The organism is Mesorhizobium sp. ES1-6 (assembly GCF_020164775.1).
Classification (GTDB): Bacteria; Pseudomonadota; Alphaproteobacteria; order Rhizobiales; family Rhizobiaceae; genus Mesorhizobium.
Genome location: NZ_JAIUGU010000019.1, coordinates 1 through 57,671 on the forward strand (window position 1 = coordinate 1; position 57,671 = coordinate 57,671).

Genomic DNA, 57,671 nt, shown 5'->3' on the forward strand with positions numbered 1-57,671 from the left:
GAAAACAACCGTCTCACGGGGCATGCGCATGCGGCATTTCGATTCACCAGATACTTTCCCCGGACAGCCCTGCCGTTTACGGGGAGAGATGTCCGGCAGGACAGTGAGGGGCGGCGCCAACGCCGGAGATTGCTGGCTTCGGGCGTGGAGCAGGGATAGTCGAGCCGACCCTAAACCCCGTCACCGTCGACAAACGCCAACACGACCACACGCGGGGCGACGCAGTAGATGAGGCTGACTTCGCGGCCCGTGCTCGTCGTCGCGCGGCCGGTCTCGAGGTTCACCGCGATGTCTTCATAGCCCAGCACCTGGCGGTCCAGCGGATAGGCGGCCTTGTAGACCGCTTCCTTGGCGGCGAAGAGGATGCGGCCGGCAAGCTGCCGGTCGGCGGTACCCGTCCGGTCGGCGGGCATGGCAACAAGGGCGGAAATCTCGTCGGGCAGGGGCAGCGCCGGCTCGACATCGATGCCGAGGGAGACGATCTGGCCGACAGGCGCGACCGCCGCCACGGCCATGTCGTCGTCATGCGCGAGCGAGCCGGTCATCCCGTCCGGCCAGGCAGGTGCGCCAGAGGCCGTGCGCAGCAGGGCGAAACCGTCGAAGCCGGCATCCGCCAGCAGCCGGTGCGCGAGCAATCGCGCCGCGCCGCTGGCCCGCCGCATGGCCGGCTGGCGGGCGGGGATGGAGCCCGCCTCCGCCGGCAACAGATAGGCCTCGTCGCCTTCGCGGATGAGCCGGCATCCCGTGCGCACTCCGGCTGGAGCCATGGCAGCGATGGCGCGCGCCAAGGCGATTTCCTCCGGCAAATCCGGGAAAGACGGACCGGCTGATGGCGTCATCGAGCGGCGGCCGCAAGGATGAGATCGGCGATCATTTCGCCGTCCTCGTCGAGCCCTTCCTCGACGAAACCGGCGCCGCGATAGAGCTGCCGTGCGGCCTCGTTCCGCGGTTCGTAGCAGATCGACACGTGCCTGACGTGGCCGAGCCCGCGGATTTCCCCCAGCACCGCCCGCAACGCGGCCTTGCCATAGCCCCGGCCTTGCCAGGCGCGGTCGATCATGAAGCGGTAGATGCGCGCCTCGTCATCGTCCTTCGGCGCGTCGTACATGAGGAACCCGACGATCTGGTCCCCGGCCATCACGGCGCGGGGCCGCGCGTCCCGGTCGGATCTGGCTTCGCGCAGCGAGTCCGCATTGCCGGCGACGAAATCCACCTGCTCCGGAGCCAGTCGCAGGGCGGTGACCAAAGCGCGATTGGCCTTGGTCACGGGGACGATACGGATGTCCACGCTGCCGGGCGCGCGGTCCGTCAAGACGCCGTTGCCCCGGCGGCCTCGCTGACCGGCTCGACGAAACGATGCAGCTTGGCCGGGTTGCCGCGCCAGATGGAGTTGGGCTCCAGCTCCTCGCCCTTCATCACGAAGGAATCGGCATCGACCATCGATCCGTTGCCCATCACGACGCCGTAGTGGACGAAGGCTGAAGGCCCGAGCGTGCAGCCATCGCCGATGCGGATGAAGTCGGACTTGAACGCGCCTTCCTCCAGCGAATGGGCCTGGATCACCGATCCCTCGTTGAGCGTGACGTCGTCGCCGATCTCGACCAGCGAACGCTCGGTCAAATTGGCGCCGCCGTCATAGACCCTGCTGCCCACCTTGACGCCCAGCATGCGCAGGATCATCGGCCGGAACGGCGTGCCGGCGAACAGGCGCACGATGGGCGAATCCGCGAGCTTCCAGTGGCGTTCGTGGCGCCAGAAGGTGACGTCGTAGATTGTCGTCATCCGCGGCTTCAGCTTGCGAAAGCCAAGGCTTGCCCGCTCGACGAAGATGTAGAACGGAATGGTGATCGCCGACGTCAAAAGCACCGCCACGAAGAGCGCGATCTCGGCCCATTCGGTGTAGTAGTTCAGCGCCCGGTCCCAGATCGCCAGCGTGGCGAACAGCATGACCCATTGCGTCGCCACGAACAACAGGATCGTCACCAGATTGTGCAGGTTCTTGGCCGGGATGCGCTTTTGCCGGTCGTCCTCGTTGATGCCGGCGATGAGTTCCTTGTCGCGGGCCACCATGCGCGGGATCTCGAAGGACGGCGAGCCGAGAAGGCCGACATTCTCGCGCAAAGGCCCGTCGATCGGGACCATCACCTTGGTGCCGAGCAGGACGTTGTCGCCCGTGCGCCCATCCGGCGGATAGTAGATGTTGTTGCCGAGATAGTTGCGCTCGCCGATCCGGGTCGGCTCGAGCCGGAACGCGGAAGCGGATTTGTGCATGTTGATCATGAACAGCCCGTCCGACACCATGGTCTCGGTGCCGATTTCGCACAGAAGCGGGTTTTCGTGCTGCTGGTTGGAGCCGAAATTGGAGCCGGTCTGCACCACCTTGTTCAGGTTCCAGCCGATGGCCCTGATATAATGGACGATGGCCGAGCTGTCGCCGAACAGCAGCCCCAGCACGCGCGAATTGCTCGAGAACTCGGCAACCGTCTGCAGCCAGTAGCGGAAGCCGTAAAGCGTGTAGGTGCGGCCGGGCTTCAGGATCAGGCTGAACAGGCGCGGCACCACCGTGGCGGCGAGGAAGGCCAGGGCGATATAGCCAAAAAGCGTGACCGTCGTGCCGATCGCCACAATGCCGATCGTCTCCTGATAGTCGTCGCCGACATTCTCCCAATAGCTGTGGAACAGAAGTGGCAGCGGGGTGACGATGGCAAACAGCCCGATCAACTGCACGGCCTCGTAGAGGAAGCGCCTGATACGGGGAGGGTTGACATTGCGCACCTTGCAATAGTCCGCCGTGGTCGGCACCGCCGGCGATCCATGCCAGTGTTCGCCGTCCGGGATGCTTTGTCCGCGCTGCAGCGAGGAGGAATGGCCGAGCTGGCCGCCATCGCCGATCGCGGTGTCGATGTCGAGCGTAGAGCCGACGCCGACGAAGGCATCGCTGCCGATGGTCAACGGCCCGGTGTGGATATAGCCGGCCTGGGCGCGATAGCCGAGGATCAGCGATTCCTTGCGCAGGATGGTTCGGTCGCCGATCGAAATCAGGTCCGTGCACACGGGCACGGCGCGGGATTCGATGACCACGTTCTTGCCGATCCTGGTGCCGAGCAGCTGCAGGTACAGGCTGTAGAGCGGGCTGCCCCGGAACAGGACGACCGGCGCGGAGCGGATCAAGGTCTTGACGACCCAGAAGCGATAGTAGCGCAGGCCCCAGATCGGGAACGCTTCCGCCTTCCAGCGGCCGACAAGCACCCATTTGGCGACGACGGCAAAGCCCGACATGCCGAAGAACACGCCGCCCGAGAGTACCACGCACCTGATGTAGAGCTGCAGCGGCTCGTCGAGCGCGTCATAGACCCAGTTGAGGCCGCCATTGATCGCCCACAGCGCCACATAACTGTAGAGCGCGTAGAACAAGAGCTGTGCCGCGCCGCAGGTCCAGTAGACGAGGTTGGAGGCCCGGCGGGTGAGAACGGGCTCATTGATCGCCGTCGTCATCTCTTCCGATACGCTGAGGTGCTTGGCCAGGCGCGCCACGGTGGGATAGAGATAGATGTCGCGCATGGACGTCGTCGCCCATTCCTTGCGGGTGCGCACGCGGGCGCAGAAATGCGCCATCAGCAGCGAGTTGGCGCCGAGATCGTCGAAGAAATTGTCCTCGACCGACACGTCGTCGAACTTCAGCACGGCGCATAGTGCCTCGGCCAGGAAACGCTCGTCGTCATTGGCGGGCGCAACCATGGCGCGGTCGGCCGAGAGCCGGACGCTGGTCGGCTTGGGCAGCTGGCGAAGGTCGACCTTGTTGGAGACCGTCATCGGGATGACAGGCAGTTCCTCCAGATAGGAGGGCACCATGTAGTCCGGCAGCCGCCGCTTCATCGTCTGGGCAAGGTCGGCGCGCGAGAGCGCCGGTTGGCCGGCCTTGGGCGCGTAATAGGCAACGAGCTCGACGCGGCCGGGCTCGATCTCCCAGGTGGTGACGGCGGCCTGCGCGATCTCGGGCTGGTCGAGCAGCACGGCCTCGATCTCGCCCAGTTCAATGCGATAGCCGCGGATCTTCACCTGTGTGTCGATGCGCCCGGCATATTCGATCTCGCCGGCATCGTTGATCCGGCCAAGGTCGCCGGTGCGATAGATGCGCTTCGACGGGTTGTTCGGCAGGCCGAGGAAATCGGCGATGAATTTCTGTTCGGTGAGGTCCGGCCGGTTGAGATAGCCGACGGCGAGGCCGATGCCGGCGATGCCGATCTCGCCCAGTTCACCGGGGTCGGCCAGTTGTGGCAACACGGGATCGAGAATGGCGATCGAATAGGTGGGCAGCGGCGCGCCGATCGTCACCGGCCGGTCGGGCGTCAGCGCACCCATGGTTGCCGTGACGGTCGCCTCGGTCGGGCCATAGGTGTTGAGGATCTGCCGGCCGGGCTTCGACCAGCGTACCACCAGATTGTGCGGACAGGCTTCGCCGCCGACCAGCAGCGTGCGCAGGCTGGGCACATCTGAAGTGATGGACGACAGAAGCGTCGGGCTGCAGGCCATGCAGGTGATGTCGTGATGGCGCAGGAAATCGGCGAGTTCCTCGCCGACCAGCGGCATCTGGCCGGGTGCCGGCACGACGGTCGCGCCGGCGACGAAGGGCACCCAGATCTCCTCGGAGGAAAAGTCGAAGGCGATGGTCATGCCCTGGTAGACGCGGTCGCCCGGCTTGTAGCCGTAGGACGCGGCGGCGACGCGAATGAAGTTGACGAAGCTCTGGTGGCGGATAGCCACGCCCTTGGGCCTGCCTGTCGTGCCCGATGTATAGAGGATGTAGCAGATGTCGTCGCTTGCGGCCGGCGCCTTGTGCGGCTTCAGCGGCGCGCCGGACTGGGTCGATATTTCGCCCGCCGCGCTGTCGATCAGCAGATGCGGAACCGGCAGCTCGCCGGCCCGCGATGCATAGGTGGCGATGGTGACGACCAGACTGACGCTTGCGTCCTCGATGATGAGCGCCATGCGCTCCTGCGGGAAGGCGGTGGCCAGCGGCACGAAGGCGGCGCCCGCCTTCGTCACGGCGAGCAGGGCGACATAGGTTTCCGCCGAGCGGTCGAGAATGAGCCCGACGCGGTCGCCCGGCCGCACGCCGCGCTTGACCAGCAGGCGGGCGAACTGGTTGGCGCGGCTGTCCAGCTCCCGATAGGTCCAGACGCGGCCCTCGGAGATCACCGCCGGCAAGGTGGCGAATGTTTCGGCGAGCTGCTCGAACACCTTGTCGAGCCGCTCGTCCGGCTGGCCCGCCCGCGCGAAGTCCGCGCCGGTCAGGACCTGGCCGCGCGCCGTCGTCGTGGAGGCAATTCTTGCAAGCGAACCGACGATGTCGGCGCGCGCCTCGGGCTCGCCGCCCGATCGTGCCGTTTCCCTGTCCAGTTCGGCAATATCGATACCGTGATCCATTTTCAAAACTTTCTCGTCCTAATGAAATCGCCGATCATGCCGCCGCCGGCAGGCATCGTCGGCTGTGGCGCCGCTGCAATTTGATCCGTGTTGATGGAGGTGGAATGACCGAAGCTTCCAAAACGGAAGCTTCCGCGATCCGGACCGGCGATAACCGACGGCTCTTTGGCCGCGCGGTTATCAGGGAACAGGCCGCTCCGTCTTCACATGTTCGGGAGCATGGCGCGGGGCGGGCGCATCGCCTCGGCACGACCGGCGGCGAGCGCCGTGCCGGGCACCCATCCATCTGTTCGAACCTCGTTGCATTGCCCATACCCGTGCGCCTGTGCGACGGCCGATTCCCGGCCGTTGAGGGAGGGTTATGCCATCCGATCTTTTCAGCAGTTTTTCCGAACTGTTGAATTATGTTTCTGGATTGTGTCTGAGCGGGCTTCCGCATGGCCGCTGGCGGCCGGTTTTGTGGCCTTCTTAAAAAATCTCACGCCCCTCGGGAATAAAGCACGCCCCTGCCGGGTCTTGTCATCAGCGGGGCCAATCCGGCCCGCGACGCGAAGAAACAAAACAAGGATTTACTGAAATGACCAAGCTCGCTCTCAGCGTGGCCGCGATGGTGCTTGCCTCGAGTTCCGCCTTTGCCGGTAGCGACCATTTTGGCGACCGCACCGTCAACCCGGCGGCCGCCCCCATCGACAACACCCATACCGCCTCGACTGCCAAGCCGGACAAGGTCCGGCACGGTGTGCGGGCAACGACGAAATCCGATGCGGATGAACCCGGCCAGGGCATCTGGGGCCGCTGAGTTCAGGGTCCGGACCACCCTCGAGATCTGGACCCCACCCGCAATCAGGACGGGGAGCCATGTGGCGTGGCTCTCCGTCACCTCTCCGCCACGCAACCTCACAGGGAGAATACCCATGTTCAGCATGACACGCCGCACACTGCTTGGATCAGCCGCTGCTGCTGCCGCTTTCGGCCTTGCCGGCAAGCTCGAATTCACCCGGCCAGCCTTCGCGCAGACGCCGGTGGAGCCGGCCGTCGGCTTCTACAGGTATACGGTCGGCGATATCGAGGTGACCGCCATCTATGACGGCATCTGGAAGAAGCCGCACGACCCGGCCTTCATCAAGGACGTTTCCATCGACGACACCAAGGCCGCGCTCGCCAAGGCGGGCCTGGCCACCGACTTCATGCCCATTCCGCTCACCGTCGTGGTGCTGAAGATGGGCGGCAGGCTGATCATGATGGATGCGGGCTCGGGCGTCGGCCAGTGGCAGGCCAACGCCACGCATCTGCCGGCCAACATGGCCGCCGCCGGCATCGACTACAAGGCGATCGACACCATCCTGATCTCGCATTTCCACCCCGACCATGTCTGGGGCCTGATGGAAAAGGGCACCAACACGCCGGTGTTCCCCAATGCCGAGCTGATCGTCAACGCCACGGAATACAATTGGTGGACCGATCCGAGCCGGCTGGCGAAGCTGCCCGAAGGCCGCAAGCCGGCGGGCAAGCGCATCGCCGAGAATTTTCCGAAATGGAAGAACTGGAAGCTGGTCGAGGACGGCGCCGAGGTCGCGCCCGGCATCCAGATCATCGCCGCACCCGGCCACACGCCGGGCCATTCGGTGTATCTCGCCAACTCCGGCAAGGAGCAGCTGATGATCTCGGCCGACACCATGTATGTGCCGGCTTTGCTGGCGCCGCATCCGGAATGGCAGGGCAGCTACGACCAGGATGGGCCGACGGCCATCGCCACGCGCCACAGGATCATCGACCGGGTGATCGCCGACAACATCCGCATTTCCGGTTCGCACTTCCCGTTCCCGGGCACTGGCGTCTTCGTCAAGGACGGCAATGCCTATGGCTTCACCCCAGTCGAAATCTGAGCGTCGGCTCCCAATCGAGACAAGCGAGACAGACAATGAAACAATTTTTCTTGGGCAGAAATGCCCTGTTCGGCCTGCTCGGCGCCGTCGCCGTGCTGACCGTGGTTCCCGTCGTGTCAATCATGCCGGCCTACGCGGTCGATGACATCGAGGGCGCGGACGCGCCCGACCTCACCGCCGTCAAGGCCAAGATCGACGCCAAGGATTATAAGGGCGCGCTGGCGGATTTGCGTGATCTCGCGCAGGACAACCAGCAGGCCGATGTCTACAATCTGCTCGGCTTCACGCTGCGCAAGACCGGCGATTTCGCCACCGCGCTGACCTACTACAACAAGGCGCTGGAGCTGAAACCCGACCACAAGGCCGCCCGCGAATATCTGGGCGAGCTCTATGTCGAGACCGGCGACATGGCCAAGGCGCGGGAGCAACTGGCATCGCTGCAAAAACTGTGCCCCGCCGGCTGCGACGAGCTTGCCGATTTGCAGAAGGCCATCGACACCAAGGTGACGAAGTAGGGCGGGGCGCAAGTTCCCCCTCACCCGGATTGCCAAGGCCGAATTGCAAAGAGCAATTCGGGGCAATCCGACCTCTCCCCGAGGGGAGAGGAGGGCACCGAGTCTGCCTCTGCCTCTTCTCCCCGGCGGGGAGAAGGTGGCCGCGAAGCGGTCGGATGAGGGGGCCTTGGCGCCAACCTCAACCCCGTCACCCAAAGTTCGGGCGCTCGTGGCTGGCGCCCATTGCCGGAGCCGGCGCTCTCCCTCGAGCCGGCTCCGGCCTTTTCAGACATCACAACCGGCAAGCGCCGCGCGTCCCACGGTGAGTGCGGCTTGATTGCGAACAAAATTGGAGCCTGACCATGATACCGACCGAAATCATCGAGAAGCTGCACGCCCTCGCCACCAAGCCCTATGTCAGGGACGCGGCCCTGCTCGTCGGCCGCCTGCTGCTTGCCCTCATCTTCCTGCATGAAGGCGTCACACTCGCCGCTCATTTCGACGCCGCGGCCAAGGCGATGGCGGCTCTTGGCGTCGGCCTGCCGCTGGTCATCGCCACCGTGGCGCTGCAATTGGGGGCGGGGCTTTCCATCGCGACAGGCCTGCTGACGCGGCTCGGCGCCGTCGGGCTCGGCCTTTTCTGCCTGGCGACGGCCATGCTGTTTCACACCAACTTCGCCAGCCAGAACGAATTGCTGCATTTCGAAAAGGATTTCGCCATTGCCGGCGGCATGTTCGTGCTGGCTGCCGCGGGTGCGGGCAGGTTCTCGCTGGACCGGCTGTTGGCCGGCTATTTGCTGCAGCGCCGGCGCGACAAGGAGATGGTGGCGGCGCTGCTGGCGGTGGAGAACCAGTTTGCCGTGAGGCTGCCGGTTTGAAGCGGCCGCGACCTTGCCTCCGGTTACTGCTCGCTTGCCTGGAACCAGCCTTGATGCTCCGCATTCTATTAGTGGGGGCTCAAGGAGCGTGACATGAAAGCGGTATTGGGACTGGTCGGCGGCTTCGTGCTGACCCTTGCGGTCTTCGCCAGCGGGCTGGTCTTCGCGGCCTGGCTGATTGCCGCCAAGCCCGCGCATGAAATCAGGCCCGCGGCCAGCGTCGCGGAGTTGTGGACCAGGAGCGCCCGGCCGGTGGACAAGGCGGCGCAGACGCTGGAACGCATACCGGCCGTGGCAGCGCCCGAGGCCGCCGCCAGGGCGCAGGGAACCCCGGACCCGACCGTGACCGGCGCGGTGCCGCCCTCGGCGGACGACGAGCAGGCCGGGCTGCCGTCTGCCGAATTGCCGGCTTCCCACGTCAAATGGTGCGCGAACCGCTACCGCTCCTACAATCCGAACGACAACAGCTACATGTCCTATAGCGGCCAGCAGCGCCCATGCGTCTCGCCCTATCTCGACGCCGGTGCCGCCGACCAGGCCGCGCCGGCGTCGACCGAGGTCAGCTATGTCCAAGGCGGCGATGCGCCGCTGGTCGCCGCGACGGGGCTCTCCGCCGATCATGTCGAGTCCTGCTTCAGCCGCTATCGCTCCTACCGGCCTGAAGACAACAGCTACCAGCCCTATTCCGGCGGACCCAGGCGCCAGTGCGAGTAGCGCCTGTGGGCGCGTCTGAGGGCGCATCTCGTGCTCCCGACAATCACGCAGATTTTTTGGATCGTTCGCACCGGCGCGGCGTTCCTCCCTCACAAAAGGGAGAACCGACATGAACGACGACCGCGATGACAAGATCCGCGACCGCGCCTACGAGATCTGGCAGCGCGAAGGCGGTGGCCATGGCGACCATGACCGGCACTGGCACCAGGCTGAGATGGAGATCGACCGGGAGGCCGCCCTGCCGCTGACGGCGGACGACGCGCTGCCGCAAACAAGGCTCTCCCCGACAGGCGAGATCGCCAGCACCGACGTGCTGACGGCCGAGGATATTGCCATGCGCACCGGCATATCGGGCGACGAGGCGCAGCAGTTGATCGACCGCCTGGGCACCGACCGGGCCGCGATCGAGGACGCCGCGCGCGGGCTCAAGGCGAAGCGCGGGCGCTGATCGCGCAAGCCTTTCGAAACAACGCGTTGGCGCGGCTCGATGATTCATCGAGCCGGCCAGCCCGGACGTATGCCTGCCGCCGTAGAGCTCTATCCCTGGTCATCTGCCCCGTCGTCCCAGACAATGTCGGAACCCTTGTCCCGCTCGCAGGTTCCTCCTGTCCCAACCACAGGAGATGCGAAACCATGGACCACAGCAATCACGTCAGGCTGACCGACGCCGAACTGACCCAGGACGAGCTCGAAGGCGCCACCATCTACGGCCCCGATGACGAGAAGATCGGCTCGGTCGACCATGTGCACGGCAGCCAGGTCGTCATCGATGTCGGCGGCTTCCTCGGCATCGGCGCCAAGCCGGTGGCCGTGCTGGCCAGCGAACTCGATTTCATGCGCGACGAGGACGGCGACATCCACGCCGTGACCAGCTGGACCAAGGACCAGCTGAAACAAATGCCCGAGCATCAGGACTGAAAGCGAGAAGGGCCCGACCGGGCCCTTCGTCCTTTCCAGGGGAGCGAAAAATGATCAGGAAATTGAAGGACGGAAAATACCGGCTTTATTCGCGCAAGAAGGACGAGAAGACGGGCAAGCGCCGGAATTTGGGCACGTTCGATAACCGCGAGGCCGCGGAGAAGCATGAACGGGAGGTGCAGTATTTCAAGCGGCATTGAGGGGCCGCTGTTGCATAGCGGTAGACAGAGCCGGAACCGCCATGGGCCAACCGGCCTCCTTCGTGCTCTTAGGGATGGCAGCAAAGCGCGTCGTCATCTTCAGCGCTCGCAAGCTATATGGAACAAAATAAATGGCCACGCGTTAGGGGCTTCGGCTTGATCTGGGCTTGGGGTTCGCGTGGAGGGGTTTTTGGCCGTATCTCGGTTACCAAAGGAACAACTGGACTCTCGGCAAATCCTCAACGCTCTCAAAGCCTTTCGAAACGGCGATTTCTCCGTTCGCATCGAAAACGTCTATGATGGGTTGAGTGGCGAGATCGCGGACACGTTCAATCAAATTGTCGAACTCAATGACCAGGTGACGCGCGAGTTCGCGCGGCTGAGCCGGGTGGTTGGCAAAGATGGGCGCATCAGCGAGCGCGGCCATGTCAGGAACGCCAAAGGCAGCTGGGAATCCAGTGTCCGTTCGGTCAACGACCTGATCGAGGACATGGTGCAGCCGACCGCCGAGGTCGCCAGGGTCATCGGCGCCGTCGCCAAGGGGGATCTGTCCCAGACCATGATGGTGGAGATCGACGGCAGGCCGCTGCGTGGCGAATTCCTGCGGATCGGCAAGATCGTCAACACAATGGTCGAGCAGCTCGCCTCGTTCACCTCGGAAGTGACTCGCGTGGCGCGCGAGGTCGGCACCGAGGGCAAGCTTGGCGGCCAGGCGCGGGTCAAGGGTGTGGCGGGCACCTGGAAGGACCTGACCGACAATGTGAACGCGATGGCGACCAACCTGACGAGCCAGGTGCGCAACATCGCGGAGGTGACCACGGCCGTCGCTTCGGGAGACTTGTCAAAGAAGATCACCGTCGACGTCAAGGGCGAGATCCTGGAGCTGAAATCGACCATCAACACCATGGTCGACCAGCTCAATTCCTTTGCCGGCGAGGTGACGCGCGTCGCGCGCGAAGTCGGGACCGAGGGGAAGCTCGGCGGCCAAGCCCGCGTCGAGGGCGTCGGTGGCACCTGGAAGGATTTGACGGACAGCGTGAACCTGATGGCCGCCAATTTGACCGGCCAGGTCCGCAATATCGCCGATGTGACCACCGCCGTGGCGCTCGGCGACCTGTCGAAGAAGATCACCGTCGACGTGAAGGGGGAGATTCTGGAGCTGAAATCGACCATCAACACGATGGTCGACCAGCTCAACTCCTTTGCCGGCGAGGTGACGCGCGTGGCGCGCGAGGTCGGCACGGAGGGAAAGCTCGGTGGCCAGGCGCAGGTGCGGGGTGTCGCCGGAACCTGGAAGGATCTGACCGACAACGTCAATTCAATGGCGGCCAACCTGACCGGCCAGGTGCGCAACATCGCCGAAGTCACCACCGCGGTGGCTCTGGGCGATCTGTCCAAGAAGATCACGGTCGACGTGAAAGGCGAGATTCTGGAGCTCAAGAACACCATCAACACGATGGTGGATCAGCTGAATTCCTTCGCCTCGGAGGTGACGCGCGTCGCGCGCGAAGTCGGCACCGAGGGCAAGCTCGGCGGCCAGGCAGAAGTCCGTGGCGTTGGCGGCACCTGGAAGGACCTGACGGACAACGTCAATCTGATGGCGGCCAATCTCACCGGCCAGGTGCGCAACATTGCAGATGTGACGACGGCCGTTGCGCGCGGTGATCTCTCCAAGAAGATCACGGTCGACGTCAAGGGCGAAATCCTGGAGCTCAAGAACACCGTCAACACGATGGTGGACCAGCTCAACTCCTTCGCCTCCGAGGTCACGCGCGTCGCCCGCGAAGTGGGTTCCGAGGGAAAACTCGGCGGCCAGGCCCATGTCGAGGGGGTCGGCGGCACCTGGAAGGACCTGACCGACAACGTCAATGCCATGGCCGGCAACCTGACCGTGCAGCTGCGCGACGTCTCCAAGGTCGCGACCGCGATCGCGACCGGCGATCTGACGCAGAAAATCACCGTCGATGCGCTGGGAGAGATTCTGCAGATCAAGGACGTCATCAACACGATGGTGGACCAACTGAACTCCTTCGCCTCCGAGGTGACGCGCGTCGCCCGCGAAGTGGGGTCGGACGGCAAGCTTGGCGGCCAGGCACAGGTCCGCGGTGTCGCGGGCACCTGGAAGGACCTGACGGACAACGTCAACGCCATGGCCGCCAATTTGACGGGCCAGGTCCGCAACATCGCCGAAGTGACGACCGCCGTTGCGCTGGGCGACCTGTCGAAAAAGATCACCGTCGACGTTCGCGGCGAAATCCTCGAACTCAAGGACACCATCAACACGATGGTGGACCAGCTCAACTCCTTCGCCTCGGAAGTGACGCGTGTGGCGCGCGAAGTCGGGACCGAGGGGAAGCTTGGCGGCCAGGCACAGGTGCGCGGTGTCGCCGGCACCTGGAAGGACTTGACCGACAACGTCAACTCGATGGCCGAGAATCTTACCGGCCAGGTCCGCAACATCGCCGATGTGACGACGGCGGTGGCGCGAGGCGATCTGTCGAAAAAGATCACCGTCGACGTCAAGGGCGAGATCCTTGAGTTGAAGTCCACCATCAACACCATGGTCGACCAGCTCAACTCCTTTGCCGGCGAGGTGACGCGTGTGGCGCGCGAGGTCGGCACCGAGGGCAAGCTCGGCGGCCAGGCACAGGTCGAGGGCGTGGCCGGCACCTGGAAGGACCTGACCGACAACGTCAACCTCATGGCGACCAACCTGACCAACCAGGTGCGTGGCATCGCCGATGTCGTCACCGCCGTGGCACAGGGAAATCTCAAGCGCAAACTCGCCGTGGATGCCAAGGGCGAGATCGCGTCCCTGGCGGACACCATCAACGGCATGATCGAGACGCTGGCGACCTTCGCCGATCAGGTGACCAACGTCGCACGCGAGGTCGGTATCGAAGGCAAGCTCGGCGGCCAGGCCAGGGTGCCGGGCGCAGCCGGTCTTTGGCGCGACCTGACCGACAACGTCAATCAGCTGGCGGCGAACCTGACCACCCAGGTGCGGGCCATCGCCGAGGTGTCGACCGCGGTCACCAAGGGCGATCTTACCCGTTCCATCAGCGTCCAGGCTTCCGGGGAGGTCGCGGCGCTCAAGGACAACATCAACGAAATGATCCGCAACCTGAAGGATCAGACGCTCAAGAATGCGGAGCAGGATTGGCTGAAAACCAACCTCGCGCGGTTCTCGCGCATGCTGCAAGGCGAGCGCGATCTGGCCACGGTGTCGCGCATGATCATCTCGGAGCTCGCGCCGCTGGTGAACGCGCAGTATGGCGTTTTCTACGTGACCAATCGCGACGAGGAAGAATCCTATCTGGAACTGGCCGCGTCCTACGCCGCCGAGGGCAAAGCCAAGATCCGCCAACGTGTGGACTTCCGCGAAGGCCTGATCGGTCAAAGCGCGGCCGACAAACGGGCGATCATGCTCGACGAGGTTCCTTCGAGCTTCCTGCGCATCACCTCGGGCCTTGGCGAAGCGCCGCCGGCCAGCGCCATCGTTCTGCCGGCATTGTTCGAGGAAGAGGTCAAGGCGGTCATCGAACTCGCTTCGTTCAGCCGCTTCAGCGACACGCATCGCCTGTTCCTCGAGCAACTGATGGAGTCGGTCGGCATCGTGCTCAACACGATCGCCGCGACCATGCGCACCGAAGGGCTTCTCAAGCAGTCACAGCTTCTGACGTCCGAACTGCAGTCGCGCCAGACCGAGCTCACCAAGAAACAGGAAGAGCTTCACGCCACCAACGAGGAATTGCAGGAGAAGGCGCAGCTCCTCGAGAACGAGAAAAAACAGGTCGAGAACAAGAATCTCGAGATCGAAATGGCCAGACGGGCCCTCGAGGAGAAGGCGGAACAGCTGGCGCTGACCTCCAAGTACAAATCCGAATTCCTGGCGAATATGAGCCACGAGCTGAGGACGCCGCTGAACTCGCTGCTGATCCTGTCCAATTTGCTCGCCACCAACCAGCAGGGCAATTTGAACGACAAGCAGATCGAGTTCGCTCGCACGATCAACTCGGCGGGCACGGATCTGCTCAGCCTCATCAATGACATACTGGATCTTTCGAAAATCGAATCCGGCACGGTTTCGATCGAGCTCAACGACATGCCGCTTGCGCATCTGCGCCAGCATATGGAGCGAACCTTCCGGCAGCTCGCGGCCGACAAGGGCCTTGGGTTTACGATCAAGATCGATCAGATCCTGCCCGAGACGATCCGTACGGACGAAAAACGGCTGCAGCAGATCGTCCTCAATCTTTTGTCCAACGCTTTCAAGTTCACCTCCCAAGGCGACGTGACGCTCAGCATCCATGCAGAGCGGACCGGCCGCGCAAACGGCGCGGCGGCACCGCCGCAGGCGCTGGCAATCGCTGTCACCGACACGGGCATCGGCATTCCGGAAGACAAGCAAAAGCTGATCTTCGAGGCGTTTCAACAGGCCGACGGCACGACCAGCCGCAAATATGGCGGCACCGGGCTCGGCCTCTCGATCAGCCGGGAGATCGCCCGCCTGCTCGGCGGCGAGTTGCGCGTCGAAAGCCAGCCTGGGACGGGATCGACCTTCACGCTTGTCATTCCCTTCGACGGTCCGCGCAGCAGCAGTCTTGCACCGCAAATCGAGCATTCGCCGGCCGCCGGGTCCGTTACGGCCGCTGCCACGACAGGAACGCCGGAACTCGCCGACGATCGTGACGCGATCGATCCGTCGGACAGGGTGGTGCTGATCGTGGAGGACGACCCGACTTTTGGCGGGCTGCTGCTTGGTCTTGCGCGATCGGCCGGTTTGAAAGGCGTGCTTTCCACTGCGGGCTCGGGAACGCTTGCGCTTACACGCAAGCTCATGCCCGATGCGATCACGCTGGATCTCGGCCTCTCGGACATTGATGGCTGGGTTCTTTTCGACCTTTTACGTCACGATGCGAAGACCAGGAATATACCCATCCACGTTATCTCCGGCGCCGAAGACATCGAGCTTCTGATGCGCCGAGGCGCCGCAAGCGTTTCCAGCAAGCCGGTGTCCGCCGGCGAACTTTCGCGTGTCTTCGACGACATTCAGTCAAGGACGCTCAGGACACAACGCAATGTCCTGGTCGCCGATCCGGATCCCGAGCGTCGCCTGGCGCTGGTCGAAGCCATTCGCGACGGCGTCACGTCGGTCACCGCCATCGGCCGCGTCGCGGCCAATGCGGACGGGGGTGGTATCGCCGGTTATGACGCCGTCGTGTTCGGATTCGGCCGTTCGGCCAAGGACAACTCCCAGATGCTCGACGAGATCATGTCCCAGTTCGGCGATTTCGTCCCGCGCCTGCTCTTCTTCACGCCCCATCCGGACGCCTTTCAACAGCAGGTCGCCTTGCATCCGCCGCTCAGCGATGTTCCGCGCGCCGACAACTTTGCCCAGCTTGGGTTGTTGATGTCCGCGGCCCTTCCAGGCGACAGGCCCGACAAGGGCCCCCTTGCTTCCGAGCAACTCGACAACGCCGATCTGGCCGGGGCCAAGGTTCTGATCGTCGACGATGACATTCGCAACATCTATTCGCTGACCAGCGTTCTGGAGACCTACGGCATAGAGGTGCGGCATGCCGAGCGGGGGCGGGACGGCATAGCCATGCTTGAAGAGGCGCCGGATGTCGATGTCGCCCTGATCGATATCATGATGCCCGAGATGGACGGGTACGAAACAATGCGCCGGATCCGCTCGCAGCCGGAGATCGCGCACATTCCGCTGATTTCCGTCACGGCCAAAGCGATGAAAGGAGATCGCCAGAAATGCCTGGACGCCGGCGCGTCCGACTACATCGCCAAGCCCGTCGACCTCGACCTGCTCCTCGCCCTGCTGCGGGTATGGGTCGGCCGCTCGCGCTCGCGCTCGGGAACATCGCGGGCAGACGGCGACGACCGCAATCTGATCGCGCCTCGGCGGATTTAGTCTATGGCCGCGATGGAAGCAGAAAGCAGCGAACCGTTCGAAAACCTTGGGCCGGTTCGCGTTCTGGCCGTCGACGACGACGCGCGAAATCTCCTTGCCATAGAGGAGGCGCTTGACGGAGTGGGGCAGGTGATTTGCGCCCAGTCGGGCGACGAGGCGCTGCGTTTTCTGCTCAAGGACGACTTCGCCGTCATTCTGCTGGATGTGCTGATGCCTGGTCTCGACGGTTACGAAACAGCCTCGCTGATCCGGAGGCGCGAACGCTCGAACGCCACACCGATCATCTTCCTGACCGCCATCAACAAGGAAGAGGCGCATATGTTGCGCGGCTATGACGCCGGCGCGGTGGATTATCTGTTCAAGCCATTCGACCCGGCGATGCTGCGGTCCAAGGTCATGGTCTTCGTCGATCTCTATGAAAAGACGAGGGAAATCGAACGGAATGCGGCCAGGGAGCAACTGCTGCTCGAGCGGGCGCTGAAGGCGACCTCCGACAAACTCGATGCCGAGCGGGCGCTGCGGCATTCCGAGGCCCGGCAGGAGACGATCCTCGCCTCGCTGCCGATTTGTTTTCACGCCCGAGCGGCCGAGGCGCCATTCGCCGCAAGCTACGTTTCCAAAGGGGTCGACCGGCTAACGGGATTTTCTCCGGACCGGTTTATGGCTGATCCCGATTTCGGCATCAGCCGGGTCCATCCCGCCGATCGCGACGCGGTGACAAGATCGCTTTCGGCCGCCCACGACACCGGCTCTTATGCGTGCGAGTTCCGCTGGCGATGCGCCAATGAGGAATACCGGATATTCCTCGACCAGGGTGTGGTCGCCAGGGATGGCGCCGGGCTCGAACTGCTGGGCACCATGCAGGACATCACCGAGCAGCGCCATCTGGAAAGCCAATTGCTGCAATCGCAGCGGCTCGATGCAATCGGCAAGCTGACCGGCGGACTTGCTCACGATTTCAACAATCTGCTTGCGGCGATCCTGTCCGGGCTGAGCCTGCTCGAAAGGCAAGTGGCCCTCGACGCCAAGGCGGCCCAGGTTCTCGAGATGACGCGCCGCTCCGCTTCGCAGGGCAAGGATCTCATCCAGCGCATGCTTGCCTTTTCAAGGCGCCAGGAACTGAAACCGGTTGCCGTGCGGATGTCGAGCCTGGGAGACACGATGACCGGCCTGGTGGCGCCGATTCTGGGCGGCTTGGTGCGCTTCGACTGGCATATCGGTGAGGATATATGGCCGGTTCATGCGGACCCGGCGCAGCTCGAGCTTGCCTTGATGAACCTAGTCTTCAATGCCCGCGACGCGATGCCTTCGGGCGGGACAATCTGCGTCAGGGCTCACAATCGCAGCATCGGCCACACCGGGCAGGGGCTGGCCGCGGGCGACTATGTCAGGCTTGCGGTCGAGGACACCGGGACAGGTATCGCCGCGGATGTCATCAGCAAGGTGATCGAACCGTTCTTCACGACAAAGCCGATCGGGAAGGGCACGGGCCTTGGCCTCAGCACTGTCTATGGTTTCGCCAAGCAGTCCGGTGGCACGCTCAGGATAGACAGCGAGCTTGGCCACGGCACCACCATGGAGCTTTGGCTGCCCCGCTCACGCGAGATGCAGGACGTCGCTGCCAGGGATGAACCCGTTTTCGAAGTCAGCGCCGCCAAAAATGCCGGCACGGATCTCCCGGCTACGGCCGAGGAACAGTTGCCGACCGTTCTGCTCGTCGACGACAGTCAGTCGCTGCGGGAGTTGACGGCGATGTCGCTGCGGCAATCGGGTTTCGACGTGACGGCGTTTTCCGGCGGCGCCCAGGCCCTGGCCGCCATCGAAAAGGAACCGGAGCGCTTCGATGTCATCGTGACAGACTTTGCCATGCCGCTCATTTCGGGCATCGACGTCATCCGCTTCGCCCGAAGCCTGCGCGCGGACTGGCCGGCGCTCATCGTCACGGGCTACGCCGATGCCGAGAAGATCTCGGATCGCCCTCACGACGTGGCATTGATAAGCAAACCTTTCGAAGATGCCCATTTGGTCGCAGCCATTCGATCAGCTTCGCGTCGCCGCTGAAGGCCGCGGTTGGGGGAACCGCTTGTTCGTCGATCTTTGGAGGGCGCTTAGCCGACCTCCCAATTTCTCGCGCCAGCGTCGCGCCCCCGTTAACCATTCGTTAACCATTAACCCCCTAGCGTTTACCTCTCAGTAAGGATTCGCCAGCCGTGACCTTTGCCGCCCCCCTGGAGACCAAATCCATTCGTTTTCGCGCCCGCTCCTTCGTCGCCTTCACGCTGGCGCCGGAGGCGCCGATTTCGGCTTGGCTGGAGGGACTGGATCATTGGATCGGCAATTCGCCGGGCTATTTTGCCGGGCGGCCGGTGGTTCTCGATTTGAACGTGCTGAAGCCCGATGTCGCCGACATCGGGCTGCTAGTCGCTTCGCTCGGCGCGCGCGGCATCCGGGTCTATGCGATCGAGCTCGAAGGCGCTTCGCTCGGGCTCGACCTGCCGCCGCTTCTGACCGGCGCCAAGGAGGCGACGTCGGACGGGCTGCTTTCGGGCCGCAAGGGCAAGGCGGAGGCGGCTGACGAGACCGGCAAACTGGAGACGGTGTTTTCCGAACCCGGCAAGGATACCGGCAAGTCCGACGAGGGCAAGACCGCCGAAATCAAAATCGAGGCGGGCAAGGGCAGGGCGGCCAAGGCTGGTCAGGACACCGGCGCGGCTGAGGCCGTGCAGGCCGGCACGCTGATGGTCAAGTCGCCGATCCGCTCGGGCCAGTCGATCTTCCATCCGCATGGCGATGTCATCGTGCTGGGCTCGGTGGCGTCCGGCTCCGAGATCATCGCGGCGGGCTCGATCCATGTCTATGGCACGCTGCGCGGCCGCGCCATCGCCGGTTCGCAAGGCAACAGGTCGGCGCGCATCTTCTGCCGCCGCAACGAGGCGGAGCTGATTTCGGTCGATGGCTGGTACACGACGGCCGAGGAGATGGAAGGCGTCTCGCGCGGCAAGGCGGTGCAGGCCTTCCTCGAAGGCGACATGCTCGCCGTCGTGCCGCTGAACTAGGGGCGGCCCGATGGTGGCGACCGGCTTCATGGTTCCGGCCCTGACAGGCGCGGGGGACCGCGCGCAAGCCTCGGACCGGTTTGGGATGGCATGATGGCAGGCTCTGACAAAAGCCGCGCGGCGCGCGGCACAACAAACGAAAACAGGCAACGGAGGCTTTTTCCATGGGCAAGGTAGTGGTCGTCACATCGGGCAAGGGGGGCGTCGGCAAGACCACCTCGACGGCCGCACTTGGGGCCGCTGTCGCCAAGACCGGCAAGAAGGTGGCGCTGGTCGATTTCGACGTCGGCCTCAGGAATCTCGACCTGATCATGGGCGCCGAGCGGCGCGTCGTGTTCGATCTCGTCAACGTCATCCAGGGCACGGCCAAGCTGTCGCAGGCGCTGATCCGCGACAAGCGCGTCGACACGCTGTTCCTGCTGCCGGCCTCGCAGACGCGTGACAAGGACGCGCTGACCGAGGACGGCGTCGGCGAGGTGATCGACAAGCTGCGCTCCGTGTTCGACTATGTCTTCTGCGACAGCCCGGCCGGCATCGAGCGCGGCGCGCAGCTCGCCATGCGCTTTGCCGATGAGGCGGTCATCGTCACCAATCCGGAAGTGTCGTCGGTACGCGATTCCGACCGTATCATCGGCCTGCTCGACGCCCGCACCATGCGCGCCGAACAGGGCGAGCAGATCGCTAAGCACGTGCTCGTCACCCGCTACGACGCGGCGCGGGCCGCGCGCGGCGAAATGCTGTCGATCGACGACGTGCTGGAAATCCTGTCGGTGCCGCTGCTCGGCATCATCCCGGAAAGCCAGGATGTGCTGCGCGCCTCCAACCTCGGCTCGCCGGTGACCCTGACGGATCCGCTCAACAGCGCCGCCAAGGCCTATCTCGAAGCGGCACGGCGGCTGGAAGGCGAGGACCTGCCGGTGGTGGTTCCCTTCGAACGCAAGGGTTTCCTCGACCGTCTGCTCGGAAGGAGGGCGGCATGAACGTTTTCGACCTCTTCAGGCGGCGCTCCAGCGCCCCGGTGGCGCGCGAGCGGCTGCAGGTGCTGCTCGCCTATGAGCGCGCCAGCCGCGGCCAGCCCGACCTCGTCTCCATCCTGCGCGAGGAAATCATGGCCGTCATCGCCAAGCACGTGCAGATCGACCAGGACTATCTCCAGGTCTCGATGGACCGCGGCGAGACCATGTCGACCTTGGAAATCGACATCCAGATCCCCAACAAGAGCGCGGTTCCGCTGGCGATAGCGGGGTAAAAGGGACGGTCGCGAAGCTTTCCCAGCCAGCCCGTTCCTCTCCCCCGATCGACGGGAGAGAGGAAGGGCGCGAATCTATCGCGGCCAACGCTCTTCGAGCCAGCTTTCGTCTTCCGCCTGAGTACATTCGTGGGCGAGGATCAGGTTCTGCCAGGCTGGCGCCAGGCGCCCCCCTCTGTCCTGCCGGACATCTCCCCCTCAAGGGGGGAGATCGGCGGCGCGCCTTGCCCATTCCTGCAACGTTGGTGGTTGGCGAAAGCCGAGATGACAGCCAATCTCCCCCCAAGAGGGGGAGATGGCCGGCAGGCCAGAGGGGGGCGTGCCCCGCTGACATTGTTTTTTACACCTCCTCACACCGCCGCAAACACCACCGTCTGCGCCAATCCACCACCACTGCGGTTCTCCAGCGTCACGGTGCCGCCATAGCGCTCGATGATCTCCTTGGCGATAGCGAGGCCCAGGCCGGCGCCGGGGATGAATTGCTGGCGGCCGGGGTCGACGCGGAAGAAGGGCTCGAAGGCCTTGTTGATGAGGTCGGGCGGAATGCCGGGACCGGTATCGGCAATGGTCATCACGGCGCGCCCGTCGGCGAGGTCGAGCGCGATGGTGCAGGCCTTGCCGTGGGTGGCGGCGTTGACGATCAGGTTCCGCAGCGCGCGGCGCAGGCCGAGCGCGCCGGCGCGTACCGAAACCTTGTCGAGATGGCCGAGCGAGACGGAATGGCCGAGCGTGGCCATTTCGGCCTCGATATCGCGTACCATCTTTTCCAGGTCCAGCGGCTCGACGGCGTCCTGGTTGACCTCCTCGCGGACCAGGCGGATGGCGCTGTCGGCGATGCGGTCCAACTCGTCGAGGTCGTGCAGCCACTTGTCGCGGTCCTCGTCGAGGAATTCGGCGCGCAGCCGCATGCGCGTCATCGGCGTGCGCAGGTCGTGGCCGGCGGCGGCGACCAGCCGCATGCGGCTTTCCATGGCGGTTTTCAGCCTGGACGAGAGCTGGTTCAGCGCATGCGCGGTGGCCTTGACCTCGGCGGAGCCGACTTCCGGCACCGCCGCCAGCACGCCGTCCGAGCCGATCTTGGAGACGGCGGCCTCCAGCATCTCGACCGGCCTGATCAGCACCGAGGTGAAATAGACCGAGACGGCGGTGGCGCCGGCCACGATCAGCGAGATCCAGCCGGCCAGGACCAGCCATTCGCGCTTGGGCGGATCGATATGGGCGATTTCCAGGATTGCCCAGCGGCTGTCGGGCAGGCGCATGGAGGCACGCTGGCCGGGTTCATCCGGCTTGTCACTGACGACGGCCAGGACGTCGAAGCCACGGCGGCGCAGCAGATCGTTGAGCATCGCCGTCTCCGGCCGGTCGACCTTGCCATCGGCCGGTCGGTCGCTGAATTGCACCTGCAGCACGTCGGGGATCGGGCCGGGCAGCAGCCGCACCACCAGCTCCATCTGCTGGGCAACCCAGGGCACGACGAGTTCCGGCGGCGGCCCGCCGCCGCGCACGCTGATGACGGCGGCGGTCGCCAGGCCGACGACGCCGACGATCGAGGCGACCAGCAGCATGATGAGGCGACGGCGCAGCGAGTTCACGCCTGCGCCTCCACCGTCTCGACGCGCGCGGTGAACTGGTAGCCGCCATTGCGCACCGTCTTGAACAGCGGGCCGTCGCCGGCGTCGGCGAATTTACGGCGCAGCCGGCTCATCAGCACGTCGACCGAGCGTTCGAGCGGGTCGCGCTCGCGGCCTTGGGTGAGGTCCAGCAACTGGTCGCGCGACAAGAGCCGGCCGGGACGGTCGAGGAAGACCTGCAACAGGTCGAACTCGGCGCCGGTGAGGTCGACGGCCGCGCCTTGCGCATCCGTCACCTTGCGGGTGTCCGGCTCCAACCTGTAGCTGGCGAAGCGGTAAGCTCGGGGAGGGGGCGCGGTGGCGGCTTCCTCGGGTGCCGAGCGCCTGAGCACCGCCCGGATGCGGGCGGTGAGTTCGCGCGGGTTGAACGGCTTGCCGAGATAGTCGTCGGCGCCGAGCTCCAGCCCGATGATGCGGTCGACATCCTCCTTCAGCGCCGTCAGCAGGATGACGGGTATATGCGGCTTGCGGTCGCGCAAGCCGCGGCAGATGTCGAGCCCCGAACCGTCCGGCAGCATGACGTCGAGCACCGTCAGGTCGAACTGGCCCGAGGCGAGCTTCTGCTCGCATTCGCGCCGGTCGGCCGCCACCGAGACGCGAAAACCCTGGCCGTCGAGATAGCGCCCGAGCAGCGTGCGGATTTCGCGGTCGTCGTCGACGACGAGGATATGGGGTTGTGACTGCATTGCGGTGCCCTTGCCTGTGATGATGGGGCTTGTCCTGATTATAGGCAGCGCGCGCGCAAGCGGCACGGAAAATTGCAACGCAATGTTTCTCACCCGGATCGGGAAACATTGGGAAACAAATTGCCCTTTTGCGGAAACCTTCGGCAACACGCCGACGCGAAGCAGACAAACACGCTTCCTATCCTCCCGGCATCCAAAACATGGATGAAAGGGATACCGTCATGCGAAGCAGACTTCTTGCGCTCGGCCTGTTTTCCGCCGCCGCCGTCCACCCCGCGCTGGCGGCGCAGCCCGGTCCGGACGCCGCGCCCGGCGAGCCGCCGGTCATGTCCATGCAGGATGGACCGGATCACGGCCCGATGCGGTATCCGCCGCAAGGATGGGGCCCGCAGGGTTTCGGCCCGCATGGGCCGATGCGGCCCGGCCCGGAAGGCTTTGGGCCGCAAGGTTTTGGCCCACGCCGCATGGGGCCGCCACCGGAATTCATGCTGGCCGCCCGGCTCGCCGCGCTCGAAACCCGCGTCGGCATCCGCAGCGAACAGCTCGACGCCTGGCGCGACTATACCAGCGCGCTGCAGGCGGTGCTTTCGCCGCCACGGCACGATCGAGGCCCCGGCGGGACCGGCAGTCCGGAAGCGAAAGGTCCTGATGCGGGTCCGGCCAGCAACGCCGATCCCTTCGCCTTCCAGGAAAGGCTGGCCGACGATGTCACGGCGCGCGCGGGCTCTGCGGCCAAGCTGAAGGACGCGATCGCCGAGCTGCGCGCCAAGCTCTCGCCCGAACAACTCGAAATCCTCGCTTCGGCGGATCGACCGCACGGACCACCCCCCGGTCCCTGGGGCGGTCCGCCGAATGATGCAGCCGGTCCAGCAGGCCCGCCCAATGATGGCCTGATGCCGCCGCCCCAGCCCGGGAACGGCGCGCAACTCTGACCCGCTGCGCCGGCCGGCCCGGTATCCAACCCGTTCCCGGGCCGGCCGGTCTCCTTGCCCGGGATGGCGGATCGCGCCATCCCGGATTCACCCTATGCTGTGAAGGCACGACAATGTGGGATGCCCTGATGCTGCTGCGGCTCATCGCATCGGCCAGCCCGAGATTTTCGCTCGGCCAGCCCAGGCGCGCCGGTCGCGCCGCGCTGCCCAGGCGCGCCGGCGTTACGGCGCTGCCGGCCGATACGCTGAAGGGCGCGATCCGGCTGGACTTCGCCGCCTGGCGCCTGTCGCTCCCGCTTTCGCAACGGCCCGATGGCCACGAAAATCATGACCGCAAGATCGCGTAGGACATATCTCGCCCTGACGGCCCTGCTGCTCGCGCTCGCCACCATGGCGGCGCTCAGGGCCTATGGCCGCGGCAACGCCGAACCTGCCGCGTCGGCGGTGGCGGCGCCGCGCGCGAGCCTGACGGTTGCGGTCGAGGCGGTGCGCTCCGAGGCGATCGCTTCGTCGATCAGCGCCACCGGCACCGTTGCCGCCTGGCAGGAGGCGACGATCGGCGCTGAAGAGAGCGGCCTGCGCCTGATCGACGTCCTGGTCGCCGAAGGCGATCACGTGAAAGCGGGCGATGTCGTCGCCCGGCTCGACGCCGCGTTGCTGAAGGCCGAACTGGCCGAGCAGAAGGCCGACGTCGTCCAGGCCCAGGCGACGCTCGACTCCGCGATTTCGGCCGCCGCCCGCGCCGACAAGCTGCTCGCCAGCAACGCCATCAGCGCCGAGACGGCGGAGGAAAAGACGACCGCCGTCAAGACCGGCCAGGCCGGGGTCGAGCAGGCGCAGGCCGCCGCCGACAAGTTGCAGGCCGAACTCGACCGGACCACCGTCCGCGCGCCCTTCGACGGCGTCGTCTCCAGCAAGCCGGCCGTCGCCGGCTCGATCGTCCAGGCCGGCACCGAACTGATGAAGATCATCCGCGCCGGCAGGCTGGAGGTCGGCGTGCTGGTTCCCGAAAAGGATCTGCCGGCGGTGTCGGTCGGGCAGGCGGCCGATGTCGTCGACGCGGTCGGCCGCCGCTTTGCCGGCAGCGTCTCCTCGATTGCCCAAACCGTCAATTCGACGACGCGGCTGGCCACCGTCCATGTCGCGCTCGGCGAAGGTTCGGGGCTGAGGCCCGGCATGTTCGCCCGCGTCTCGATCGCGGGTCCGGCTTCGTGGCGGCTCAGCGTCGCCGAGGCCGCCCTTGTCTGGCAGGACGGCAAGCCGGTGGTCTTCGTGGTCGATGCCGCCGGCAAGGCAGCCGCGCGCATGGTGGCCGCGGGCGCCCACCAGAACGGCCGCGTCGCCATAGAAAGCGGGCTTTCGGAAGGCGATCATGTCGTCGTCGCCGGCGCCGGTTTCCTCTCGGACGGCAATCTGGTGCGTGTCGCCGATGCGCAAGCCGGCGCCGATGTCGCCGGCCATGCGCCGGAGGCGGCGCGATGAACGCCATTTCCTCCTGGTCGATCCGCAACCCGGTGCCGACCATCGTCATGTTCCTGTCGCTGACCATCGCCGGTCTCTACGGGTTCATGCAATTGCGCACCAACAACATGCCCGACATCGACCTGCCGACGGTCACCGTCACCGTCTCGCAGCCGGGTGCGGCGCCCAGCGAGATGGAGGTGCAGGTCGCGCGCGTGATCGAGAACACCGTGGCGACGCTCGAAGGCGTCGACGACGTCTCGACCTCGATCAGCGAAGGCTCTTCCGTCACCACGGTCGAGTTCACGCTTGGCACCGACCCCGAGACGGCCGCCAACGACGTGCGCAACGCCGTTTCGGAAGTGCAGTCCAGCCTGCCGGCGGCGGCCGAGTCGCCTGTCGTGGCCAAGGTCAATGCGACGGGCAATTCGGTGCTGACCTATGTCGTCGAGGCGCCCGCAATGTCGCCCGACGCGCTGAGCTGGTACATCGACAATGATGTCGCCAAGGCGCTGCTCGGCGTCGACGGCGTTTCCAAGATCACCCGTTCGGGCGGCGTTGACCGGGTCATCCGCGTCGAACTCGATCCCGACCGTCTCGCCGCGCTCGGCATCAGCGCCGGCGATGTCAGCCAGACGCTCGCCTCCAACAACGTCAACCAGCCGGGCGGCCGCACCAGCGTCGGCGGCCAGGAGCAGTCGGTCCGTACGCTGGCCAGTGCCGGAACCGTCGAGGCGCTGGCCGACACGCGCATCGCGCTGTCGGGCGCCGGCGACGTCAAGCTCTCCGATCTCGGCCGGGTCGTCGACAGTTGGGAAAAACCGCGCCAGGCGGCCTATCTCGACGGCCGGCAGGTGGTCGCCTTCAACGTCTACCGCTCCGTCGGATCGAGCGAGATCGACGTGGTCAAGGCCGCGCGCGCCGCCATCGCCCGGGTGGGCGCCAGGACCAGCGCGGCGAAATTCACCGAAGTCACGTCCTCGTCCGGTTTCGTGCAGGAGAGCTACGACGCCGCGCTCGAGGCGCTGTGGCTCGGCGCATTGCTGGCGGTCGGCGTCGTCTGGCTGTTCCTGCGCGACATCAGGGCGACGCTGGTGTCCGCCGTCGCCATGCCCTTGTCGCTGATCCCGACCTTCGCGGTCATGGCGGCGTTCAACATCTCGCTCAACAACATCACCTTGCTGGCCCTGTCGCTGGTGGTCGGCATCCTGGTCGACGACGCCATCGTCGAGATCGAGAACATCGTGCGCCACATGCGCCAGACCGGCGCCAGCGCCTACCGTGCGGCGATCGAGGCGGCCGACGAGATCGGGCTTGCCGTGGTGGCGACCACGGCGACGATCGTGGCGGTGTTCCTGCCGGTCGCCTTCATGCCCGGCATCCCCGGAAAATTCTTCTTCTCCTTCGCCGTCGCGGTCTGCGTGTCGGTGCTGTTCTCGCTGCTGGTGGCGCGCATGCTCACGCCCCTGATGGGCGCCTATCTGGTGCGCGCCGGCGGCCACAGCGAGGACGACATGCCGGCCTGGGTGCCGACCTATCTCAAGCTGCTGCGCAAGGCGCTCGACTACCGCTGGATCACGCTTGCCGCCGGCATAGCCTTCTTCGCCTTCTCTATGTTCCTGGCGACGAAGCTGCCGACCGAATTCATGGCGGCAACCGATCGCGGCCGCTCGATGATCTCGGTCGAGCTGCAGCCGGGATCGACGATCGAACAGACCAGCGCCGTCGTGCTGGACATCACGAAGCGCCTGAAGGGCGAGCCGGCCGTCGACAGCATATTCGCCACCATCGGCACGGCGGCCTCGTCCGGAGGCGGCCCGAACCGCGGTTCGACTTCGGCCGAAGTGCGCAGCGCCAACGTCACCGTCAATTTGAAGCCGCGCGGCGAACGCTCGATCAGCCAGCAGCAGTTCGAGGCGCAAGCATCGCCAAAGCTCAACGACATACCCGGCGCGCGCATCCAGTTCGGGGCCGACGGGTTTGCCGGCGCCAAGGTGGCGATCACTCTGGTCGGCGACGATGGCAGGGCGCTGGAGAAGGCCAGCGATGCGCTGATCGAGCAAATGAAATCGGTCCCCGGCCTCATCAACCCGACCTCGACGGCGGCGACGACCAAGCCGGAACTCATCGTGCGGCCCGACAGCGCCAGGGCGGCCGCGCTCGGCGTGACGCCGACCGAAATCGCCTCGACGGTGAAGATCGCCACCATCGGCGACACCGACACCAGCCTTGCCAAGTTCAATCTCGGCGACCGCCAGGTGTCTGTTGTCGTGACCTTGCCCGACGGTGCGATCGACGATCCGGCCAAGCTGGCCGTCCTGCCGCTGGTCGGCGGCAAGGGCACGGTGCCGCTCGGCGCCGTCGCCGATATCGGCTTCAATGCCGGACCCAACAGCATCACCCGGGTCGGACGCAGCCGCAGCGCGACGATAGAGGCCGATCTCTCCGGCCTGACACTCGGGCAGGCGACATCGGCGATCCGCGCCTTGCCGGTCATGCGGGACCTGCCCGCCGGCGTGCAGGAGCGGTCGCGCGGCGACGCGGCCCGCATGCAGGAGCTGTTCTCGGGCTTCGCCACCGCGATCGCCGCCGGCATATTGCTGATGTACCTGACGCTGGTGCTCTTGTTCCGCGGCTTCGTGCAGCCGGTGACCATCCTGGTGGCGCTGCCGCTCTCGATCGGCGGCGCGCTCGGCTTCATGCTGATCGCCGGCAAGGCGCTTGGCATATCGCCGCTGATCGGGATATTGATGCTGATGGGCATCGCGGCCAAGAACTCGATCTTGCTTGTCGAGTACGCCCTGGTCGCGCAGAAGGAGCGTGGCATGAGCCGCTTCGAGGCACTGCTCGACGCTGCCCGCAAGCGGGCACGGCCCATCGTCATGACATCGATAGCCATGGGCGTCGGCATGCTGCCGATCGCGCTCGGCATCGGCGCCGATGCCGAGACCCGCGCGCCGATGGCGATCGCCGTGATCGGCGGGCTCATCTCCTCGACCGTGCTCAGCCTCGTCTACGTGCCCGTCGTCTACACTTTCATGGACGACATGCAGCGCTTCCTTGGCCGCCATCTTGGCCGGCTGCTCGTGGAGCGATCCGATGCCGACCGCCAGGCGGCGACAGCAACCCCAGCGAAAGATCATCCAGGCCATGCCTATCCAGTCTAGCCCGTCTTCCCGCCGCCGGCTCGCGCCCTGGGCAACAGTGCTCACTGCCGCGGTTCTTCTGGCTGCCTGTTCGCAGGAGGGGAGCAAAGCTCCCGCCGGCATGGGCGGCGTCAGCAAGCCGGAAGTCGGCGTCGTCACGCTGCATCCGCAATCGGTCGCGATCACGGCCGAACTGTCGGGGCGCACGGCGGCGTCGCTGATCGCCGAGGTGCGTCCGCAAGTGAACGGCATCATCCAGCAGCGCCTGTTCAAGGAAGGCAGCGAGGTGGCGGCGGGACAGCCGCTCTACCTCATCGATCCGGCGAGCTACAAGGCTGCCTATGACAGCGCGGTCGCCGCGCAGCAGAAGGCGGCGGCGGCGGTGCCCACCGCGCAAGCCAAGTTCGACAGATATGCCGGCCTCTTGAAGCAGAACGTTGTTTCCAAACAGGATTATGACGATGCCGCCGCCACGCTTGCGCAAGCGCAGGCCGATGTGGCTTCCGCCAAAGCCAGCGCGGAAACCGCACGCATCAGCCTCGACCGCACCTCTATCACCGCGCCGATCGCCGGCCGCATCGACAAGTCGACGCTGACGCCGGGCGCGCTGGTGACCGCCAACCAGGAGACGGTGCTGACCACGATCCGTTCGCTCGATCCGATCAATGTCGACGTCACGCAGTCGAGCACCAATCTGCTCAACCTGCGCCAGGCCATCTCGGAAGGGCGGCTGAAGTTCAGCGGCCCCAATGTCTCGGTCAAGCTCAAGCTCGAGAACGGCACCATCTACACGCAGACCGGCAAGCTTGAATTCGCTGGCGCCAATGTCGACCAGACCACCGGCACATTCGCCCTCAGAGCCGAGTTCCCCAATCCCGACCGCCTGCTTCTGCCCGGCATGTATGTGCGGGCGCTGGTCGAGGAGGGCGTCGCGCAGAACAGTTTTCTCGTGCCGCAGCGCGGCGTCACCCGCAACACCAAGGGCGAGGCGACGGCCATGGTCATCAACGCGCAGGGCAAGGTCGAGACCCGCGTGCTCGCCGTGCGCAACACCGTCGGCAACAACTGGCTGGTCGATAGCGGCGTCGGCGATGGCGACCGCGTCATCGTCGAGGGGCTGCAACTCGTGCGCCCCGGCGGCGATGCGACCGGCGTCGAAGTGACGATCGACGAGGCGACCGGCGAGATCAAGGACCGTGGTCAGACCTCGGCCTTGCCGGCCCCATCCAAGATGGCCGCCACCGGCCAGCAACCCGCCGCCTCGACCGGGAACTGAGACGATGTCAGCATTTTTCATCAACCGGCCGATCTTCGCCTGGGTGATCGCAATCGTGATCATGCTGGGCGGCCTGCTCGCGCTCACCACGCTGCCGATCTCGCAATATCCGCAGATCGCGCCGACCACGGTCAACATTTCCGCCACCTATCCCGGCGCCGACGCGCAGACGGTCGAGAATTCGGTGACCAAGGTCATCGAGCAAGGCATGACGGGCATCGACAATCTCGACTACATGACGGCGACGTCGACCTCGACCGGCTCGGCCTCGATCACGCTGACCTTCACCAGTTCGGCCGACCCCGACACCGCCCAGGTGCAGACGCAGAACAAGCTGCAGCTGGTGCAGTCGCAATTGCCGCAGGTGGTGCAGAGCAACGGCATCACCGTTTCAAAATCCTCGACCGGCTTCCTGATGGTCATCGGCTTCGTCTCCAGCGACGGCAAGATGAACTCGACCGACCTCGCCGACTATGTCGACGCCACCGTCAACGACACGCTGAAGCGCGTCGAAGGCGTCGGTTCGACGCAGCTTTTCGGCTCGGGCTACGCCATGCGCATCTGGCTCGACCCCGACAAGCTCGCCAAATACGCGCTGATGCCGAATGACGTGGCGAGCGCGATCGAGGCGCAGAACACGCAGGTTTCGGCCGGCCAGCTCGGCGGCCTGCCGGCGCGCAAGGGCCAGCAGCTCAACGCCACGGTGACCGCCAAGAGCCGGCTGCAGACCGCCGAACAGTTCCGCAACATCATCCTCAAGAGCCAGACGGACGGCTCGCTGGTCCGCCTCAACGACGTCGCCACCGTCGAACTCGGTGCCGAGAGCTATACGACGCAGGCCAACTATAACGGCAAGCCGGCGGCGGGCGTCGCCGTCAGCCTGGCGACCGGCGCCAACGCCATCAGCACCGCTGAGGCGGTGCGCTCGACGATCAACCGGCTGAGCTCGACCTTCCCGCAAGGGGTCGAGGTCGTCTACCCCTACGACACTTCGCCCTTCGTGCGGCTGTCGATCGAGGAGGTGGTCAAGACGCTGGCCGAGGCGATCGTGCTGGTGTTCCTGGTGATGTTCATCTTCCTGCAGAATTTGCGGGCGACGATCATCCCGACCATCGCGGTGCCGGTGGTGCTGCTTGGCACGTTCGGCGTGCTGGCGCTGTTCGGCTATTCGGTCAACACGCTGACCATGTTCGCCATGGTGCTGGCCATTGGCCTGCTCGTCGACGACGCCATCGTGGTCGTCGAAAATGTCGAGCGCGTCATGCAGGAGGAAGATTTGTCGCCGAAGGAGGCGACGCGAAAATCGATGAACGAGATCACCGGCGCGCTGGTCGGCATCGCCACCGTGCTGTCGGCGGTGTTCGTGCCGATGGCCTTCTTCGGCGGCTCGACCGGTATCATCTACCGGCAGTTCTCGGTCACCATCGTCTCGGCCATGGTGCTGTCCGTGCTGGTGGCGCTGGTGCTGACGCCGGCCCTTTGCGCCACGATCCTGCGCCGGCCGAAGGACCATGCCACGCAGACAGGCCCGTTCGGCTGGTTCAACCGCATGTTCGATCGCGGCACCACGGCCTATCGCAACGGCTCGCACGGCATCATCAACCGGTCCTGGCGCTTCCTCGCCGTGTTCCTGGCCATCGTCATCGCCATGGGCTGGATGTTTGCCCGGCTGCCGAGTTCGTTCCTGCCGGAAGAGGACCAGGGCATCCTGATCACCAGCGTGCAATTGCCGGTCGGCGCCACGCAGGACCGCACCGAACGCGTGCTGAAGCAAGTCACCGACCATTATCTCAAGGACGAAAAAGACGCCGTCGATGGGGTCTTCACCGCCTCGGGCTTCGGCTTCGGCGGCGCCGGCCAGAATGTCGGCATCGGCTTCGTGCGGCTGAAGGATTTCGCCCAGCGCAAGTCGCCCGCGATGGCCGCGCAGGCGATCGCCGGCCGCGCCATGGGCGCCTTCCGAGGGATCAGGGACGCGCAGGTCTTCGCGCTGGCGCCGCCCGCGATCCAGGGCTTCGGGAACACCAACGGCTTCGATTTCTACCTGCAGGACGTCAATGGCGCCGGCCATGACGCGCTGATCCAGACGCGCAACCAGCTTCTGGCTCTTGCCGCGGGGAGCAAGGTGCTCGCCAACACGCGTCCCAATGGCCAGGAGGATCAGCCGCAATTCTCGGTCGACATCGACCAGGAGAAGGCCAGTGCGCTGGGCGTCAGCCTTGCCGACATCAACAACACGCTGTCCAGCGCCTGGGGCAGCGACTATGTCAACGACTTCATCGATCGCGGGCGGGTGAAGCCGGTCTACATGCAGTCGGACGCGAATTTCCGCATGCAGCCGGAGGATCTCGACAAATGGCAGGTCCGCAACGCCAGCGGCGCCATGGTGCCGTTCTCGGCCTTCGCCTCCAGCCACTGGACATTCGGCTCGCCCCGGCTCGAACGCTACAATGGTTCGGCCGCGGTCGAGATCCAGGGCGCGGCGGCGGCGGGCGTGAGCTCGGGCGCGGCGATGGACGAGATCGACAAACTCGTCGCGCAACTGCCTCCCGGATATTCGCATGAATGGACGGGGCTGTCGCATCAGGAGCGGCTTTCGGGCAACCAGGCGCTGTCGCTCTACGCGATCTCGGCGCTGGTCGTGTTCCTGTGCCTGGCCGCGCTTTACGAGAGCTGGTCGATCCCGTTCGCGGTCATGCTGTCGGTGCCGATCGGCATCTTCGGCGCGCTGGCGGCGGCAACGCTGTTCGGCCAGACCAACGACGTCTATTTCAAGGTCGGCCTGCTGACCACGATCGGCCTTGCCGCCAAGAACGCCATCCTGATCGTCGAGTTCGCCATCGAGCGGCAGGCGGCCGGGATGGGGCTGGTCGAGGCGACGCTGGAAGCGGCGCGACAACGATTGCGGCCGATCCTGATGACATCGCTGGCCTTCATCCTCGGCGTCACGCCGCTCGCGATCGCCAGCGGCGCGGGCTCGGGCGCGCAGAACTCCGTCGGCATCGGCGTGATGGGCGGCATGATCGCGGCGACCGTGATCGGCGTGTTCATGGTGCCGCTGCTGTTCGTCACGGTACGGCGCATCTTCAAGGGCAGGGCGACCAAACCAGATCCTGGGCAGGATACGGGCGAAACGCCGGTGACGGCCAACCAGCAATAAGGGTTCTTCACATGACAGGTCTTGAACGTGGCTCGGTGGCCGCGAAGCGGCTCCTTGCGCCCATCCTCAGCGCGGCCATGCTCGCCGGATGCGTCGTCGGTCCCGACTATCGGACGCCCATCCTGCCGATGCCGGCGAACTGGAGCGGCCAGAAGCCGCCGAAATCCGTCCAGCCGGCGCGGCTGTCGCAATGGTGGCGACGCCTGCGCGACCCGCAGCTCGACACGCTTGTCGAGGAGGCGGTCGCCGGCAATCTCGATGTCGCGACCGCCAGGGCCAAGATTCGCGAGGCGCGCGCCAGCTACCGGCAGTCCGCCGGCACGTTGCTGCCTTCGGCGGATGGCTCCGGGTCGGTCACCCGCAACAAGTCGGCCGCGACCACATCGGGGACCGATTCCATCTACAGCCAGTACCAGTCCGGCTTCGACGCCAGTTGGGAACTTGACCTGTTCGGCGCCAACCGCAGGGGCGTCGAGGCGGCGCGCTACGGCGTGGACGCCTCGCGGGAGGAACTGCGCTCGACGCTGCTGACGCTGGTCGGCGACGTGGCGTCCTATTATGCCCAGGCGCGCGGCTACCAGGCGCGCATCGCACTCGCCCGGCGCTCGGCCGCATCGCAACGGCAGACCGCCGAACTCACGCGCACCATGGCGCAGGCGGGTACCGCGACCGCCGCCGATGTCGCCAAGGCGATGGGGCAGGCCAGCAGTACCGAGGCCTCCGTGCCGACACTGGAAGCAAGCTATGCCGAGGCCGTGCACCGGCTTTCGGTGCTCACCGGCCGGCCGCCGGCCGCGCTCAGCGAGCGGCTGAAGCGAAGCGCCCCGATCCCGGCGCCACGGCTGCCGATCCCGACCGGCATCCCCGCCGACATCCTGCTGTCGCGCCCGGATGTGCTCATGGCCGAGCGGCAATACGCGCAATACACCGCCAAGGTCGGCCAGGCGGAAGCCGCGCGCTATCCCTCGGTCAGCCTGACCGGGGACATCAGCACCACGAGCTATAAGCTCGGCGATCTCGGCAAGAATTCCTCCATCGGCTGGTCCTTCGGGCCGACCCTCAGCGTGCCGCTGTTCAATGCCGGGCAGCTCAAGGCGGCCGTCGAGGTGGCCCAGGCGCAGCGCGACCAGTATTTCATCGCCTACCGGTCTTCGGTGCTGACCGCGCTCGAGGATGTCGAGAACGCGCTCGTCTCGCTGGCGCAGGAGCGTATCCGGATCGGCAAGCTAGCCTCGTCGGCGAAATCCTATGGCGATGCGGCGCGGCTGGAAGGCACGCTCTACAAGGCCGGCGAGACCAGCCTGCTCGACGTGCTCGACGCCCAGCGCTCGCTCTACTCTGCCGAGGATTCGCTGCTGCAGAGCCGCGTCCTGCTGGCGACCAACTACATCGCCCTCAACAAGGCGCTCGGCGGCGGCTGGGACGGCGCGGTCGATACCGCCAAGCCCGAGATCGTCGACGTCAAGACCGGTCCGCGGCTGGCTAAGGCGGCGGGCCAGGGCTGACCGGTTTGTGTTTAGGAGCGCTCCCGGCTGGGGAACCATCGCAACCCACGTCCGTTACGGTGTTCACGAAACACGAGGGGATAATGTGGACAGAGAAGACGATGCCTCACCAGTCGCTTCCGGCGTCGAAGGCCTCGACTATGTGCTGCGAGGGGGCTACGCCAAATTCCGCTCGCATCTCGTCGAGGGCAGGCCCGGATCCGGCAAGACGACCGTCGGCCTGCAGTTCCTGATCGAGGGCGCCCGCAAGGGCGAGACATGCCTTTACATCACACTGTCGGAGAGCAGGCGCGAACTGCTGTCGGTCGCGGGTCGCCATGGCTGGGATCTGAATGGCATCGAGATCCTCGAACTGGTGCCGCCCGAGCTCAGTCTCGATCCCTCCCAGTTGCAGACGCTGGTGCATTCGTCAGATCTGGAGCTTGGCGAAACCGTGCAGTCGGCGCTTGCCGAGATAGAGCGCATAAAGCCCGACCGGGTGGTGTTCGATTCGTTGTCGGAGATCCGGCTGCTGTCGCAAGGGTCCTTGCGCTACCGCCGGCAGGTGCTGGCGCTGAAAAGCTTTTTTCTGCTCAACAACGCCACCGTGCTGCTGCTCGACGACCTTACCGCCGAGCATGACGATCTCAACCTGCATTCGATCAGCCACGGCGTTATTCGAATGGAGCAGCTGTCGCCGGCCTATGGCGGCGAAAGGCGGCGCCTGCGCGTCATCAAGATGCGCGGTGTGCAGATCCGTGGTGGCTTCCACGATTTCGCCATCCGTCCGGGCGGCGTCGTGGTGTTTCCCCGGCTTGTCGCCTCCGAGCATGAGCTGGGCGAGCACGGCACGCCGGCAGTGAGCACGAGCTCCCTCGACGCACTGATCGGTGGCGGCCTCGATCGCGGTACCAGCACGTTGCTGATGGGGCCTTCCGGCATCGGCAAGTCGAGCATTGCCTGCACCTACGCCCATGCAGCGCTTGCGCGCGGCGAGCGGGTACTGGTGCTGCTGTTCGACGAAACCAAGCGCATCTTCCTCGCCAGGGCGGCTAGCCTCGGCATGAATTTCGCCAGTTACGTCAATGACGGCTCCCTGTTGCTCGAGCAGGTCGATCCGGCCGAGCTTTCACCTGGTGAGCTGTCGACGCGCATCCAGTCGGGGGTGGAGCAATCGGACGCGAGAATCGTCGTCATCGACAGCCTTACCGGCTATCTCAATGCGCTGTCGGAGGAGCAGCACCTGCTGCTGCAGATGCACGAGATCCTGACTTACCTCAACCAGAGGGGCGTGGTCACCATCCTGCTTCTGGCCAATCACGGGCTCATCGGCCAGATGGCCGCTCCCGTCGACATGACGTATCTATGCGATGCCATAATGCTGCTGCGCTTCTTCGAAAGTGGCGGGCGCCTGCGCCGTGCCATCTCGGTGGTCAAGAAGCGCGTCGGTCCGCACGAGGATACGATCCGCGAGTTCAAGATCAGCGGCACCGGGGTTGCCGTGGGCGTGCCGCTGGAGGAGTTTCGCGGCATCCTGACCGGCGTGCCGTTTTTCGAGGGCAAGCAGTCCGACCTTCTCAAGGACAAGCCGTCGTGACGGCAGCGGAAACCTCCGTGCTCGTGCTGACTCCGGTCGGACGCGACGCCCGGATCGCCGTCTCTATTCTGGCGGCGAGCAAGATAGACGCGCACATCTGCTCTTCCCTCGAGGACACCTTGCCGCTGCTGGAGCAGGCTCAGTGCCTGGTGGTTGCGGAGGAAGCCCTTATCAACGTGGATCGAGGCCGTCTTGCGGCGTGGCTCGAAAGGCAGCCGGCATGGTCGGATTTTCCGATCGTGCTCCTGGTGATGCGCGGGACCGATTTCGACAAGCGACTGGCCTTTCTCGATCGCTATCTCATCGTGCTGGAGAGGCCCTTCCTGGCGTCGAGCCTTACCAATTCCGTGCGCTCGGCGCTGCGCGCACGCGCTCGCCAGCTTGAGGTCAAATCCTATATCGAACAGAAGCAGGAGGTCGCCGACCGGCAGAAGCTTCTCATCCGCGAGTTGCATCATCGCGTCAAGAACACACTGGCCAATGTGCGGGCGATGATGGGAGCAACCGCCAGGTCGAGCGGCAGCATCGAGGATTTCATGAAGGACTTCTCGGCCCGGATCGTCTCCCTGGCCGACACGCACTCGATGCTAACCGATGATTATTGGCAAACGGCCTCTTTGCACAAGCTGCTGGAGCGGGAGCTTCGTCATTACGAGACGCGCGACACGCCTCGCATCGTGATCGAAGGCCCCGATGTCGCGCTGATTGCCGATATCGCGATCCCGGTCGGCATGGCGTTCCATGAACTTGCCTCCAACTCTTCCAAGTTCGGCGCGCTCTCGCGCCCGCTCGGCCGGCTGGACGTGCGCTGGTCGGTCGGCAGGGCCGGCGACGCGCGGATCGTCAATCTCGACTGGAAGGAACTGGACGGCCCCAGGGTCGAGCCGCCAACGCGGCGCGGTTTTGGCACGACGCTCCTGGAAAAGGTGGTGGCCGTGCAATGCGATGCCAGCATCAGGCTGAACTATCTTCGCGACGGCCTGCATTTCACCATGGCGCTGCCGTTGCGCGAGACCAGGCTGGTGCCTGCCTATTCATGATGCCGTTGGAACTGCCGCTTTGGCGATAGCTCGCCCGTCACTTCGCTGATATTAGTGCCATCCAGAAATGTCCTGGATGCACAATATGACGTCGAATTCAGACAAGGCGGAGACGGTCGAGCAGTTGCTCGAAACGCCGGATCTAGCCAGCGCGCTGGAAAGCGAACAGTTTAAGAAATTCCTCGACCAGGTGCCGATTGCAATCGCGGTTTCGGATCTCGGCGGGCAGGAACGTGTCGTCTATGCCAATCCGGAGTTCGAGAAACTGTCCGGCTTGAAGGCGGCCAGGCTCGCCCAGATGGACTGGGCGGCACTTTCCGGCGTCGGCCTGCACCAGAACAAAGATCGCGCGCTGTCCGACGCGGTGGTAGACGACACCGATTTCATCGGTACGTTCCGGCTGGAGCGGGTCGAGGACAAACCTACCATCGTGGACGTCTATTCCAACGTCATCGAGGATGACAATGGCAAGGCCTGCTTCCGTCTGGTGGCACTGGTCGACGTCTCGGCGCATGGCGAGACCGAAGATGCACGTTCGATCGAGGAGCGGGTCCGCGAGAAGGACACTTTGCTGCGCGAATTGCAGCACCGGGTGAAGAACAATCTGCAAATGATCACCGCCTTGATCCGGCTCGAAACGCGCAATGCGACCGAGCCGGACCAGAAGCGATTCGAAAGACTGGCCGGCCGCGTCGATGCCCTGGCGATCCTCTATCAGACGCTTTCGGGCGAGGAGCACAAGGAAGAGGTCGATCTCGGCGTTTATCTCAGCCAGATCGCTTCGGCCGTAATGGCCTCGCATGCTGTCGAGGGCATTCGCCTCGACATGAAGGTGGACACCTATCCGGTCTCCATCAACGTTGCCATGCCCACTGGCCTGGTGGTCAACGAACTGCTGACCAACGCGCTCAAACATGCATTTCGCGGGCGTGACAGCGGGACGATCACGCTGCATAGCGTCGTGAACGGTGATGGCTGCCGCGTCGTCGTCGCCGATGATGGGATCGGCTTGCCGGAAGGCGAGAGCTGGCCCAAGCAAGGCAAGCTCGGCGCCCTCATCGCCCAGTCGCTGACGGAGAACGCCAAGGCCGAGTTCGACGTGGCTTCCAGCGCCGATGCGGGCACCCGGGTCACGATCGTGTTCAAGCGCTCCGCCGCCGCGGCCTAAGGCCGTTCCTGAAGTGTGCCTAGCGTTTTCCCTTGGTAACTGGGTGAAACAGCGAGTTGGATGGTGCATCGCACCGGGACTGTCGCCCGATGCCAGTCCTGAACTGAGGGACGAAGCCTTCCTTGCCTGGAGGCGAGCGATTTATCCGCAACACGGTTGCGAGCCGACGGGAGGCTCGCAGCAGGCCTTGGGTTTTCGACCCTCCTCCAGCCAACGGTCGCGCGGCTTGCAGCTTGCCGGCCGGGGCGAAAGGTCGACATGCACGGCGCCGTCGGCGAGCTGGGGAAGGGCAGCCCGATAAAGCGCGATCGGACGCACACCGTCGCTGACCTCGAAGGTCAGCCGGGCGGAAGGGTCGAGATCGACATGCTCGGTCACCTTGCGGATGATCGCCGAGAATTTCCTGGCCGGCATATGCGTGCGGTCGCTCTCGTCGCCGTCCCAGAGCTGGATGAAGATCTCGGCCCAGGCTTCCGGGTTGGCGCCGCAGTCCAGCGCGGCGAACGTGCCGGCCTTCACCTCGGTGACGTGGTAACCTGGCTTCACTGGCCGGCCATCATGGAAAAACACCAGCTGCCTGTCCTCGTGGCCGGCCAGAAAGCCCAGGAGACCAGCGATGGTGATGTCCTCGGGGTCACCAGTGGCGGGTTCAAATTCCCGATTGTCAGAGGCGAGCATGTGCGGTAATCCTTGTTTCAACATTTCTAGGATTGTTGAAATATGGATGAACGTCAAGCCCTGTCGGCCTTCGCGGCCCTTTCGCAGGAAACGCGGCTGCGCATCCTGCGGCATCTGGTGATCGCGGGTCCGGATGGTATTGCCGCGGGCGCCATCGCCGAGAAGGTCGAGGTCTCGGCCTCGAATGTAAGCTTCCACCTGAAGGAACTCGAACGGGCAGGTCTGGTAAGCGTGCGCCGCGATTCCCGCTCGATGGTCTACAGCGCCGAGTATGAAGCGCTGAGCGGGCTGATCCGCTTCCTGATGGAGGATTGCTGCTCCGGACGGCCGGAAATCTGCGCGCCGGCGCTGACGCCAAGCTGCTGTGCGGCCGATGCGCGGGAGACGGCGCGATGACAGTCGAGCGGCAGTTCGACCTGCCGCGCCGTCTGGTCGCGGAAAGCCTCGGCACGACGCTGCTGGTGGCCACGGTCGTCGGTTCGGGGATCATGGCACAGTCGCTGACGAGCGACGGCGCGCTGGCACTTCTCTGCAACACGCTGCCAACCGGTGCGAGCCTCGTCGTGCTGATCACGATCCTCGGCCCGATATCCGGTGCCCATTTCAATCCGGCCGTGTCGCTCGCCCTGACGTTTTCGCGCCGGCTGTCGGCCGGCGACTGCGCCTTGTATATGCTGGCCCAGCTTACCGGCGGCATTGCCGGCACGGCGATCGCGCATCTGATGTTCGGCCTGGCGCCGCTGGCGCTGTCGACGCATGGCCGCACCGGCGCCGGGCAATGGCTTTCGGAAGGCGTCGCGACCTTCGGCTTGCTTGCCGTCATTCTCGCCGGCCTGCGCTTCGAACGCGTGGCCGTGCCCTGGCTGGTTGGCCTCTATATCACCGCTGCCTATTGGTTCACCGCCTCGACTTCCTTCGCCAATCCCGCGGTCGCGGTGGCGAGGGCGCTCACGGACACGTATTCCGGAATCAGCCCGGCAAGTCTTCCCGGCTTCATCGCCGCCGAGTTCGCAGGCGCCGGCTTCGCGCTGGTGTTGATGACGTGGCTGCTGCAGCCGCAATCCGAAATCCAATCTCTTGCCGTCGAGGCCGCGCCATGACCGTAACGATCTACCACAATCCCGACTGCGGCACCTCGCGCAACACGCTTGCCATGATCAGGGCGAGTGGCGAGGAGCCTGTCGTCATCGAGTATCTGAAACATCCGCCCAGCCGGAACCGCCTGCGCCAGTTGATCGCCGCCATGGGAATTCCGGTCCGCGCCTTGCTGCGCGAAAAGGGCACGCCCTATGCCGAGCTTGGCCTTGCCGATCCCAAATACAGCGACGAGCAGCTGCTCGATGCCATGCTGAGGCATCCGATCCTGATCAACCGGCCGATCGTCGAGACGTCCAAAGGGACGCGCCTGTGCCGGCCGTCCGAGCTTGTGCTCGACCTGCTTGACCATCCGGTGAACCATTTCACCAAGGAAGACGGCGAGGTGGTCACCGGTGACCGTGGCAGCAAGTGATCGGGGCCTGTCCGACCTCGATGCCTCGGAACGCGCGCCGATAGCCGCGATTGCCGCCCTGGGGATCACCCAGATCATCGGCTATGGCACGCTCTATTACAGCTTCAGCATACTTGCCGCCGATATGGCGAGGGATTTGGGGTGGCCGACCGAATGGATTTTCGGCGCGCTTTCGGCCGCCTTGCTGGTTGGCGGCCTGACGGCGCCCTGGCTGGGACGCTGGATAGACCGCTTCGGCGCCGGGAAAGTCATGACCGCCGGCTCGGTGCTGGCAGCGGCGGCACTCGCCGCCTGCGCGAGCGCTCCCACGGCCGTGGCTTTCGTGGCGGCGCTGATCGTCCTCGAAGTGGCATCGAACCTGGTGCAGTACGGCGCCGCCTTCGCGCTGCTGGTGCAGATCAGGCCGCATGCCGCGCAACGCGGCATTACCTACCTCACCCTCATTGCCGGCTTCGCCTCGACCGTGTTCTGGCCGATCACCTCGGCCTTGCACGCGCACATGTCGTGGCAAAGCGTCTATCTTGTCTTCGCGGGGCTGAACCTGCTTGTCTGCCTGCCGCTGCACGCCTGGCTCTCGCATGGGCTTGCCAAGGGCAGGCGGGCGGCAAGCGCGCCGCCACGGCATATCAAGGGATCGCTTCCCGCCTCGTCGCGGCCGCTCGGCCTGGCGCTGATGGTCATTGCCTTCTCGCTGCAGAACCTGATCGCCGCCGCCGTGCTGGTGCATATGGTGCCGCTGCTTTCCGGACTTGGCCTCGGCGCGACCGCCGCCATCGTCGGAACGCTGTTCGGGCCGTCACAGGTGTTGAGCCGTTTCGTCAATATGATCTTCGGCGGCAAGCTGTCGCCCTTGATGCTTGCCATCATCTCGGCCAGCCTGATGACGGCCGGTGTGGTCGTGCTGGATAGTACCGCGCCCTCCATCGCCGGTGCGATGGCGTTCGCCGTCATCTTCGGCATGGGCAACGGGCTTTTCAGCATCGTCACCGGCTCGCTGCCGCTGACGCTGTTCGGCAGCGAGGGCTACGGCCGGCTGCAGGGGCGGGTGATGTCGGCCCGGCTGATCGTGTCGGCCGTCGCGCCTTTTGCCTTGTCGGTCGCCATCGTGCATGTCGGCATTGCCTGGTCGCTCGGCGCGATGACGCTTCTGGGCGCCGCAGCGCTGCTCGTCCTAATGGCGATCACGAGACTGCCGGACGGGCGCAGCGACTTGATGTGACGTTCGACGGCGATGCTCGCCGGTCATGCCATTGGCCGTGCCCTCATCGAGGCATCCGCACTGCATCACGACAGCCAGGCCGGTTCACCCTATTGCGTTGCTGCCGGCAGGTTTCCGCCTGCCGGCATGGAGGATGGACCAACGTGACATCGATGCCGGTTGCCAGCCGCGAAGCAGCACCCTTGCCGGTCGCGGCGCTGATGGGCGCCATGGTGTCGATCCAGATCGGCGCCACCTTCGCCAAGACGCTGTTCCCGGTGATCGGCGCGCAAGGCACAACGACGCTGAGGCTGGTCATCGGCGCGCTGATGCTGATCGCCGTGCTGCGGCCCTGGCAGATGCGCCCCTCGCGCGCGACCTTGCCGTGGCTGGTCGCCTACGGCGTGACGCTCTGTGCGCTCAACCTTCTGTTCTACGCCGCCCTTGCCAGGATCCCGCTCGGCGTCGCGGTGGCGCTGGAGTTTTCCGGGCCGCTGCTGGTGGCGACGCTGACGTCGCGGCGCGCCAGCGACTTTGCCTGGATCTCGCTTGCCGTCGCCGGCATCGTGCTGTTGTCGCCCTTCATCCACTCGCTAAAGCCGCTCGATCCGATCGGGGTGATGCTGGCGCTGGCGGCCGGCGGTTTCTGGGCGCTCTATATCGTGCTGGCGCAGAAGGCGGGCGCGGAACTCGGCACCCGCACCACCGCCTATGGCATGGCCATCGCCGCCGTGCTGGTGCTGCCCTTCGGCATTGCCGAGGCGGGCAGCGGCCTGGTAGCACCCTCGATCCTGGTCAGCGCGCTGCTCGTCGGCCTGTTCTCCAGCGCGCTGCCATTCTTCCTGGAGATGGTGGCGCTCACCCGCATGCCGGCCCGCGTCTACGGCACGCTGACCTGCCTGGAGCCGGGCCTCGGCGCGCTCGCCGGGTTCCTGTTCCTGCGCGAAAGCCTGACCATGCCGCAACTGGCCGGCATCGCGGCGGTCATTGTCGCCGCTGCCGGCACCGCGCTAACATCGAAGCCGCCGGTGCCGTCGCCGGAGTAGGGGCGGCGACCGGGCGTCACGCCTGGGATAGACGCTCCAGCATACTCACCCCCTCCACGGCGGCTCCGGCGCGAAGCGCTTGCCGATCCAGTCGGCGAAGGCGCGGGTCTTGGCGGCCTTTCCCTTGGCCGAGGGCGCGACGACATAGACCGCGCCTTCGTCCGCCAGCGTCCATTCCTCCAGCACGGGCACCAGCCGTCCGTCGGCGAGCTCGCGGCCGACCAGCCAGTCGGTGCTCATCATCAGGCCGGCGCCTTGCACGGCGGCCTGGACCAGCACCTCGGCATCGTCGCTGACCAGCGGCCCCGAAACCTCGACGCGCGCGCGCCGGCCCTCGCGGTCGGTCATCTCCCAAGCCGGAAAGGTCTGGAAGCCCGAGAAGCCCAGGCAAGAATGGTCGAGCAGCGCTTGCGGTGTTTCCGGGCTGCCCCTGCGGGCGAGATAGGAGGGAGCCGCGCAGAGCAGCCGGCGCCGCGTCGCCACCTTGCGCGCCACCAGGCGCGAATCCTCCAGGCTGCCCAGCCGCACGGCGACGTCGAAATTCTCGGCGACCAGGTCGGTGAAGCGGTTGGAGAATTCGGCCTCGATGCGGACATCGGGAAATTCGGCAAGGAATTGAGGCAGTAGCGGCCCGATCCACATGCGCCCGAACGTGCCGGGCAGCGCCAGCCTGAGCACGCCGCGCGGGCGCCCGCCCGCATGCGCGGACGCGACGGCCTCGGCCTCGTCGACGGAAGCGAGAATGGCGCGCACGCGCACCAGGAACTCGGCCCCCGCTTCGGTCAGCGACACGCTGCGCGTCGTGCGCGAGAGCAACCTTACCCCCAGCCGCGCCTCCAGCGATTGCAGGCGCCGCGACAGGATGGTCGCGTCACGCCCGACACGGGCCGCCGCCCTGGTGAAGGACCGCGCCTCGGCGATGGCGGCGAAGGCAGCCATTTCGGCAAGGGTCGCGGGCTCGTCAGATTGCTGCATCATTCACAGTTCTCAATTGCAGAAAACAAGGATTATCCAGAGATAGCGCAGCAAATAGGTTCACTCAATCCATCAATCGTCCACCGGAGTGAAACCATGAAAGCCATCGAACTCAGCCAGCCCAAGCTGGGCGCCTTCCGCGCCGCCACTGTCGCGGACCCCGAACCGCAGCGCGGCGAGGTGCTGATCCGCCAGCGTGCGGCGAGCCTCAATTTCGTCGATGTGGCGGTGGCGAGCGGCAATTATCCCGGACCGAGTTTCCCGCTCATTCCCGTCGCCGACGGCGCCGGCGAGATCGTCGCGCTGGGCGAGGGCGTGACGAGGTTCGCCATCGGCGATCGCGTCGTCGCCCATGCCAAGCCGCGCTGGATCGGCGGCCCGCCGCGGCCTTACGAGATGACGCAGATGCGCGGCGTCTCGCTGCCGGGATCATTGGCCGAATATGTCGTGTTGCCGGCCAATTCGCTGGTGCCGGTGCCGGCGCACCTCTCCTTCGAGGCGGCCTCGACGCTGCCGATCGCCGGCACCACCGCCTGGAACGCCATCCGCGCCGCCAATGTCGGTCCGGGCTCGGTCGTCGTCCTGCTTGGCACTGGCGGCGTCTCGATTTTTACCCTGCAACTCGCGAAAGCCGCCGGCGCCACCGTCATCATCACCTCGTCGTCGGACGAAAAGCTGGAACGGGCGAAGACCCTGGGCGCCGATCATCTCATCAACTACCGCGCGACATCAGACTGGGACGGCAAGGTGCTGGAGCTGACCGACGGCCTCGGCGCCGACCTCGTGGTCGAGACCGGCGGCAGCGCCACCTTCGCCCGCGCCGTCAACGCCACCGCGCCCGGCGGCACGCTGTTCACCATAGGCTTCGTCACCGGCGCCGAGGCCACGATCAACCTGCTGCCGATCATCATCAAGGCGCTGAAGGTGGTCGGCAACAACACCGGATCTGTGTCCGATCTCATCGACGCCGCCCGGGCCATCGGCGCGGCGGGGATCGGGCCGGTCGTCGACAAGGTGTTTTCACCTGGTGAGGCGACCGAAGCCTACGCCCACATGGCCGCCGGCGGCCTGCATTTCGGCAAGCTGGTTTTCGCATTGGAATGGTGAGGTTTGCGCTTGGCCGCCCCCCTCTGGCCTGCCGGCCATCTCCCCCTCAAGGAGGGGAGATCATTCGCTTCATCGTCTTCGCCAATGATCAAGGCTGTCGAGCTGGCGGAGCGCCAAAGCTGCCAATCTCCCCCCTTGAGGGGGAGATGCCCGGCAGGGCAGAGGGGGGCGCCTCGCACCACGCCTCTGTCTAAATCAGCTTCTCCAGCGTGATCGGCAGATCCCTGATCCGCTTGCCCGTCGCGTGGAAGACCGCATTGGCGATGGCCGGCGCGATGCCGACGATCGCCAGTTCGCCGACGCCCTTGCCGCCGAGCACCGAGGAGTGGGGGTCGGGGATGCCGACCGAGATCGTCTCGATGTCGGGGATGTCGGCATTGGTCGGCACGAGATAATCGGCGAGGTTGTTGTTGACGATGCGGCCGTGGCGGCGATCGACGATGCCTTCTTCGAGCAGCGCCTGGCCGATGCCCATGATGATGCCGCCCTTCCATTGGCTTTCGGCCAGCTTTGGATTGTAGAGCCGGCCCGAATCCAGCGCCGACACCACGCGCGACACGCGCACCGTGCCGAAATCCTGGTCGACGCGCACTTCGACGAAATGCGCGCACCAGGAGTGACGGGAATAGTCGCCCTCGGTGTGCGGCAGCGCCATGGCGATGGTGGTGTAGTTCTTGTAACGGTCCTCGGCGCTCGAATTGGCCGGCATGGTGTCGCCCGTCGCCTCGACATGCTCGCGGCCGACGCTTTTCAGCAGCTCGGCGATCGAGACATCGGGGCCATCGCCGCGTGGCGCGGTGATGCGGCCCTTGGCGACGACCAGCGTGTTGGCCTGCAGCGCATGGAAGGGCGAGCGGGGATCGCTGATTGCCAGACCGATCAGTTGGTCGAGCGCCGAGGTCGCCGCCTTGTAGACCGCGCCGGTCATCACGCCGGCCAGCCGCGAGCCGCCGGAGACACCGGCGCGGGGGAACCGGGAATCCCCCAGTTTCACCACGACGTCGTCGGCGCTCACGCCGACCGTCTCGGCGGCGGTCTGCGCCAGGATGGTGTAGGTGCCCTGGCCCATGTCGATGGAGGAGCTTTCGACCTCGACCGAGCCGTCGGCCAGGATGCGAACCAGCGCCTCGCCATGGGCGCGCCGCACCGGATAGGTGCCGGCGGCCACGCCCCAGCCGATCAGATGGTTGCCGTCGCGCATCGAGCGTGGCTCAGGCGAGCGCCTGGCCCAGCCGAAGCGTTCGGCGCCCGCCGCGAAAGCCTCGCGCAACTGCCTGGTCGACCAAGCTTTTTTCGCATGCGGATCCTGCTCGGCGTAGTTCCTCAGCCGGATTTCCAGCGGATCGATGCCGACCTCGTAGGCGAGCTCGTCGATGGCGCTCTCGATGCCGAAGGCCGAGGGGTTTTCGCCCGGCGCGCGCATGGCGCCCGGCACCACCGAATTCACCCGCACGACATTCTGTTTCGATGAGAAATTCGGCGTCGCGTACATGATCGAGGTGACCGAGCCCAGCGGCTCGACCCACATGCCCTCGATCGAGGTTTCGTTGACGCCGCGATGCACGATCGACTGGATTTTTCCGTCATGGTCGGCGCCGATCGTCACTGTCTGGCGGGTCGCGGCGCGGCCGCCATAGCCGGTGAAGGTCTGCGCCCGCGTCATCACCAGCCGCACCGGCCGGCCGAGCATTTTGGCGGCACTCGCGGCAATCGCGCCATGGCCGAGCGCCAGCGCCTTGGAACCGAAGCCGCCACCGACATAGGGCGAGACCAGCCGCACATTCTCGAAGGGTACGCCGAACCATTCGGCATAGGTGCGGGCCATGCCGTCCAACCACTGGCTCGGTTCCCACACCGTGAGGTGGTCGCCCTCCCAGCGCGCGATCAGGCCATGCGGCTCCATCGGCGCCTGGTATTCGCGCGGCGTGTTGTAGGCGGCGCAGATACGCACGGGGGCGGAGGCGAAGGCGGCGGCCGCGTCGCCCCATTCCTTGGTCATGGCATCGACCGGGATGCCGTCGCCGGCCTTGCCGTCGCTGAGGTCGACGATGGCAGGCGTCTCGTCATAGCTGACCTTGACCATCGCCGCGGCGGCCACGGCCTGCTCGAAGGTCTCGGCGACGACGGCGGCGACATGCTGGCCCGAGAAGGTGATGTCGCGCGCCAGGGGGCAATAGGGCTTGTCGGGCGGCGGCGTGCCGAACCAGTCCGCCGCGGTTTTCAGGCTGATGATGGTGTCTGGCGTCAGCACCTCGAGCACGCCCGGTGCCGCCTCGGCCGCCTTGCTGTCGATGGCCAGCACCTTGCCGGATGCGATGGTGCTTTCGACCAGCACGGCATAAGCGAGCCCTTCGAGCTGCTGCTCGACCGCGTATCTGGCCGCACCCGTGATCTTGGCCGGGCCGTCGACGCGCGACAGCCGGCCGCCGACGGCCTCCACCAGTGCGCCGTCGGCGGCGTCGCCCCGTTTTGTTTCACCAACTCTGATGTTGTGAACGGTCATGCCGCTTCTCCCAATTTGAGGATGGCGCGTGCGACGACGCGCGGCGCGAGCTCGATCTTGTAGTGGTTGGCGCCATGATCGACGGCGCCTTCGACGGCGAGCAGGCTGGCCGAGCGGACAGTTTCCGGCTCCAATGCCTTGCCCTTCAAGGCTTCTTCCACGGCCCTTGCTCGCCAGGGCTTGGTGGCAACGCCACCGAGCGCCACGCGCAGATCGCGGATGGTGCGCCCGTCGGATTCCAGTTCTAGCCCGACGGCGGCACTGGCCGCGGCGAATTCATAGGACTGCCGGTCGCGAACCTTCAGATAGGTCGAGCGCCGCGCGGCCGCGGAGGCGGGGATTTCGATGGCGGTGATCATCTCGCCCGGCTCGATCGCGTGTTCCTTGTCGGGCGTTGCGCCCGGCAGCAGGAAAAAGTCGTTGACCGGGATGCGCCGATCGCCGAGATGGACGACCGCATCGAAAGCGACAAGTGCTGCGGCGAGGTCGCCGGGATATAGGGCAATGCAGGCCTCGCTGGTGCCGAGCACCGCGTGGCCCCTGGTGACGCCGCCGATCGCCGAACAACCGCTTCCGGGTTCGCGCTTGTTGCAGGCGGCGAAGTTCGAGGGATCGCGGAAATAGGGGCAGCGCGTGCGCTGCATCAGGTTGCCGCCGATGGTCGCCATGTTGCGGATCTGCGCCGATGCCGCCTGCCACAGCGCCTCGGATATGGCGGGGAAGCGGCTCTTGATGTCAGCGTGGTCGGCGACATGGCCCATCCTGGCCAGTGCCCCGATGATGGCGCCGCGCTCGTCGATCTCGATCCAGTCGAGCCCCTCGAGATGCGTTATGTCGACCAGCGTGTCGGGCTCGGCGACGCCGCATTTGGCAAGGTCGATCAGCGTCGTGCCGCCGGCGAGCAGAATGGCGCCGGGGAGTGCTGCCGCCTGGCGGGCGGCGTCGGCCGAGGTGGCGCGAAGATAGGAAAAATCCCTCATGACGCGACCTCCAGCGCCGCCTGGCGCACGGCGGCGACGATGTGGGGGTAGGCGCCGCAACGGCAGAGATTGCCGGCCATGTATTCGCGGATCTCATCATCCGAGCCGGCATGGCCCTCGCGGATGCAGGCAACCGCCGACATAATCTGGCCCGGCGTGCAATAGCCGCACTGGAAGGCGTCCTGTTCGAGGAAGGCAGCTTGCACGGGATGCAGTTCGCCCTCCCGTGCAAGCCCCTCTATGGTTGTGATCGTGCGGCCCTCGGCTTGCGCTGCCAGCGTCAGGCAGGCCAGCACGCGCTCGCCGTCGACATGGACGGTGCAGGCGCCGCACTGGCCGTGATCGCAGCTCTTCTTGGTGCCGGTCAGGCCAAGCCTGTCACGCAAGGCATCGAGCAGCGTGACACGCGGTTCGAGTTGCAACTCGTGATGCTGGCCGTTGATATCGAGATGAACGGGAATTTTGGTCATTTTCGTCATGGGCGTCTGGCTCCAGTTGCTTGACGCGAAGTCGGTTGATCACGTTGCGCGGCCGGGCTGCCGGCTGGTTAAAACTGCCCGGCCTTTGCTGTCGCTTCAGGCGGTCGTCGTCCGGGAAGCCGGGCAATTGGCTTCCCGTCCGCCACGCGGACCACTCCTCACCCCAGCAGGTCCTCGATGCGGATCGGAAAGCGGCGAGGCCTCACGCCGGTCGCATGCCAGACGGCATTGGCAACCGCGCCGGCCGTGCCGGTGACGCCGATTTCGCCGACGCCCTTGATGCCGAGCGCGTTGACGTAAGGGTCGTCCTCATGGACCAGGATCGCCTCGACCGACGGCACGTCGGCATTCACCGGGACATGGTATTCGGCGAGGTTGGCATTCTGGATGCGGCCAGAGCGCCGGTCGGTGATGGCTTCCTCGTGCAGCGCGAAGGAGACGCCCCAGATCATGCCGCCATAATACTGGCTGCGCACCAGCCTGGGATTGATGACCCGCCCGGCGGCGAACGCGCCGACCAGCCTTGTGACGCGGATCTGCCCGAAATCGGGATCGACCTTCACTTCGGCGAATACCGCGCCATGTGCGTGCTTGGCATAGGCTTCCTGGAACGCCGGATCCGGGGCGCCCGTGCCGTGGCCTTCGATCTCCATGAGGCCGGCGCGGGTCAGGATCTCCCCATAGCTTTCGCTCCGGTTCTCGTCGTCGCGGCGATACAGCCGGCCGCCGCGCGCCACAACGCCCTCATTGCCGGCGCCGAACAAGGGCGAGGCCTCGTTGCCGGTGGCGAGATCGGCGAGCCTGGCGATGACGGCGGCACCCGCATTGTGGATCGCCATGCCGGCCGTCGCCGTGTGGCCGGAGCCGCCAGCAATGCCTGCATTGGGCAGGTCGGAGCTGCCGGCCCTGAAATCGACCTGGTCGATGTCGAGCCCCAGCCCGTCGGCGGCGATCTGGGCGAAAGCGGTCCAGGCGCCTTGCCCCATGTCCTGGGCGCCGGTCTCCATCAAGCCGCTGCCGTCGGCCCGCAGCACCGCGCGTGCCTCGGCCTGGAACATGAGTGCGGGGAACGTCGCCGTGCCCAAGCCCCAGCCGGTGAGGAAACCGTCGGCGTCGCGCATCAGTCGCGGCTGAAGCGGGCGGCTCGCCCAGCCGAATGCCTTCGCGGCTTCGCTATAGCACTCGCGCAACGCCTTGGAGGAAAACGGCTTGCCGGTCATCGGCTCGACTTCGGCATAGTTCTTCAGGCGGAATTCCAGCGGGTCCATGCCGCAGGCATGCGCCGCCTCATCGATGGCGCTCTCAAGCGCGATCGAGCCGGTGGCTTCGCCGGGCGCCCGCATGAACAGCGGCGTCCCGGTGTCGAGCCGCACGGCCTCGTGCGATGTGGCGATGGCCGGGCTGGCATAGAGCGTGTGCGAAGCGTCCGCCGCCGGTTCGAAGAAATCGTCGAACGTGCTTGACGCGGTCTTGGCGCGGTGGTCGATCGCCGTCAGCCGCCCTTCGCCATCCATGCCCATGCGCAATGTCTGGCGGGTCGGGGCGCGATGGCCGACCGGGCCGAACATCTGCTCGCGCCGGAGCACCAGTTTGACCGGGCGGCCGACAAGCCTGGCCGCCAGAATGCCCAGCACTTGCGGCCCCGAAATCATGCCCTTGGAGCCGAAGCCGCCGCCCAGGAAAGGGCTGCGGATATGGACGTTTTGCGGCGGGATGCCAAACAGGCCGGCGATGCGGCCCTGCGCCATGGCAAGGCCCTGGCTCGGCGTGTCGATCGACAGCCTGTCGCCATCCCAGGCGGCGACGATTGCATGCGGCTCCATGGCGTTGTGGTACTGGGCCGGCGTCTCGTAGGAGGCCTCGATCCGCGTCTTCGCCGATTTGAGGCCGGCCTCGACATCGCCCTTCTCCTGCACCGCCGGGTTGCCGACGCCGACACCACGCGGCACGAAGCTTTTGGCGCCGTCGAGACCGACGCGCGCCGGCAATGCTTCATAGCGCGGTGACAGCAGTGCCGCCCCTTCGGTCGCCGCCTCCAGCGTTTCTGCGATCACCACGGCGATGCTCTGGTTGGGGTAGCGGACCTGGTCGTTCTGCAGCAGGTCGAGCCGGAACATGAACGGATGGTCCTTGGCATCCGGGTCGGTGGCGAGCGCCGGCCGGTTCCTGGGTGTCATCACCTCGACCACGCCCGAATGCGCCTTGGCCGCCTCGACATCCAGCGAGGCAACGCGGCCGCGCGCGATGCTCGCGACAGCGAGCACGGCGTAGAGCGTGCCCGGCGGATGGTTGTCGGCCGCGTAGCGCGCGGCACCGGTGACCTTGAGAAAGCCATCGCGGCGGGTCAGCGGCTGGCCAATGCTGGAGCCTTGCCTGAGATGGCCGGGTTGCTGGTTGAAGCTGAGTTCAAGCGTCATGGCGCGCTCCGGGAATAGAGGAAAAGGGGGAGGCAGGCAGGGCCGGCAGCCGCTCGGGCGTTCCCGCCTGCGCTGACATCAGCGCCCTGACCACGATGCGGCGGGCAAGCTCGATCTTGAAGGCATTGTCGCCGGAAGGGCTGGCATCGGCCAATGCGGCATTGGCCGCGCTGGCAAAGGTCGCTTCATTGGCGTCGGCGCCAAGCAGCACGGCTTCCGCCGCGCGCGCGCGCCACGGCTTGGCCGCGACGCCGCCGAGCGCCAGCCTTGCGGCGCGGATCTTGCCGTCGTCGACGACGAGTGCCGCCGCGGCCGAGACAACGGCGAAAGCATAGGAGGTGCGCTCACGGACTTTCAGGTAGCGGGCATTGGCGGCGAAGGAGGCAGCCTCCGCCGGCAGGCGCACGGCGACGATCAGGTCGCCGGGCTCCAGCGCATTCTCCCGCTGCGGCGCTGCGCCGGGAAGTCGGTGGAATTCCTCCAGCGTGACATGACGCCGGCCCCTTGTGCCTTCGATCTCGACAACGGCGTCAAGCGCCACCAGCGGCACGCAGAAGTCCGATGGATGGGTGGCGATGCAGGCATCGCTCCAGCCAAGCACGGCGTGCAGGCGATTTTCGCCACCAAGTGCCGCGCAGCCCGCGCCTGGCACACGCTTGTTGCAGGCGCTGGCGGTGTCGTAGAAATAGCTGCAGCGCGTGCGTTGCAGGAGATTGCCGCCGACAGTGGCGGCGTTGCGAAGCTGCGCGGAGGCGCCTGACAGCAGCGCTTCCGCCACCGCCGGATAATCCTTGGCGAACGCCGGGTCGTGGGCAAGGTCGGCATTGCGGACCAGCGCGCCGATGCGCAGGCCGCCATCGTCCAGCCTTTCGGTGCGGTTGAGTTCCGGCAGCCGCGAGATGTCAACGATGCGCTCGGGGCTGGTGACACCGCCCTTCATCAAGTCAAGCAAATTGGTGCCGCCGGCCAGGTAGGCCGAACCCGGCTCGGCCGCCGCCGCGATGGCATTGGGGATAGAGGTGGGCCTGATATAATCGAAGTCTCTCATGCCGCTGTCCTCCGGTTGGCCTTGGCAAGTTGCTCCTGGGCTTCCAGGACCGCCTCGACGATGCCGCCATAGGCCGCGCAGCGGCATATGTTGCCGCTCAGCCCCTCGCGGATGCGTTCGGGATCGTTGCCGGCCTGGCCCTCGGCGATCAGGCCGAGCGTGCTCATGATCTGGCCGGGCGTGCAGAAACCGCACTGGAAACCGTCATGGCTGATGAAGGCGGCCTGCACCGGATGCAGTTCTTCGCCGTGAGCGACACCTTCGATGGTCAGCACCTCGGCGCCGTCATGGCTGAGCGCCAGCGCCAGGCAGGAGTTTATACGTTTGCCGTCGACCAGCACCGTGCAGGCGCCGCACTGGCCGCGGTCGCAGCCCTTCTTGGTGCCGGTGAGGTCAAGCCGCTCGCGCAGCAGGTCGAGCAAGGTGACGCGGGGGTCGACCTCAAGTTCGTGTCGGTGTCCATTGACGGTGAGCGAGATGGGAAGGCTGGTCATGGGCGTCTGGCTCCAGTTGCTTGACGCTGAGGGGAATGAATTGGGGTAGAGGCGGGGAAGGGCAAGGTCAGGCGACAGCCAATCTCCACCCGGTTGGGAAAGTGGCGGCTTGCGGCTTCGAGAGACGTGACATACCGGTTCCCCTGATTATATGATAAGGCTTCTCCACTAAAAGCGGAGGTGCCTCCGTTTATTTACGTGGGGGCTGGCCAGGCATGGTTCAAGCCCCCATATCCCAGGTGGAGAAAAAAATTGGCTTTTGAGCCGCCCGCATCTGTCGAACCAAAGCCCGAGACGGCGCAAAAACCGCTGCGCGCCGATGCGCGGCGCAACCGCGACCGATTGGTCGAGGTGGCGGCTTCAATCTTCGCCGAGCGCGGCATCGACGCTTCGCTCGAGAAGATCGCGCGCCAGGCCGGCGTCGGCATCGGCACGCTCTACCGGCATTTCCCAACGCGCGAGCATCTGGTCGAAGTGGTTTACCGCCGCGAGGTGGAGGCGCTGTGCGCGGCGGCGAGCGAGCTTGCGGGAAAACATGCCTCCGATGTCGCGCTGGAAGAATGGATGCGCCGCTTCGTCGACTACATCGCCACCAAGCGGGGACTCTCGACCAGCCTGCGCATCCTGTTCACCACCAATTCCACGCTGTTCTCCGACACGTCGGGCAGGGTTTCGCAGGCGCTGCGGCAACTGGTCGAGGCGGCGGTGGCCGACGGCACGATCCGCGGCGACGTCGATGCTTCCGACGTGCTGCACGCGCTCGGCGGCATCTACTCGGCACCCGACACGCCCGAGTGGCGCGACCGCTCGCGCCGGCTGGTCAAGCTGTTGATGGACGGGCTGCGGTTCGGTGCGGGAAAATCCACCAACGCCTGATGGTCGGCACAATTGGTTTCAGGCAGGCAACATCCTTGTAACAGGCATGTTCGTGGCCCACGGCAGGCCCGCCCGCACGCGTCGCTTGCATCTGAACGGAAGCGGTTGTTAAAATCGTCACATTTCAGGCGACCGACAGGGTCAATGCATGACTGCTCGCAAGGCACAAAGGACGGCACGGCTGATCCATCTGCTATCGGAACGGCGGGTTATCCATCTCAGCGAAGCGGCCACGCTGCTCGGCGTCTCCGAAATGACGGTGCGGCGCGACATCGCCACCAACCAGGGCCAGATCGCCTATCTCGGCGGACACATATTGGCGGCGGCCGAGATCGATGCCGATATCCCTTACGAACTGGCGACCGCGGCCGACAGCCATGCGGCGGCGAAGCGCGAAGCCTGCCTGCACGCGGTGCGCAAGATACGGCCCGACGAGACGATCTTCGTCGACTGCGGCACGACGCTGATCCATCTGATCGACCTCATTCCCGACGATTATCGAATAACGGCAATATGTTACGCCATGAATGTCGCGGAGCGCCTGACCCGCAAGGCCAATGTGACGATCATCATGCTGGGCGGCGTCTACCATCCGGCCTCGGCGTCTTTCTCGGGCACGCATGATTTCGACATCCTGAAGAGCGTCGGCATCAACACCGCCTTCCTCTCGGCCGCCGGCGTCGATGCCAAGCGCGGCGCCACTTGCGAGCATTTCCACGAGGCGGTGGTGAAGCAGAAGGTGATGGGCCTGGCGCGCGAGAATTATCTGGTCATCGACTCCAGCAAGATCGGCAAGCTCAAGCGTGCCTTCTTCTCCGGCATGGATGGTTTCGATGCGGTGATCACCGAACAGGGGGTAGCCGGGCCGGATTCATTCTGATTGCACCGTGCAGAGGTTTTCGCGGGTCGGTTGCGTCGCCGGACTATGGACCTTGGCGATTGGCGCAAACGCCTGCACTTCGTCATCTTCGGGTCTGCGCTGCGTCGCTACGCTCCTGCTTCGCCCAGGAATGACGAAGTTGGGGAGGCTTCGGCCACATTCCCTGTGCAGCGCTGATAGCCGTCGGTCCGACTCCGTTTGACATTTCGCCAGCCTGATGAAAAAGTCACAAAAAAAGTAAGAGAAGTCTCAAAAGAGACTCGCGGACGATCTGGGTAGGGGACGCGTTAAAGGGAGGAAGAGCGGGCATCATGATCGAACAGGGTTCGATTGCGATCGAACAGGGTTCGATTGCGCCGATGTCCGGGACACCCTTGCTGCGCGTCGAGGGCGTCAGGAAGCGGTTTGGCGGCGTCAATGCGCTGCGCGGCGTCAGTCTCGAAATCCGTTCCGGTGAAGTGCATGCCCTGCTCGGTGAAAACGGCGCCGGCAAATCGACGCTGATCAAGATCCTGAGCGGCGTGCATGTGCATGATGGCGGCTCGATCGAGATCGACGGCAAGCCTGTCTCGTTCGCCTCGCCCGCACAGTCGCGCGATGCCGGCGTGGCGGTCGTCTACCAGGATCTGAGCCTGGTCGAGTCGCTGTCGGTTGCCGACAATCTCATGCTGGGGCGCGAGCCGAAGACGCGGCTTGGTTTCCTGAAAAAACGCCAGATGGTGGCGCAAGCCGAGGCGTTTCTCAAATCGCAGAACATTCCGCTCGATGCCCGCGCCATGGTCGGTTCGCTGCCCTTCGCCTACCGCCAGATGACCGAGATCGCCAAGGCGCTGATGGGCGATGTTCGCCTGCTCATCCTCGACGAGCCGACCTCGGCGCTGACCGACGACGAGGAGAAGATCCTGTTCGAGGCGATCCGGGCGGTCGCCGCGCGAGGCGTGGGCGTGATCTATGTCACGCATCGCCTCAACGAAGTGTTCCGGATCTCGAATCGGGTGACGGTGTTTCGCGACGGGCAGAACGCCGGGACGTTCGTCACGCAGGAAACCAGCATGCGGCAGCTGGTGGCCGCGATCGTCGGGCCGGATCATGCCGTCCTGAAGAATGAAGCCCAGGCCGGGCAGGGGGCGCCGTCGTCCGCCGCGACCGGAAAGCCGGTGCTCGAACTGGTCGATGTCGGCAACGACCGGCTTGATCGGGTGAACCTCCAGCTGCGCGGTGGCGAGATCCACGGCCTTGCCGGGCTGATCGGCAGCGGCCGCACGGAAATCCTGCAGACCATCTTTGGCCTCAGGCCCGTGCAGTCTGGCGCGGCAAGCCTGGATGGCGTCTCGCTGAAAGGCATCGGTCCCGCGGCTGCGATCCGCCAGGGGATTGCCCTGGTGCCGGAGGACCGGCACGTGCAGGGGCTGGTGCTCGAGCATTCGATCGAGCGCAATCTGGTGCTGCCAAGGCTGCGAGAGTTTTCCCGCTTCGGCTGGCTGCGGCGTGGTGCCTCGAGCGAGCGGGCCGATACCGCCATGCGGCGGCTCGCCGTCAAGGCGCCGAGCGCCGCGACCACCGTGAAGAACCTGTCCGGCGGCAACCAGCAAAAGGTGGTCTTCGGCAAATGGAATGAGCCAAGGCCGCGCGTGCTCCTCCTCGACGAGCCGACCGTCGGTGTCGATGTCGGCGCGCGCGAGGAGATTTACGGCGTCATCCGCAGCGCGGCGGCGGCTGGAAGCGGGGTGCTTCTGGTGTCGTCTGACCTGTCGGAACTGCTGCAGCTGTGCGACCGCATCTCGATCGTCGTCGACGGCCGCATCATCAAGACAGTGTCCAGGCAAGCGTTCGGCAGCGCCGAAGACCTTCATCATCTCATTCAGATTTCACAGCCATCGGAAGAGCACGCGGCATGACGGACACCGAAGGTCGGGCAAAGGCATCAACGGCGGCGGCAATGGCCGTCAATCAGCCCGGCGGCCGCCTGGCGCTGTTGAACCTGCTGCAGGGCGAGCGCCCCTACATGCTCTATATCGCCTTCGCCATCATGCTGATCGTCTTCAGCCTGGCGTCGCCCTGGTTCCTGTCGATCGACAATTTCCTCAACATCGGCCGCCAGACCACGCTGGTCTCGATCATTGCCGTCGGCATGACGTTCGTCATCATCTCCAGGCAGATCGACCTGTCGGTCGCCTCGACGCTGGCGCTTTCAGGCATGAGCGCGTCGCTGGCCATGGCGTTCGTCGCCAACAACTGGGTGGTCGGCGCAGTTGCCGGACTGGGCACCGGAGCGCTGATCGGGCTGATCAACGGCGTGCTCACCACCCGGCTGGAAATCCCGTCCTTCCTGGTGACGCTGGGCACGCTCAGCGGTGCGCGCGGCCTGGCGCTGATGGTCACCAACACCAAGCCGGTCATCGTCACCAACGAGTATTACTTCAATATCTTCGGCGAGGGCTCGGTGCTCGGCATCCCGGCGCCCATACTGTGGACGCTTGGCGTCACCGTCGCCGGCATTTTGCTGCTGCACTACAGCGTTTACGGGCGGCGGGTCTATGCGGCCGGCGGCAATCCGACGGCTGCACTTTATTCCGGCGTCGATATCAAGCGGGTCACCACGCTGGCCTTCGTCCTGACCGGGACGCTGGCGGGCCTCGCATCGCTTATCCTGTCAGCGCGTTCGCATGCGGCGCGGCCCGACGTGGTGCAAGGCATGGAACTCGATGTCATCGCCTCGGTGATCCTCGGTGGCTGCAGCCTGTTCGGCGGTCGCGGCTTCGTGCTCGGCACGCTGCTTGGCAGTCTCATCATCGGCACGCTCAACAACGGGCTGGTGCTGCTTGGCGTCAGCTCGTCGCTGCAACTCGTCATCAAGGGAGCAATCATCGTCGCCGCGGTCGCCTTCACGAGGAGGTAAGGCGCGCATCCGCGGATCACAGCAGAAAATCGCCGGCTCCAAACGGCAAACCAGACATCAACAATCAACGGAGGAAGTCATGAAGCATTCGGCAAGAATCCTATTGGGCACATTGAGCCTCGCCGTCAGCGCGTTCGCCCTGTCGACGTCCATCGGCCTGGCGCAGACGCCCGACACCTGCGTTACCGGCGTCGACATGGCCACGCTCGGCCCCAAGGGCATTGTCGGCCAAGGTCCGCATGGCGAAAA

General features: G+C 65.5%; 47 protein-coding genes (1 of these 47 running past the window's edge). 34 read left to right on the top strand and 13 right to left on the bottom strand.

Features of this window, described 5'->3' with window-relative positions; all coding sequences use genetic code 11:
* Positions 1 to 170: 170 nt before the first annotated feature.
* Genes LB564_RS30045 through LB564_RS30055 form a run of 3 tightly spaced genes read right to left on the bottom strand, consistent with a single transcriptional unit; the run spans position 171 to position 5,427 of the window.
* Positions 171 to 788: a 4'-phosphopantetheinyl transferase gene (locus LB564_RS30045; protein ID WP_224542697.1), complete on the bottom strand. Its 618-nt coding sequence runs from the start codon at positions 786 to 788 to the stop codon at positions 171 to 173.
* Positions 789 to 835: 47 nt separating this feature from the next.
* Positions 836 to 1,312 (bottom strand): GNAT family N-acetyltransferase, encoded by a 477-nt coding sequence (locus LB564_RS30050; RefSeq protein WP_224542698.1) that lies wholly within the window; start codon positions 1,310 to 1,312, stop codon positions 836 to 838.
* A complete protein-coding gene (locus LB564_RS30055; protein ID WP_224542699.1) occupies positions 1,309 to 5,427 on the bottom strand; it encodes a Pls/PosA family non-ribosomal peptide synthetase in 4,119 nt (1,372 codons plus the stop codon). Before LB564_RS30055 ends, LB564_RS30050 begins: the two co-directional genes overlap by 4 nt.
* Positions 5,428 to 6,004: 577 nt before the next feature.
* On the opposite strand from LB564_RS30055, the gene LB564_RS30060 reads away from it, so the two are divergent.
* The 13 genes from LB564_RS30060 (at position 6,005) to minE (ending at position 20,751) form a co-directional block, all read left to right on the top strand.
* Positions 6,005 to 6,226 carry a DUF680 domain-containing protein gene (locus tag LB564_RS30060; protein ID WP_224542700.1) on the top strand — a complete coding sequence of 74 codons (222 nt, stop codon included), beginning with the start codon at positions 6,005 to 6,007 and terminating at the stop codon, positions 6,224 to 6,226.
* A 115-nt stretch (positions 6,227 to 6,341) separates the two neighbouring features.
* The gene (locus LB564_RS30065; RefSeq protein WP_224542701.1) at positions 6,342 to 7,313 is read left to right on the top strand and encodes an MBL fold metallo-hydrolase; all 972 of its coding nucleotides are present in this window, start codon (positions 6,342 to 6,344) and stop codon (positions 7,311 to 7,313) included.
* Positions 7,314 to 7,348: 35 nt separating this feature from the next.
* Positions 7,349 to 7,828 carry a tetratricopeptide repeat protein gene (locus LB564_RS30070; RefSeq protein WP_224542702.1) on the top strand — a complete coding sequence of 160 codons (480 nt, stop codon included), beginning with the start codon at positions 7,349 to 7,351 and terminating at the stop codon, positions 7,826 to 7,828.
* A 341-nt stretch (positions 7,829 to 8,169) separates the two neighbouring features.
* Entirely contained in the window at positions 8,170 to 8,685 is a 516-nt protein-coding gene (locus LB564_RS30075) for a DoxX family protein (RefSeq protein WP_224542703.1), read from the top strand.
* A gap of 93 nt (positions 8,686 to 8,778) precedes the next feature.
* A complete protein-coding gene (locus LB564_RS30080) occupies positions 8,779 to 9,399 on the top strand; it encodes a BA14K family protein (protein WP_224542704.1) in 621 nt (206 codons plus the stop codon).
* Between the two features lie 109 nt (positions 9,400 to 9,508).
* Positions 9,509 to 9,847, top strand: a complete 339-nt coding sequence (locus LB564_RS30085) for a DUF2934 domain-containing protein (protein WP_224542705.1) — start codon at positions 9,509 to 9,511, stop codon at positions 9,845 to 9,847.
* 185 nt (positions 9,848 to 10,032) lie between these two features.
* The gene (locus LB564_RS30090) at positions 10,033 to 10,317 is read left to right on the top strand and encodes a PRC-barrel domain containing protein (RefSeq protein ID WP_140708735.1); all 285 of its coding nucleotides are present in this window, start codon (positions 10,033 to 10,035) and stop codon (positions 10,315 to 10,317) included.
* A 50-nt stretch (positions 10,318 to 10,367) separates the two neighbouring features.
* Positions 10,368 to 10,517 carry a hypothetical protein gene (locus LB564_RS30095; protein ID WP_140708733.1) on the top strand — a complete coding sequence of 50 codons (150 nt, stop codon included), beginning with the start codon at positions 10,368 to 10,370 and terminating at the stop codon, positions 10,515 to 10,517.
* 190 nt (positions 10,518 to 10,707) lie between these two features.
* A complete protein-coding gene (locus LB564_RS30100; RefSeq protein ID WP_224542706.1) occupies positions 10,708 to 16,446 on the top strand; it encodes a HAMP domain-containing protein in 5,739 nt (1,912 codons plus the stop codon).
* A gap of 3 nt (positions 16,447 to 16,449) precedes the next feature.
* Positions 16,450 to 18,507 carry a response regulator gene (locus tag LB564_RS30105; RefSeq protein WP_224542707.1) on the top strand — a complete coding sequence of 686 codons (2,058 nt, stop codon included), beginning with the start codon at positions 16,450 to 16,452 and terminating at the stop codon, positions 18,505 to 18,507.
* 149 nt (positions 18,508 to 18,656) lie between these two features.
* On the top strand, positions 18,657 to 19,502 hold the full coding sequence (gene minC / locus LB564_RS30110) for a septum site-determining protein MinC (protein ID WP_224542708.1): 846 nt from the start codon (positions 18,657 to 18,659) through the stop codon (positions 19,500 to 19,502).
* A 164-nt stretch (positions 19,503 to 19,666) separates the two neighbouring features.
* Positions 19,667 to 20,482 carry a septum site-determining protein MinD gene (minD, locus tag LB564_RS30115; RefSeq protein WP_140708725.1) on the top strand — a complete coding sequence of 272 codons (816 nt, stop codon included), beginning with the start codon at positions 19,667 to 19,669 and terminating at the stop codon, positions 20,480 to 20,482.
* Entirely contained in the window at positions 20,479 to 20,751 is a 273-nt protein-coding gene (gene minE / locus LB564_RS30120; protein WP_140708723.1) for a cell division topological specificity factor MinE, read from the top strand. Before minD ends, minE begins: the two co-directional genes overlap by 4 nt.
* A gap of 350 nt (positions 20,752 to 21,101) precedes the next feature.
* On the opposite strand, the gene LB564_RS30125 is transcribed toward minE, so the two are convergent.
* Positions 21,102 to 22,343, bottom strand: coding sequence for a sensor histidine kinase (locus LB564_RS30125; protein ID WP_224542709.1), 1,242 nt, complete (start codon positions 22,341 to 22,343; stop codon positions 21,102 to 21,104).
* Complete coding sequence (locus LB564_RS30130) at positions 22,340 to 23,068, bottom strand: response regulator (protein WP_224542710.1); 729 nt, start codon at positions 23,066 to 23,068, stop codon at positions 22,340 to 22,342. Before LB564_RS30130 ends, LB564_RS30125 begins: the two co-directional genes overlap by 4 nt.
* 221 nt (positions 23,069 to 23,289) lie before the next feature.
* Between LB564_RS30130 and LB564_RS30135 the strand changes: the two genes are divergently transcribed.
* The 10 genes from LB564_RS30135 to LB564_RS30180 all read left to right on the top strand — a co-directional run bounded on the left by LB564_RS30135 (position 23,290) and on the right by LB564_RS30180 (position 38,332).
* Positions 23,290 to 24,000 carry a hypothetical protein gene (locus tag LB564_RS30135; protein ID WP_224542711.1) on the top strand — a complete coding sequence of 237 codons (711 nt, stop codon included), beginning with the start codon at positions 23,290 to 23,292 and terminating at the stop codon, positions 23,998 to 24,000.
* A 128-nt stretch (positions 24,001 to 24,128) separates the two neighbouring features.
* Entirely contained in the window at positions 24,129 to 24,347 is a 219-nt protein-coding gene (locus tag LB564_RS30140; RefSeq protein WP_224542712.1) for a hypothetical protein, read from the top strand.
* Positions 24,328 to 25,482 (top strand): efflux RND transporter periplasmic adaptor subunit, encoded by a 1,155-nt coding sequence (locus LB564_RS30145; protein WP_224542713.1) that lies wholly within the window; start codon positions 24,328 to 24,330, stop codon positions 25,480 to 25,482. The genes LB564_RS30140 and LB564_RS30145 overlap by 20 nt, the downstream gene beginning before the upstream one ends.
* A complete protein-coding gene (locus tag LB564_RS30150; RefSeq protein WP_224542714.1) occupies positions 25,479 to 28,628 on the top strand; it encodes an efflux RND transporter permease subunit in 3,150 nt (1,049 codons plus the stop codon). Before LB564_RS30145 ends, LB564_RS30150 begins: the two co-directional genes overlap by 4 nt.
* Complete coding sequence (locus LB564_RS30155; protein ID WP_224542715.1) at positions 28,612 to 29,883, top strand: efflux RND transporter periplasmic adaptor subunit; 1,272 nt, start codon at positions 28,612 to 28,614, stop codon at positions 29,881 to 29,883. The genes LB564_RS30150 and LB564_RS30155 overlap by 17 nt, the downstream gene beginning before the upstream one ends.
* Positions 29,884 to 29,887: 4 nt before the next feature.
* Positions 29,888 to 33,043 carry an efflux RND transporter permease subunit gene (locus LB564_RS30160; RefSeq protein WP_224542716.1) on the top strand — a complete coding sequence of 1,052 codons (3,156 nt, stop codon included), beginning with the start codon at positions 29,888 to 29,890 and terminating at the stop codon, positions 33,041 to 33,043.
* 11 nt (positions 33,044 to 33,054) lie between these two features.
* Complete coding sequence (locus tag LB564_RS30165; RefSeq protein ID WP_224542717.1) at positions 33,055 to 34,548, top strand: efflux transporter outer membrane subunit; 1,494 nt, start codon at positions 33,055 to 33,057, stop codon at positions 34,546 to 34,548.
* An 85-nt stretch (positions 34,549 to 34,633) separates the two neighbouring features.
* Positions 34,634 to 36,124, top strand: coding sequence for an ATPase domain-containing protein (locus tag LB564_RS30170; RefSeq protein ID WP_224542718.1), 1,491 nt, complete (start codon positions 34,634 to 34,636; stop codon positions 36,122 to 36,124).
* A complete protein-coding gene (locus LB564_RS30175) occupies positions 36,121 to 37,164 on the top strand; it encodes a sensor histidine kinase (protein ID WP_224542719.1) in 1,044 nt (347 codons plus the stop codon). Before LB564_RS30170 ends, LB564_RS30175 begins: the two co-directional genes overlap by 4 nt.
* An 85-nt stretch (positions 37,165 to 37,249) precedes the next feature.
* The gene (locus LB564_RS30180) at positions 37,250 to 38,332 is read left to right on the top strand and encodes a sensor histidine kinase (protein ID WP_224542720.1); all 1,083 of its coding nucleotides are present in this window, start codon (positions 37,250 to 37,252) and stop codon (positions 38,330 to 38,332) included.
* A 141-nt stretch (positions 38,333 to 38,473) separates the two neighbouring features.
* Here the strand turns inward: LB564_RS30180 and LB564_RS30185 are convergent, their stop codons facing one another.
* Positions 38,474 to 39,010, bottom strand: coding sequence for a DUF6428 family protein (locus LB564_RS30185; protein WP_224542721.1), 537 nt, complete (start codon positions 39,008 to 39,010; stop codon positions 38,474 to 38,476).
* A gap of 42 nt (positions 39,011 to 39,052) precedes the next feature.
* Between LB564_RS30185 and LB564_RS30190 the strand changes: the two genes are divergently transcribed.
* The 5 genes from LB564_RS30190 (at position 39,053) to LB564_RS30210 (ending at position 42,764) form a co-directional block, all read left to right on the top strand.
* The gene (locus tag LB564_RS30190) at positions 39,053 to 39,406 is read left to right on the top strand and encodes an ArsR/SmtB family transcription factor (protein ID WP_140708696.1); all 354 of its coding nucleotides are present in this window, start codon (positions 39,053 to 39,055) and stop codon (positions 39,404 to 39,406) included.
* The gene (locus LB564_RS30195) at positions 39,403 to 40,110 is read left to right on the top strand and encodes an aquaporin (RefSeq protein WP_224542722.1); all 708 of its coding nucleotides are present in this window, start codon (positions 39,403 to 39,405) and stop codon (positions 40,108 to 40,110) included. The genes LB564_RS30190 and LB564_RS30195 overlap by 4 nt, the downstream gene beginning before the upstream one ends.
* Complete coding sequence (arsC, locus tag LB564_RS30200; protein WP_224542723.1) at positions 40,107 to 40,520, top strand: arsenate reductase (glutaredoxin); 414 nt, start codon at positions 40,107 to 40,109, stop codon at positions 40,518 to 40,520. Before LB564_RS30195 ends, arsC begins: the two co-directional genes overlap by 4 nt.
* Complete coding sequence (arsK, locus tag LB564_RS30205) at positions 40,501 to 41,739, top strand: arsenite efflux MFS transporter ArsK (RefSeq protein WP_224542724.1); 1,239 nt, start codon at positions 40,501 to 40,503, stop codon at positions 41,737 to 41,739. Before arsC ends, arsK begins: the two co-directional genes overlap by 20 nt.
* A 143-nt stretch (positions 41,740 to 41,882) precedes the next feature.
* Positions 41,883 to 42,764 (top strand): EamA family transporter, encoded by an 882-nt coding sequence (locus LB564_RS30210; RefSeq protein ID WP_224542725.1) that lies wholly within the window; start codon positions 41,883 to 41,885, stop codon positions 42,762 to 42,764.
* A gap of 45 nt (positions 42,765 to 42,809) precedes the next feature.
* Here LB564_RS30210 and LB564_RS30215 read toward each other — a convergent pair whose 3' ends face one another.
* A complete protein-coding gene (locus tag LB564_RS30215) occupies positions 42,810 to 43,739 on the bottom strand; it encodes a LysR family transcriptional regulator (RefSeq protein ID WP_224542766.1) in 930 nt (309 codons plus the stop codon).
* Positions 43,740 to 43,835: 96 nt separating this feature from the next.
* Between LB564_RS30215 and LB564_RS30220 the strand changes: the two genes are divergently transcribed.
* Entirely contained in the window at positions 43,836 to 44,846 is a 1,011-nt protein-coding gene (locus LB564_RS30220) for a zinc-dependent alcohol dehydrogenase family protein (RefSeq protein WP_224542726.1), read from the top strand.
* A 190-nt stretch (positions 44,847 to 45,036) separates the two neighbouring features.
* On the opposite strand, the gene LB564_RS30225 is transcribed toward LB564_RS30220, so the two are convergent.
* The 6 genes from LB564_RS30225 to LB564_RS30250 form a co-directional block, all read right to left on the bottom strand.
* Positions 45,037 to 47,349 (bottom strand): xanthine dehydrogenase family protein molybdopterin-binding subunit, encoded by a 2,313-nt coding sequence (locus tag LB564_RS30225; protein WP_224542727.1) that lies wholly within the window; start codon positions 47,347 to 47,349, stop codon positions 45,037 to 45,039.
* Positions 47,346 to 48,329, bottom strand: coding sequence for an FAD binding domain-containing protein (locus tag LB564_RS30230; RefSeq protein ID WP_224542728.1), 984 nt, complete (start codon positions 48,327 to 48,329; stop codon positions 47,346 to 47,348). The genes LB564_RS30225 and LB564_RS30230 overlap by 4 nt, the downstream gene beginning before the upstream one ends.
* Positions 48,326 to 48,799: a (2Fe-2S)-binding protein gene (locus LB564_RS30235; protein WP_224542767.1), complete on the bottom strand. Its 474-nt coding sequence runs from the start codon at positions 48,797 to 48,799 to the stop codon at positions 48,326 to 48,328. The genes LB564_RS30230 and LB564_RS30235 overlap by 4 nt, the downstream gene beginning before the upstream one ends.
* Before the next feature lie 167 nt (positions 48,800 to 48,966).
* Positions 48,967 to 51,225: a xanthine dehydrogenase family protein molybdopterin-binding subunit gene (locus tag LB564_RS30240; RefSeq protein WP_224542729.1), complete on the bottom strand. Its 2,259-nt coding sequence runs from the start codon at positions 51,223 to 51,225 to the stop codon at positions 48,967 to 48,969.
* Positions 51,215 to 52,273, bottom strand: coding sequence for an FAD binding domain-containing protein (locus LB564_RS30245; protein ID WP_224542730.1), 1,059 nt, complete (start codon positions 52,271 to 52,273; stop codon positions 51,215 to 51,217). The genes LB564_RS30240 and LB564_RS30245 overlap by 11 nt, the downstream gene beginning before the upstream one ends.
* The gene (locus LB564_RS30250; protein ID WP_140708678.1) at positions 52,270 to 52,767 is read right to left on the bottom strand and encodes a (2Fe-2S)-binding protein; all 498 of its coding nucleotides are present in this window, start codon (positions 52,765 to 52,767) and stop codon (positions 52,270 to 52,272) included. The genes LB564_RS30245 and LB564_RS30250 overlap by 4 nt, the downstream gene beginning before the upstream one ends.
* Positions 52,768 to 53,019: 252 nt before the next feature.
* Between LB564_RS30250 and LB564_RS30255 the strand changes: the two genes are divergently transcribed.
* The 5 genes from LB564_RS30255 to LB564_RS30275 all read left to right on the top strand — a co-directional run.
* Positions 53,020 to 53,643: a TetR/AcrR family transcriptional regulator gene (locus LB564_RS30255; RefSeq protein WP_224542731.1), complete on the top strand. Its 624-nt coding sequence runs from the start codon at positions 53,020 to 53,022 to the stop codon at positions 53,641 to 53,643.
* 148 nt (positions 53,644 to 53,791) lie between these two features.
* Positions 53,792 to 54,523: a DeoR/GlpR family DNA-binding transcription regulator gene (locus LB564_RS30260; RefSeq protein ID WP_224542732.1), complete on the top strand. Its 732-nt coding sequence runs from the start codon at positions 53,792 to 53,794 to the stop codon at positions 54,521 to 54,523.
* A 311-nt stretch (positions 54,524 to 54,834) separates the two neighbouring features.
* On the top strand, positions 54,835 to 56,421 hold the full coding sequence (locus LB564_RS30265; RefSeq protein ID WP_224542733.1) for a sugar ABC transporter ATP-binding protein: 1,587 nt from the start codon (positions 54,835 to 54,837) through the stop codon (positions 56,419 to 56,421).
* Positions 56,418 to 57,422: an ABC transporter permease gene (locus LB564_RS30270; RefSeq protein WP_224542734.1), complete on the top strand. Its 1,005-nt coding sequence runs from the start codon at positions 56,418 to 56,420 to the stop codon at positions 57,420 to 57,422. The genes LB564_RS30265 and LB564_RS30270 overlap by 4 nt, the downstream gene beginning before the upstream one ends.
* A gap of 79 nt (positions 57,423 to 57,501) precedes the next feature.
* On the top strand, positions 57,502 to 57,671 hold the 5' portion of the coding sequence (locus LB564_RS30275) for a substrate-binding domain-containing protein (RefSeq protein ID WP_224542735.1). 982 nt of this gene lie beyond the right edge of the window; 170 of the gene's 1,152 nt are visible here — the first part of the coding sequence; it begins with the start codon at positions 57,502 to 57,504; the stop codon falls past the right edge of the window.

Coding starts and splice junctions, on each gene's coding strand:
- LB564_RS30055 (WP_224542699.1), bottom strand. CDS start 5,427: ATGGATCACGGTATCGATATTGCCGAACTGGACAGGGAAACGGCACGA.
- LB564_RS30060 (WP_224542700.1), top strand. CDS start 6,005: ATGACCAAGCTCGCTCTCAGCGTGGCCGCGATGGTGCTTGCCTCGAGT.
- LB564_RS30065 (WP_224542701.1), top strand. CDS start 6,342: ATGTTCAGCATGACACGCCGCACACTGCTTGGATCAGCCGCTGCTGCT.
- LB564_RS30070 (WP_224542702.1), top strand. CDS start 7,349: ATGAAACAATTTTTCTTGGGCAGAAATGCCCTGTTCGGCCTGCTCGGC.
- LB564_RS30075 (WP_224542703.1), top strand. CDS start 8,170: ATGATACCGACCGAAATCATCGAGAAGCTGCACGCCCTCGCCACCAAG.
- LB564_RS30080 (WP_224542704.1), top strand. CDS start 8,779: ATGAAAGCGGTATTGGGACTGGTCGGCGGCTTCGTGCTGACCCTTGCG.
- LB564_RS30085 (WP_224542705.1), top strand. CDS start 9,509: ATGAACGACGACCGCGATGACAAGATCCGCGACCGCGCCTACGAGATC.
- LB564_RS30090 (WP_140708735.1), top strand. CDS start 10,033: ATGGACCACAGCAATCACGTCAGGCTGACCGACGCCGAACTGACCCAG.
- LB564_RS30095 (WP_140708733.1), top strand. CDS start 10,368: ATGATCAGGAAATTGAAGGACGGAAAATACCGGCTTTATTCGCGCAAG.
- LB564_RS30105 (WP_224542707.1), top strand. CDS start 16,450: ATGGCCGCGATGGAAGCAGAAAGCAGCGAACCGTTCGAAAACCTTGGG.
- minD (WP_140708725.1), top strand. CDS start 19,667: ATGGGCAAGGTAGTGGTCGTCACATCGGGCAAGGGGGGCGTCGGCAAG.
- minE (WP_140708723.1), top strand. CDS start 20,479: ATGAACGTTTTCGACCTCTTCAGGCGGCGCTCCAGCGCCCCGGTGGCG.
- LB564_RS30130 (WP_224542710.1), bottom strand. CDS start 23,068: ATGCAGTCACAACCCCATATCCTCGTCGTCGACGACGACCGCGAAATC.
- LB564_RS30135 (WP_224542711.1), top strand. CDS start 23,290: ATGCGAAGCAGACTTCTTGCGCTCGGCCTGTTTTCCGCCGCCGCCGTC.
- LB564_RS30140 (WP_224542712.1), top strand. CDS start 24,129: ATGCTGCTGCGGCTCATCGCATCGGCCAGCCCGAGATTTTCGCTCGGC.
- LB564_RS30145 (WP_224542713.1), top strand. CDS start 24,328: ATGACCGCAAGATCGCGTAGGACATATCTCGCCCTGACGGCCCTGCTG.
- LB564_RS30150 (WP_224542714.1), top strand. CDS start 25,479: ATGAACGCCATTTCCTCCTGGTCGATCCGCAACCCGGTGCCGACCATC.
- LB564_RS30155 (WP_224542715.1), top strand. CDS start 28,612: ATGCCTATCCAGTCTAGCCCGTCTTCCCGCCGCCGGCTCGCGCCCTGG.
- LB564_RS30160 (WP_224542716.1), top strand. CDS start 29,888: ATGTCAGCATTTTTCATCAACCGGCCGATCTTCGCCTGGGTGATCGCA.
- LB564_RS30165 (WP_224542717.1), top strand. CDS start 33,055: ATGACAGGTCTTGAACGTGGCTCGGTGGCCGCGAAGCGGCTCCTTGCG.
- LB564_RS30180 (WP_224542720.1), top strand. CDS start 37,250: ATGACGTCGAATTCAGACAAGGCGGAGACGGTCGAGCAGTTGCTCGAA.
- LB564_RS30185 (WP_224542721.1), bottom strand. CDS start 39,010: ATGCTCGCCTCTGACAATCGGGAATTTGAACCCGCCACTGGTGACCCC.
- LB564_RS30190 (WP_140708696.1), top strand. CDS start 39,053: ATGGATGAACGTCAAGCCCTGTCGGCCTTCGCGGCCCTTTCGCAGGAA.
- LB564_RS30195 (WP_224542722.1), top strand. CDS start 39,403: ATGACAGTCGAGCGGCAGTTCGACCTGCCGCGCCGTCTGGTCGCGGAA.
- arsC (WP_224542723.1), top strand. CDS start 40,107: ATGACCGTAACGATCTACCACAATCCCGACTGCGGCACCTCGCGCAAC.
- LB564_RS30215 (WP_224542766.1), bottom strand. CDS start 43,739: ATGCAGCAATCTGACGAGCCCGCGACCCTTGCCGAAATGGCTGCCTTC.
- LB564_RS30220 (WP_224542726.1), top strand. CDS start 43,836: ATGAAAGCCATCGAACTCAGCCAGCCCAAGCTGGGCGCCTTCCGCGCC.
- LB564_RS30225 (WP_224542727.1), bottom strand. CDS start 47,349: ATGACCGTTCACAACATCAGAGTTGGTGAAACAAAACGGGGCGACGCC.
- LB564_RS30230 (WP_224542728.1), bottom strand. CDS start 48,329: ATGAGGGATTTTTCCTATCTTCGCGCCACCTCGGCCGACGCCGCCCGC.
- LB564_RS30235 (WP_224542767.1), bottom strand. CDS start 48,799: ATGACCAAAATTCCCGTTCATCTCGATATCAACGGCCAGCATCACGAG.
- LB564_RS30240 (WP_224542729.1), bottom strand. CDS start 51,225: ATGACGCTTGAACTCAGCTTCAACCAGCAACCCGGCCATCTCAGGCAA.
- LB564_RS30245 (WP_224542730.1), bottom strand. CDS start 52,273: ATGAGAGACTTCGATTATATCAGGCCCACCTCTATCCCCAATGCCATC.
- LB564_RS30250 (WP_140708678.1), bottom strand. CDS start 52,767: ATGACCAGCCTTCCCATCTCGCTCACCGTCAATGGACACCGACACGAA.
- LB564_RS30260 (WP_224542732.1), top strand. CDS start 53,792: ATGACTGCTCGCAAGGCACAAAGGACGGCACGGCTGATCCATCTGCTA.
- LB564_RS30265 (WP_224542733.1), top strand. CDS start 54,835: ATGATCGAACAGGGTTCGATTGCGATCGAACAGGGTTCGATTGCGCCG.
- LB564_RS30270 (WP_224542734.1), top strand. CDS start 56,418: ATGACGGACACCGAAGGTCGGGCAAAGGCATCAACGGCGGCGGCAATG.